The sequence below is a fragment of the Bradyrhizobium sp. 44 genome, from assembly GCF_023073095.1.
Lineage (GTDB): Bacteria > Pseudomonadota > Alphaproteobacteria > Rhizobiales > Xanthobacteraceae > Bradyrhizobium.
The window spans coordinates 1-57,671 of record NZ_JADPIY010000011.1; the positions used below are offsets into that span (position 1 = coordinate 1).

Here is a 57,671-nt window from a genome sequence, read left to right on the forward strand (position 1 = left end):
GCATATGGTCAAGCTTAGACAAAAGCCGATCTCCAATCAGAGATCGATCATGCCTCGCTCGACGCCTTCAATGGAAGGTGGGACCGAAACAGCGCTTACCCTCAGGGACCACGCGGAAGCGGATGAGCTTTTGGCACGCGACGCCGGCGTGGGGCCCCGCCCGGCGAGCGAATGATGCGCCCTGCTCTTACAACAACGACGCAGGAATCGAGGCCGCTCTTGGCCTCTAGCGAGCTCACGAAATTTGCCACCATAGAAGTGGCAAAGGCTTCGGCAGCATACGATCGGCCATGGACATTGCACGGAGCCGAAGCAACTCTTCGAGGATGCAGGAGGCCGATCCCTCCCAAGCGGGCCTGTGCCGCCGCTCCAGCCAATTAAGGCAGTTGGCCTTGCACATTCTGCTCGGCCATGACGACCAGCATTTCCCACACAGCGGCCTGCAGGCAAGGCCACTTACTGACTGCGGATGAGCACGGCATGACCTCCGCCAGGATCGCGAATACCTCCTCGCCTATATCGGCTGCGAGAGCGATTCAGGCCGAGATCTTCTAATTCAGCCGACCATCCGCGACCTAGCCGACAGCTAGTAGGCTTCTACGTGACGCTGCCGGCGGGCAGACAGATTGAGCGCCAGCCACAGTCCCCCACCCCGCGAAAAGTCCGAGAAGTACAGAGCAGCATAGATCCCCGCCGTCCCATAGGCCGTGCCCAGCAAGACGACCATCATTGCGCCAACAGCATTTGCCGCCCCGCTTACGACCGTCGAGATCTTGTGCTGCTCGGCTGCGTTAAGAGCGTCGAATGCCAGAAACTGCACAGCTGTCGGAATTACGGTCCACGCAAGAGCCCTGACGACATCCGAGGCCGCGCCGAAGGCTGGGCCAAACACCAAGGACATGTAGGGCGCGATCAAGAAGAGGCCGACGCTGGTCGTCGCGCTAATGCCTAACGAATAGGGAAGATATTTTGTCGCAAGCCTCAAACTCGAGAGCGGCCCGTCTCTACCGGCAATCGCAAGCTTTCCATAAATGACCCGGTCAAACGCTCCCGGAACGACGAGTGCGGCTCCAATGAGCCTCCGGCCGGCGCCATAAATTCCAACAAAGTCGGGCGATGCGACCGCGCTCAGCACAAGAACGTCAACACTATGCCGGAGCATGATCAGGAAGCTGGAAAAGGCAAGACTTCCACCCAACCATACTTCCCGGCGAATAACGCACCAGTGCGGGCGGCCGAAACCCCACACCATGGCCAGGCAGACCAGTCCAATAACCACATGGGTCGCCGCCCACCACATGGCCCAGCTTTGCAATGAGTTGACGCCGAATAGACCGCACGCAGCGACGGCAGCGCATGCTCGCGCAACACCTGTACCGCCATTGATTAAGTTAGCTCTCTTGAAATCACCGCGAGCTAGAAAGATGTTCTCGGTAAGATTGAAGATGGAAGGAAAAGCCACGTTAACTGGTACCAGCAGTAACAGAATCTGTAGCCAGCTCGATGGATCTCCCCGGTCGATCGTTGAAGCAAAAAGCATTCCCCCGACAACCAAGACCGTCAGCACGGTCCCGGTCGCCAGAATCATCGTCAGGGTGTGACCCAGGGCCTCGGCATATCGGCCGGTGTCGCGGCTTACGATCCGGCGCAAGGCTTCTCCTGGGCCAAATCCACACCACGAGTTCGCCAACGCCGTCACTGCACTGATTGCCGTCAGTTCGCCAAACTGACCCGCGCCAAGGGAACGGGCAAGAAGGACAAAAGCGACAGTCTGCGCGACGATACCGACTGCTAGGCTACCGATCGAGCCAGCGAAGAGGCGAAACATCGGTAACTTGGGACCCAGAAAACCAACAATTCGGAACATGCTCAATATTTTTCAAAAGTCAGTATGGCCAGTATCAACCAGCGAATGGCGGACCATCAGCGACAAAAATGACGCCCGCGGCCGACAAGATTGGATAACGCCGGGGCTCTTCCATTTCCGCCGCATCTGCGACGGTGCAGCCACGATGGCAACGATAATACGTCATAATTCATTGGACAATACTCGCTCCGCCAATCCTGCTCCAAGCAACAATCCGAAACAATTCGTTCCAAGTCCCAGTTTATTTGCCGCCAGACTCAGCCACCGCGCAACCTCGCATAGTAGCCGCGGCTCGTTGACCGCCCCAACTTCGGGTGTGTCTGAATTGTTCGGGACAGCGCCGGAATCGACCACTCATCGATAACATCGTAGCCTAACTGGTCCAGCAACTTAAGGAACTCCGCCTTGTTGCGAATCTGGTACGGAATCTCCGCGCATCCGAAATTCTCAAGTGTAAAGACCGTCGCTCCTTCTCGCGTCTGGACCTTGTTCAGAAGCAAGTGGCGCGGCAATGCACGTAAACTTCCGAGAAAGACGTCGAACGGAACGTCCAGGTATTGCAGCAAGCCGGAAGCGAGCAGAACATCCGCCGCGGGCGCTTGGGATAGCTTGTCGATAAAGATGGGCCCGCACAGTTCGCCTTGTTCGACGAGCCGGCGTCCTGCGCGGACGATTGCGGGCAGATCGTAGATAATCCAATCGACCTTGTTTCCCATCCGCAGGTGGCTGCCAAACGCTCGGTATTTGGTTCCCAGATGGCCTCCGGCGTCGAGAATAACGCTGGTCTCAGGAGCCAAGCGATCCAGCCAGAACAAAATTGGATAATCTTCGAGCTTGAGCTCCGACATGTAATCAAGGGAATGCATGACTACTTCGTCGTTATCGTAGCCAACGAGCGCATCGGATCGCACGGCTGCGACAGCTTCTTGAAATGAGGAATAAGCTCCCCGATGCCGAAGATAAGGCGACCGAACTAGGGCAAGCAGGTGACCCAAGGCCCCTCTAAAAAGCAAAACCGGGGGCGTTGAGAGGAGATGCTGCAGCGCTGAAGGCAATTTAGACATGCTTCAAAGAATTTCTCGATCTGGTCGCCTGATTTGAGCGCTGGCACAAGTCTGCATCCTCTCTTGAGCCGCGCAGCGTTTAAGATTGCGCTCCGCAACACCAACAGAACTATGGAGACATCGATGACGTTTTACCAATCTGGGAGCCAAACCTTCGAAGAATCTGCGCCCGGGCGGCCTGTCGCGACGCAGAATACAGAAAGTCGTGCGTCGGCAGGAAATTTCGGTCGATTCTAGTTAATTCCCCCCGCCATTAAAACGGCGGCCCAGGCCCGAGCGCCGAGGGCACTTCAGGAGGGTGCGCTTGAGGCGGCGATGAGTTCCCGGTTTCGGTTCCCCAGATCAGGACAGTACCTTCGACCGGCCTTCCAAAATAGGAACCCTGCCGAGGTTAATGCTTGCTGGCCGAAGCTGCGGTCGATTTCTCAAAACGGGCATCAGCCAGATCATAGGGAGCTAGCTTGAGCAACGGCCCGCCATTGCCTCTAAGGTAGAGTTCGAAGAACGCGAACGCGCTCTCGCCGATGGCTCTGGCTGCTCGCTTAGGATCGATCGTTCCCGAACGACCCACAAAGCGCACAGGAGACGAGAACGCGTAGTCTGAAAAATTGAAGTGCTTAGCCCGCTTGAGCGTGAGCCAATAGCCTCCAAAGGTTGCGTATAGCCTTCTCATTTGAACGAACTGCTCCCAGTCCATCGCCATCTCTCGGCGCTTCGATTGACCGACATCGCCGACACTGTCCGGCGGAAGCGGGTCGTTCTGACTCATAATGAACAAAGGAGCGATTGCACCCTGGTCGAGGGATTCATCTGCCATAACGCCGTCCATGTTGAGGCAGGCCTTGAATCGTCGATCGAGCCAGCACGCCTGTGCGGCCACACCCCCGCCGAGCGAAAAGCCAAAAATACCGATACTGTGCATATCAAGACGGTTCTCGAACAGTCCGAGCGGGTCCGCCGTGTTAAGATCCTCCAGGAAGTTCAACACAGATCGCACATCGTCTGCCCTGGTTCGGATCTCCGTCTCGATAGTCTTCAGAAAGCCACTGAATGCGGCTTCCGTTGAATAGACCCCTTCCTCAACCAGCCTGGATTTGATGATGCGCCCATCTGGAAAGGTGGTCACCGATGAACTGTATGGATGATCAATCCCGACAACGATGTAGCCGTGACTGGCGAGTTGTTCCGCTAGATGCGTATTCTCGGTTCTCATACCGTCCCACGACGGTGCATAGAGCAGAACAGGGTAGTGGCCTACTGAATCAGCCAGCGGAGCGTCTACGGTGGAATGCGTGTTTACCAAGCTAAATCGCGCGTTCCAGGCCGTCGTCGTCGTCTTCTCCTGGTAAGCGGCAACCTTGCCCGCGAACGTGCCAGCCGCTGGATACCAGACCTGGATCATGAGCTCTCTTGCCCCATTTGGCGTCAGCGGATCAGATCGGCCCTTGTCAACAACATATCGAATATTGGTACCAACGGAATTAGGTCCTGTCGGCGGCGGCAACTGGAATACCGGGAAAACTGTACACAGGACAACTCCACCACCGACGCAGCAGAGACCTATCAATTCGGTGACATACTGCGCCTGGACATTCTCCATCCATTGCGGAATGACCGACTGGAGGACGCCTGCAAAGGCCACAAGATAGATCGGGAGCATCTGCCACCGATATCCCTCAAACAGCAGATGGAATGCGATGATCGCCATGCACAAATACGGAAGATACGCCAACCAAAGATAATCTTCGCGACCCGGCGACAGCAGAAAGACGAGATGAGCAACCAGTACGGCGACTATTGAAATCTCAAGAATGCGCACCCGCAGCCCCTTCCCCGGCCATCCACGCAGCCGCCCCCGAATTCCCAGCCCAGATGCAATTCGCGCCGCGGCGGCGGAAGGCTACCTGAGGTACTTATCCAGCTGAAGTGCGACCTTCGCAACGTGCGGGTCGCGCATGAACGACAGATGGTCACCCGGAACATCGTGAACATCGACCCCCTCGGAAGCGACCAGCTCCCACCCCAAAGAACGATTCAGGTTGTACTCGGGATCACGTTCTTCCGACCTGAATAGAATGATGCGCACCGGGAGAGGTTTTGCCTCGTACAATTGTGCAATAGCCTTGAACATCGTCATGTTGTCCCGGAGTTGCGCCGGCATCGGACGATTGGCGAGACGAGAGAGCCGCTGAACAAGCGTCCATAGTCGCAAACGCATCTTCTTTCTGAGAAAGAAGAATGCACTTGAGAGCGCAACATCCAGCCTGTGTTCTGCTATGCGGCGATAGTATCGCCGCACCCGATCGATGATCCGAACGCTCCAGAAGCGGCGACGTTCATCGAACGAAAGATGCCTGTAGTATCCCCAATTGCTTGTATCCAGGATGACAAGGACGGGAACCTCTTCTCCTTCTGCGATCAGTTGCCTTGCCATTTCAAGCGCAATGACACCGCCGAACGAGTATCCGCAGATGCGATACGGGCCATGGGCCTGCACTCGACGTATTTCACTATTGTAGAGGCGAGCGAGTTCGTCGACGGTCATTGCCCGCTGCGCACCATCAAGTTCCGGCGACGCCAACCCGTATACCGGCTGATCGTTAGACAACGCTTTCGCCAGTTCACTATAGGCTAGGACATGTCCGCCCCCACCATGTACGCAGAAGAGTGGCACTCTTGCCCCGGTTGCGCGCAAGGGAACCAGGCATGATTGCTGACAATGGTCCCGTCTTTCGACGAGAGCTGCAAGTTGCTCGATCGTGCGATCCACCAGAAGCTTCGATAGGTCGATCTTGACGTCGAATTCCTTTTTGATCTCCGCGATCAACGTTGCCGCCAGCAGGGAATGCCCTCCCAAATCGAAGAAATCATCGCGAATACCGATCGTCGGCAGATCGAAAAGTCTCTCCCATATCGCCAACAACTTTGCTTCAGTTGGATTGCGAGGCTGATGAAACTCCTGCCCGCCGCCGCGGTTTTCCACAACCACACGCTGCCCCCACTCAACTAGGGGCGCTTTCAAACCGGAGACCAGCTTGTCCGGGTCGGTCGCGATTTCCGTCAGGACAAGCTGATAGTACGACATGATACTTTCGATCGATGTCGACTGAAACAAACCCTGATCGTACTCGAGGTTCAACCAGACTTCGTGGTCCCGCTCAATGACAGCGAGCTGCAGCTCAAAAGGATTTCCTACGCTGGCCGACGAAATCGGCCTAATCGCAAGCTCTCCCGCCTCCCGGCGCTGCAGGAAGGCCGTTTGATACAGAAAGTAGAATTGAAAGAGTGGATTCCTACCCTTGATCGACCTCATCTTGAGTCGCGCCATGATATTCTCGAACGGGAACACCGCATGATCGAGCGCATTCATTGCGACCTGACTGGTGTACCTAAGAACATCATCCAGCGTCGACCATTTTGCCAGATCGAACCGAAGGGCAATTGGTCCGGAGAATGGCCCAATCATGGGCTCCGTCTGCGAGCTTCGATTCGCGCTTGGTGATCCGATCGTAAGATCATGCTGGCCCGTGTAACGCTCCAACAGGATGGCGAACGCCGCCAATAATTGCATGTACATCGTAACGTTGGCCGAACGGCTGCGTGCCTTGAGCCGCTCGACCAGATGTCCCGGCAAGCGCACTCTTTCGACCGCGCCCCGAACCGCGTGGCGCTGACCGGGCGCGTAATCAGTCGGGAAATCCAACACCGGCAGCGGCCCCGCAAGCGTCTTCATCCAATAGGCGAGATGCTCGTTAGCTTCCTCAGATTCCAACCATTCTCGCTGCCACACTGCGAAATCCGCATACTGAATGGATAGTGGGGGCAATCCAGGCGTCCGATCCGCCGCAAGCGCTTCGTAGATCGCCCATAATTCCCGCTGCAGGATGCTCTGAGACCAGCCGTCCGAGATAATATGATGCACGGTGACGACGAGAACATGATCGTTAGGATCTAGATGAAGCAGCCGCACCCGCATGAGGGGACCGCGTTCTAGATTGAATGGCCCGAGCGCTTCGTCCCGCAGCAGCTCACCCAGGTCAAATCCGGCTTGCCTGGATTCCGTCTGCAGATCTGAGATGTGGACCTCGCATTCCGCTCGGCTCAAGACGACCTGATTGAGCTCGCCATCGAATTCCTTGAAGACTGTTCGAAGGATCTCGTGCCTATCCACGAGTACCCTAAGACTCTCCTGTAGACGCTCGGCCGAGAGTGGCCCCGCGATACGAACCGATGCCGGCATGTTGAAAGCAGCACTATCTGGTCGAAGGCGCGATAGCTGCCAGAACCGTAGCTGAGTGACGCTGGCCGGAAACTCGCAACTGCTGTGCAGAGCCGTTTCGTTGGTGGCCGGCACTTCGAGTACGCTTTTCTCCTCCCCTTCATCGGATGGAACGAGGTCATCGGAGACCGGACCGATCCACGGCAGCCCCGATAGCCTCACATCGGGATCCTTGGCGATGGCTTGAAGAATGCCGTCGAAAACTTCAATCAGCATATTGCCGGTTTCAGCGGTGTAACAATCCGCGTTGTACTCGAGCGACAACCTCCACCCCTCTGCTCGTTCGACCAGAAAGAAATTGAGGTCGAAGAGCGCACCCGGCGATTTCGACGGTATCGGCGAGACCTGGACGCCTGGAAAATCGAACTCAGAGTCCACAGCCCCGCCGAAGGCCCGCTGACAGACGAAATTGACGGAACAGAATTGCCCGTTTCGCGTGTCCTGATCGTCGGTCAGCGCCTCGACTATATTCTCGAAGGGGATCGCCTGGTGGGCAAGGGCGTCCCATACATCGTCGCGAACGCGAGCAGCCAACTGCCTTAAGCTCGGATCACCCGAAAGGTCCCCCCGGACTGCAACCTGATTGACGAACAACCCGACCAGGTTCTCGAGTTCGGGCTGGCTGCGGCTCGCCAACGGAGTCCACATAGCGATGTCAGTCGCCCCGGTGCACCGATGCAACGTCGCGAAACAAGCCGCCAACGTCGTGCTGTACATTGTGCCGCCATACTGTTCGCTGAACGACTTCAGCGAATTCGAAATACTTCTTGGCACCAGACGTGAGAGTATGGCTCCCTTCGCAAACTCACTGTGCTCCGCCAGATCCGGCTTCAATCTGAACGGTTGGTAGTCCCGCAGTTTGTCTGCCCAGTAGCTCAGGTCTTCTTCGCCCGCTTTCTCGGCCTGTTCGGCGCTCCAGACGACATAGTCCGGAAATTGAATCGAAAGTGGGCAGAGATCGGGCGTCCTCCCCTCCGAAATGGCCGCGTAGAGCCGCTGCAGCTCGCGCATGACAACCCCAATCGACCACCCGTCAAAGATGATATGATGGAGAGTCAACATTAGGAGGTATTGAGACTCATCGATGCGGAGCAGGCCAACGCGAATTAGCGGGCCCTTTTCAAGATTGAAAAGCCTCGTAGCCTCGGCCGCGCAGATTCGCTCGATTTCGGCTTCACGATGCGCTTCCGGCGAATTGCGAAGGTCGGTCACCGGGATCAACAAGCTCAGCGATGGAGCAATCTGCTGATGGACCTCGCCATCGATAGAGACGAAGGTGGCTCGAAGCACTTCGTGTCGTGCAACAATCTCATTGAAGCTCCGCTGCAAAGCGGAGAGATCCAATGGTCCCTTCAGGCTCCAGCGAAACGATGCGTTGTACGCCGAATTCCCCGGACGCCCCTCGCTATCAAGCCAGATGCGCCTTTGCGCCGGAGAAAGCGGAAACGCAAGTATATCGTCATCCGGCTTGCCAGGCGCTCCTGGGGCACCGAGACCTCCTTGCATCGCGCTTAATACAGACATCTTCGTTCTCAGTCGTGAGCCTTCCTGCCGCGAGATACCTCGCGCTTAACACGGTACAGATTCCGTTCGACCGGTATGATAGTTTGCGATTGCGCCACGGGCTTACCTTGTGCGAGCTCGGCTAGCACGGCACTGATCGTTCGTTTCTGGAGCACCAACTTTGGGGTAATCTGCAGCCCAGCCTTCGCTGCACGCGACGTAATCTGGAATACGTGCAGTGAATCGGCACCGAGCTCAAACAGATTATCTGTGATGCCGATTCTTTCCAGCTTCAGTATCTCGCAAACAATTCCGGCCAAGCTCTGCTCTTGTGCCGTTTTTGGCGCGACGTATTCGCTGGATTTGATCGCGCCGCCGAGGTCCGGTATGGGCAACCGCTTCTGATCGACCTTGCCATTTATCGTGAGCGGCACCGCATCGATCAAGACACAGGCGTGCGGAATCATGTGAGCCGGCAACTTATCCTGGAGGTATTGTCGCAGGTCAGCGGGAGCGACGGAATTGCCTTGCTTTGCGACGTAATAGGCAATGAGCTTGGCGCTCCCATCGTCCTTGCGAACAACGACCGTGGCCTGCTGCACCGCAGGATGTTCGACCAGGGCAACCTCAATCTCGCCCGGCTCGATGCGGAAGCCACGAATCTTGAGTTGCGCATCGGCCCTACCGAGATACTCGATATCACCCGTCGAAAGTATCCTGGCGAGATCTCCCGATTTGTACATCGTTGCGTCGGCAGCCGCCGCGAAAGGATCCACGACGAAGCGCTCGGCGCTCAATTCAGGACGACCCAAATAGCCACCGGCGACGCCGGCCCCACCGACATAGATCTCTCCGGTCACGCCGGCCGGTACCGGCCGCTGCCTTGCATCCAGCAAGTAGAGGCGCAGGTCCGGGATCGGCGTGCCAACCAAACTACGCGCCTCCAACGCAATATCCTCCGCACTCAAGGGGCGATAGGTGACGTGGACGGTTGTTTCGGTGATGCCGTACATGTTGACGAGCCGCGGAGTGCGATCTCCGTGGCGCGCGACCCAGGGTCTCAAGCTCGCAAAATTGAGCGCCTCACCACCGAAGATCACGTGCTTGAGAGACAGCGGCTTGATATGTCCGGCCTCTTCGACCTGGATGAGTTGATAAAATGCCGCCGGCGTCTGATTGAGAACCGTCACTCGCTCGTCAGCCAGGAGATTGTAGAAGTCCTGCGGTGAGCGCGTAACGAGATACGGCACGACGACCAGGCGCCCGCCGGTCAGCAGACATCCCCAAATCTCCCAGACCGAAAAATCAAACGACGACGAATGGAACAACGTCCACACATCGCTCTCATCGAAGTTAAACCAAGGCCTCGTCGATTCGATCAGCCTCGCCACGTTGTGATGGCTGACCACAACCCCTTTTGGCTTTCCGGTGGACCCGGAAGTGAAGATCACATAGGCAGGAGCATCGGGTGTAGAGTGAGGCGGCAGGTTTTCAGTGCTTTCCCCACGAATGCCCGGCGCATCCCTGTCAACGCAAATGACCCTTGCCGGGCTGTCCGGCATTCGGCTTGCAAGCGTCTCTTGGGTGAGCAAGACAGCAGGCTTGGCATCTTCGACCAGCATCGTCAGCCGCTCGAGTGGATAAGACGAATCCAGCGGTACGTAGGCCGCCCCCGCCTTCAAGATAGCCAACATCGCAACGATCATATCGAGCGAGCGCTCGAAGCTCGTCGCCACCATTGCTGACGGCCGCAGCCCGGATCGTTGCAGATACCGCGCCAGCTGATTTGCGCGTGCATTGAGCTCGCTATACGTGAGCCGGCTCTGGCCAATCTGAAGCGCGATCCGATCCGGCGACCGAGCCGCGCGCTCCTCGAACATGTCCACGATCGATCGAGTGGACGGCGCTTCTATCGAATTCGGATTCAGTCTCTGTATGACCAACGCGGCCTGTTCCTTGGTCATCAGCGAGAGGTCATCGACCGTCGTCTGCGGGTCTTGAACTGCGCCCAGCAAGAGCGTTTCGAAGTACCGCATCCACAGCGACATCGTGTCTTTGTCGAAGAGATCTGCGTTATAATCGCAATCGATGACCAAGCCGCGCTCGGACTCAATCACGTTGAAGAAGAGATCAAGGATGACCGACGCCTTGGGATTCGGCTCGACCGCCGTCTCGAGTTCTGCGAAACGGGCACCTGCTCCAAGGCGCTCAAGATTGAATTGAACCTCCATGAGCGGCATCCGCGCGGGATCGCGAGGTACCCCGAGCTTTCGCACGAGTGTTCCATATGTATAACCTTGATGGTCATACGCATCGAGCAGTACCCGCTTGGTACTTCCAAGAGTTGTCGCGAACGAGGCGTTCGGATCAATTTGAGTTCGGAGAGGGAGAAAATTGACACAGTGCCCGACAAGGCTGCTGTCGTCGTCGACAAGGCTCTGCCCGGCTGCCGGAACGCCGACTACGATATCGGTTTGGTTGCTGAGCCGGTGAAGAAGCACATAGAAACCAGATAATAGCGTCGCAAAAAGCGTGCAGCCGTTCTTCGCACCCAGTTGCTTTATCTTCTGATGCGCTTCAGCACCGATAAAGGACCGCACGGTTGCACCTGCATGCGTCTTCGTCCCCCCGCGCGGGCGATCGGTCGGCAACGCCAGTGGTTCGGGCAAATAGCTGAACTGATCTAGCCAATAGGCCTCAACATCGGCGTTCTTACCAGTCCGCTGTAGTTCGTGTTGCGCGTGCGCGTAGCGACTGAAGCTGGCCGGCGCTGGCAGATCCGGCACCCTTGCTTCGACTTTGGCGGAATAAATCGTTGCCAATTCATCGACGAGTATATTCGTCGACCACCCATCGCAAACGAGATGATGCGATGAGACCATCAATTGAGAGTCTTCGGGCTCGAAACGCACGACCTGCGCACGAATGAGCGGTCCGTTGACGAGATCGAACGGAATTCGAGCATCCGCAGCCAGAATTCGCTCATACTCGGCCTTGCGCGCAGACGTCTCGAGAGACGACAGATCAAGAACCGGGATGTCCAACCGAAGCGCCGGCCGAACAAGCATGCATTGCCCCTCGGCATCGATAGTGGAACGAAGAGCTTCATGTCGTTGGATGAGTTCGTTCAGCGCTTCGCGCAGCAGATCGATCCTCAGCTTGCCCCTCAGGCCAACACTGAATGACTCATTGAACGCGCAGGACGCCTCGCTACCCAATGTTGTAGCCAGGAATATCTCACGTTGCGCCTCGGTCAGTTGAATCGGATCTTTTGGATCCGGACTGGCAGCCTTTACGTGAGGAGGGTCGGATAGAGCGGCACTTGCGGGCGCGGAGAGGAAGCCGGCCTGCTGCATCGCGATGGCACTATCCCTAAACGCGCGAACGATCGTTTCGAGATCCGCATCACTGTGCGATGTCGTGAGGAAGCAAGGGAAACCCTCGCGGATATGAATCCCCTTATCACGCAGATAGAAATAGTAGAGGCTCGCAAGGCGTTCCGACGCGGGGAAGCTGAAATAGAAGAAGCTACCGAACGTCTCGATTTTGGTCGGCACATTCTCAGACTGCAGCACCGAGTTAATTCGTTGCACCAGGTCCGCAGTTCGCCTGTTCAGCCGTTCCTGCAGTGCAGGCCCCTGCTCTCTGAGATGTACCAGCACTGCGTGCATTGCCGCGACAACAAGCGGGTGACGCACAAAGGTACCGGCAAAGAACGTAACGCCGACTTCAGGATAGGAATCATCTCCGAACTGCCATGCACCTCCATCAAGAGCATCCATGAAGCGACTCGTCCCGGCGAGGATACCGACCGGCATACCGCCGGCCAAGACCTTCCCGTAAGTCGCGAGATCCGCTCGAATTCCAAACAGGGCCTGGCAGCCGCCGGGATGGACTCTGAAACCCGTGACGACCTCATCGAAGATCAGCGCTGTGGCAGACGCCGCCGTAATCTTACGAACTTCCTTGAGGAAGCTTACCGGTTGCAGCGCAGGGTGGCGGCTTTGAACGGGCTCGACAAGAACCGCAGCAAGATCGTCCGCATTCTTGCGGATCCACTCGAGCGACTCAGCCGTTCCATAATCCAGCACCACCATGTTCGATACACTCTCCCGCGGAATGCCGGGTGCAATCGGAGCGACGGACGGTTCGCCAGTCCTGCTCTTGACGCCCTTCACAAGGACCTCATCGAACAGACCGTGATAGTCGCCGCCGAACATGACAACCTTGCTCCGGCCGGTGACAGTCCGCGCAACGCGAAGCGCCGCAAGGACCGCCTCGGAACCGGTATTGCAGAACGCCATGCGTTCGTTACCTGTCATGTCGCAGAACATCTTCGCGACTTCGCCCGCAAGCGCGCTTTGGGGACCTGTTTCGAACCCGGCATGGAGCTGCGTTTCAATCGCGCTTTCCACAAAATCCGGGCGGTGGCCCAGCATGATTGGCCCGAAGCCATTCACAAGGTCGATGTACTCGTTACCGTCGATATCCCAGATGCGCGATCCCTTCGAGCGGTCGGTGACGATCGGATAGACCATCTCTTTCCACCGGTCGCGAAACCCCGAAACGACGCGGGGGTCGGCGAGAACATTACGGTATTGCTGGGTGAGGTTCTTGGATTTCGATGTGCGTTGATTCACACGCTCAATCAGCCGCTTGAGGTGCGTCTCCTGCTGCTCGGTCAACTCTTGCGACGTGCCGACTTGCGGCGGCTTGTACGGACCGTGCGGCTTTATGGTAGCCGCCGGGACGGCTTGAGGAGACGCGACTGAAGCCTGAACGGGCTGGCGGATCGGCAGAGGAATGACTGCAGGATTCGCGGCCACGGGTGCTGGAGCTTTAGCTTGCATTGTCTCGAGCTGTTTAGCGAACAGCAAGTTCATCGCCTGCAACTGATCCCGCATGAGATTCGCGAGCGCGTCTCCGTCAGCGGAAGCTGGTCCGACCTGTACGCCCGGCGATAGTTGGACGGTTCGAGCTACCGTTGCAGAACTCTCATCAGGGATAGCGACGCGCGACCGGTCAGTCTGCGCTGTTCCGTTGATAGGTTCTGCGAACATATTGGGCGGAAGTTTCTCGCCCAGATATTCCGTTAGTCTCGCCAGGCTGGAAACTTCATTGAGCAATTGCCGGAAAGTGATCTTGATCCCGAACTTCTCCTGAAGGACCTGCGCGAACTGCGTCAGAAACAGCGAGTCGAACCCCATTTCGAGGAACGTCGCGGTCTCCGTCGCCGCAACTTCCACACCGGACAAGTCATGCAGTAGTTCGGCCAGCGCGTCGTGGATCCTGTCGATCCGAGTTACTGACGAGATCAAAGCCGGCTGGGAATTGATAATCGGCGCCATGTTTGCCGCTTCCATCTGTTGATCAGTCGTTGAGTTCGATGTGAGTGAATGGGGCATGTTGCCAAGCGGGGGCGTCGTGACCGCACCCGTCTCCGCCGGCGTTTCCAGCCAGTATCGCTTGCGTTCAAAAGGGTAGGTCGGCAACGGCACGCGTAGACGGTGCTCGCCATTGTGCATGCTCTGCCAATTCGGACGGACGCCACCAAGCCACACGGCCCCCAGAGCGGCCATGAGCGCATCCATATCACCCTGGCCGGAGAAGCCGTCCGAGAGCGAAGGGACAATGATCTGGTCACTGGGAAAGCCGTGCTGCCGCGCTAGCGTGGTCGTCACATTGCCAGGCCCTACCTCCACCAGAATCGCGCGGCTGCTTCGTATGGTCTGGACGGCTGATGAAAAACGAACAGGTTCGCGAGCATGACGGGCCCAATAATGTGGATCCATTGCTTGATCGTCAGTGATCCAATCGCCAGAGACCCCCGAGACGTACGGTATCTTCGGTGCGCAAAGCTTGGTACATGCGAACGCCTCAGCCAACGGTGCGATGAGGGGATCCATCATGGCCGAGTGGAATGCGTGCGACGTTACCAATCGTCGGCAGAGGACCTTCCGATCTGCCAACTCGCGCTCAAATTCGGCGAGAGCATCAAGCGGTCCCGCCACCACACAAAGAGAGGGAGAATTAACCGCCGCTAGTGACAACGGCTCTCGCAAGACTTCGCGGAGATCGCTTTGCGGAAGCCGAACCGAGAGCATGCCGCCAGCGGGCAACTGCTGCATCAACCGCCCCCGCAAAGCAACGAGTCTCAACGCGTCTTCGAGCGACAGAACGCCTGCGAGGCAGGCCGCAGTAAATTCTCCGATACTGTGGCCGACCATCGCCTTTGGTCGGACGCCCCAACTGATCCAGAGCTGAGCCAGAGCGTACTCAATTGTAAATATGGCCGGCTGGGCAACGACCGTCTCGGTTACTATTCGCCGTGTGCTCTCGCTTGCTCCTGCCGGGGGATACAGCAACGTTCGAAGATCGTCTCCAAGATACGGACGCAAGACTTCCGCGCACCGATCTACCGCGTCACGAAATATTGGCTCGTCAGCATAAACGCCGGCCGCCATCCCGACATGCTGCGAGCCCTGCCCCGGAAACATAAAGCAGACCTCGGGAGCATCTATCGTCTTTGAGCGCGTCTGCAATTTATCGCGCGTGGACAGGCATCGAACAGCCTCGGCGAGATCGCCGGCGACCACCGTCCGGCGGAACTCGAACTCGCGCCGGCCCTCCTGCAGAGTCCAGGCCACATCCGACGGGTTCAGTTCGGGATGTGAACGTAGATGCTCCGCCAGATTATCAGTGGCCCGTTCGAGAGCCGCCGGCGAACGTGCGGACAACACGAGCAAATGCTTGGATCTGGAAGACGAAGCTTCAGGACGCTTCGGCGCTTCCTCAAGCACGACGTGGGCGTTAGTTCCTCCGACGCCAAATGCACTTACACCAGCACGACGAAGCCCTTGGTCGTTCTTCCATTCCGAGCGCACGGTCGCGACCCGAAAGGGGCTATTCTGCAGGTCAAACTTGGAATTCGGGTTCTTGAAGTGCAGCGTCGGAGGAAATACGCCGTGTTTCACGATATGCGATGCGTTGATCAATCCGGTAACACCGGCAGCGATATCCAGATGCCCCACGTTGGTCTTGGCAGTTCCTATCGTGCAGAATTGTTTACGGTCGGTGGCCGCACGAAATGCCTTGGTCAATCCGGCGAGCTCGATCGGATCGCCTAGAGGCGTCCCTGTTCCATGGGCCTCGATGTAGCCAATTGTATCCGGATTGATCCCGGCAACCTCTTGCGCCATCGCGACGACACTTGCCTGTCCCTCCACGCCGGGGGCCGTGTAACCAACTTTAGCCGATCCGTCATTGTTGACCGCAAAGCCGCGAATGACGGAATGAATTTGGTCGCCATCTCGAATTGCATCGTCGAGCCTCTTCAGCAGTACAACGCCGACGCCGCTGCCAAACACCGTACCCTGCGCATCAGCATCGAACGCCCGGCAGTGTCCATCCGGCGAGACCATGCCTCCTTCCTGGTATGGGTACCCTCGCTGCTGGGGGAGCGTAATCGATACCCCGCCGGCCAAGACCATATCGCTCTGGTAAGTCAATAGCGATTGGCACGCCTGAGTGACCGCCAGCAATGACGTCGAACAGGCCGACAGCATCGTGAAACTCGGCCCCCGCAAGTTCAGCTTGTACGAAACCCGTGTGGCCAGGAAGTCCAAGCTGTTCCCCATCATCTCGACATAGTTCGAGACCTGGTAACCGGACGTGAATTTTTCGATGAACCCCGGTGTCGCGCAGAGGCGCGAGAGAAAATACGACGAGAGGGAGGATCCTCCATAAACACCGATCAGGCCGGGATACGTATCCGGCACATAACCTGCACTCTCGATCGCCTCCCAGCAGCATTCGAGAAACAGTCGCTGCTGCGGATCCATCAGTTCCGCCTCGCGCGGATAGATACCGAAGAAGTCCGCATCAAAGAGTTCGATATCGTCGATGATCGACCGCGCGTTTACATGGCGAGCATCGCTCGCGTGACCGCGCACCGATTCAATATCGTCCGTGCGAAACTGAGAGATCGACTCGATTCCCTCGAGCTGATTGCGCCAGAACTCCGCAACGCTGCGCGCGCCTGGGAATCGTCCCGCCATGCCGATGATGGCTACACCTTCTCCAACCGTGTTCTCCGCGTCCAGATTGCTCACGAAGCGTCACTCCTGCGAAATTCACGTTTCCGGCCAAGCGCGGCGCGCTGCTTCTGCGCTCTCTGTTGTGCCTCTACGAGCAGGTTTTCCGGCGATGAACTCTCTTTCAGGCGGCGCGCGAGCGTTCGTATCGTCGTGAACTCGAACAAATCTGTAACAGGGATTTCAAGGCACAACGCTCGTTGCATACGACCGTGAACATTGGCGAGCAAGAGAGAGTCTCCCCCAACATCAAAGAAGTTGTCGTCTGCACCAACGGACCGTGTACCGAGAACTTCGCACCAGATTTCCTTGATCTGCTTCTCCATCGGCATCAATGTCGAATCGATCTCGACATTGTCGTTCGTCCGGGGAGCAGGCAGTGCGGCGCGGTCGACCTTGCCGTTGATTGTCAGAGGAAGCGCTTCGAGTTGCTCATAGGCATATGGCACCATATGCGCGGGAAGCCGGGTCTTAAGAAACTCGCGCAAGTCCTCTGCCGTCGTGGATGCGGATGGCTTCTTCCGGACGAAATAGGCAACCAGCTTTGGCTCTCCGGGACCATCTCTGCGCGCCATGACGACAGCCTGCGCGACAGAGCGGTGATCTGCGAGAATTGCTTCGATCTCTCCCAATTCGATGCGGTAGCCGCGGATCTTCACCTGCGAGTCACCGCGACCAAGATATTCGAGATCGCCGGTCTCAGTAGCACGCGCCAGGTCACCCGACTTGTACATTAAGGCTGGCGAATCCAGGACGAAGGGATCCCGAACAAAACGTTCCGCGGTAAGTTCAGGCCGGTTCAAATAACCGCGCGCAACTCCAGCTCCGCCGACATAAATTTCGCCCACATCGCCGACGGCGACGGCGCACAATTCGGAGTCGAGCAAATAAATACGCAAATCGGGGATAGGAACGCCGATCAGGCTTCTCGTCTCGTTGAGAGCATCATTCAACGTAACCGGGCGATATGTCACATGGACAGTCGTTTCCGTGATCCCGTACATATTGATCAACTGTGGCGTCCGGTCGCCATGCCGTTCGAACCACGGGCGGAGATTCGCAAAATTGAGTGCTTCCCCACCGAAAACGACGTAGCGCAATTTCAGCGCTTCGGCGGTACTGGCCTCCTCAACTTGAAGCAGCTGATAGAATGCTGCCGGCGTCTGGCTCAGCACTGTAACCTGTTCGTCGACGAGCAGCTTGTGGAAATCGATCGGCGAACGAACGACCAAGTGCGGTACGCACACAAGTCGGCCGCCAGTCAAGAGGCATCCCCAGATCTCCCAGACGGAAAAATCAAACGCCGAGGAGTGAAATAGCGTCCAAACATCGCTCGGACCGAAATCAAACCAGTGCGCTGTCGACGCAAAGAGGCGCAGCGCGTTTCGATGGGTCACCATTACGCCCTTCGGCCTGCCCGTCGATCCGGATGTATAGATCACATAGGCAAGGTTATCGGCCGAAGCGTCGTCATCCAGACGACCGGCGTCCTCTTCGGCAATGATCCGATGGTCCCTGTCGACGCATACGACGGATCCACTGTCCTGCCGCGCCACTTTCTGGGCAAGCGCATCCTGCGTGAGGAACACACTTGGTTCTGCATCCTCGAGGATCATCGAAATCCGTTCAACCGGGTAGGACGGATCGATAGGGAGATATGCAACCCCCGCTTTGAGAACAGCGAGTATGGATACGATGAGATCCAGTGACCTCTCAAAGCAGACTGCGACCAGCCCGTCAGACGGCAGGTCGTGCTTGCGTAGCGTCCTGGCCAGTTGGTTGGAACGCTGGTCGAGCTGGCGGTAGGTCAAGCAGTCGTCGCCGAGCTGGACTGCGACGCCACCGGGCGTGCGGGCAGCCTGCTGCTCGAAAGCTCGGCTCAACGTTTCACAGGAGGATGGCAGCGAAAGCTGGGGATCCATTCCTCTGGCCAGCGAATTAGCCTCTGCCCACGCCATTTTACTATCGCCTCCGCCGACTGCCCCTGCAATTAGAAATCGGGCACGTTGGCGCGCTAAAATCTCAATTTAAACTAAGTACAGCATAGCCGCTTTGTTCTTCGGTCGCAGCCTATTTGCTGATAACGTTAATCCCTGCGGCTTCATTGGTTAATCAAATAAACCGGCGTCTCCTTGATTTCCGAACGGCGCCTGGTCGTGATGAGGGGCACTTCAGCCCAACTTCATTTGATTATCTCGGATTGGTTCAAGACAAGACCATCCGAAGCTACGTCGCCATTCATATCTCGCCCGATCACCCCCTCCGAGTTCTGAGCGCTTGTCGGAGCCCTGTTCATGACGTCGGGAAGTACATCGGACTTCAGAATCTTGGCTGGGTTACCGGCGACCACACTGCGCGCAGGGACGTCCTTGGTGACCACACTGCCGGCACCGACGATCGCGCCATTCCCAATTTTGACGCCGCCAACAATGATGGCGTGCGGCCCGATCCACACGTCGTCTCCAATAATTGGATACTCGGTGTGACGACCGGTCGGTGTAATCCTGTCTTTGCGACCGATAACGACGCCATTGAACAGAGTTACGTTCGAGCCGATGATCGTCTCCCGGTTCACCACCGTTCCCCAACCGTGCACAATCACCAAACCGGGCCCGGCGCGAACGACCGATGGCATATCGATCCCCGCCTTGGCCGTAGCGTAACGATGCAGCGCCCGCGCCAGGAGCCTCAACGATGAGGAATGCTCTGCACCCCATTGGCAAAGCCTTAGCGTCAAGACGGGTCGGAAAGTGCGGCTGAACAACCCAAGCACCAACACCGAACGGAGCGAGGGCGTCTTCCCCTTCACGCGAAAAGCATCAGCCTTGATGTTGGTCCAGAGCGAGGACATTGCTGGCTCACTTCCTCGAAGCGAGCGGACTCAAGAGCCGCCTCATCAAGCTTCCCGGCAGGATATCCCCACGATCGGTTCTCGTAACCTGCCCTCTCGATTGCCCATGAACGGCTACCTTGCCCTCGAACAGGGCTCTGTACGCGCCAAGGAGCTTCGGTGCCTCGTGCGGCCAGGCGAGTTGATCGATCACGCGCCTCCTGCCGAACTCTCCGAGTTGCTTCCGACGGGACTCATCGCCAAGCAAATCGAGGACCTTGGCAGCAAAATCGACCGAGTCGTTTGGCTTCGCATACAGCGAAGCATCGAGCGCCGTAAACCGCCCTTCAGTCAGGTCGAACTGAACGATCGGTTTGGCAAGGGCCATATATTCCATGATCTTGTTCATGGTCGACTTGTCGTTCATCGGATTCCACTCATCCGAATTCACGCATACGTCCGCCGTATTGAGTATCCTAAGCAATTCGTCGTCCGAGACCCTCCCGGCAAACGTGACGTAATCGGCGACGCCAAGCTCGACCGCGAGCGCCCTAAGCCGTTCGAGTTCGGGCCCACCGCCCGCAATACAGAATTGAATGTCGTGACGACCAGCATCGTAAACGATGTGCCGGGCGGCCTCCAAAAGGTAATTGATCCCCTCCTGTGCCCCAAGGACTCCAACGTAGCCGACGCAATAGGCCCGCCCCTTCCTGACGGAGGGATCCGGAGGAACAATCTTCAGCCGTTCCAAATTGGGGCCGGAACGCACGACGAAGACGTTATTGGGATCCATCTTGCCGCGCTCGACGGCGATAGAGCGGTAAGAGTGATTGGTTGCTATCGAAATGTCAGCGACCGCGAACGTGCAGCGCTCGAGCGCGACCACAACCCGGTAAAGAAAATTGCGCTTGCCGAATTTCGCCTCGAACAACTCCGGATTGATGTCGTGGTGGTCGAAGACGAATTTCTTTCCGAGAAACAGTTTGAAAAACCCACCGATCAGAAAGATCAGGTCTGGCGGGTTGCAGGCGTGAATGGTGTCAAAACCCCGCTCAAAGAGCACACGCCACGCGAGAAAGAATTCCCAAAACACTGCAACAGCATATTCCACAAAGTAGAAGGCAACGCTTCGCGCCTCAACGATGGGATGCCGGTAGATATGAACGCCATCGATGACTTCGCGACGAGCGGAAGCACCGTGCCCCACGGGGCAGATCACACTGACTTCGTAACCCGCCTTGACCAGGGTCGTAGCTTCGTTCCAAACGCGCCGGTCAAACGGCACTGGAAGATTCTCGACGATGATCAGGATACGTTTCGGCCTAAATGGATCACCAGCTAATACCATGGTAATTCCCTTTCAATTGAGAGTGATCCTTGATGCGGACCAGATCGACCAAAAACTGATCGGGTCGCACGCGATCACCTATTGTCCGAAATTCCGGATCTGCGTTACCGACGACGATGATTTCGCCGTGTGAAAGCGCATCGTCCAGGGATTCGACGAGTAACGACGATACGTGCGGTATCATGCGGAGCAGATAATCCTTGTTCGCGCCCACAAGCTTCGAAAGGCTGATATTGCGATCGAAAATGCGTACGTCGTACCCCTTTCCGATCAGGCGCTCGACGACTTCAAGTATGGGGCTCTCACGAAGGTCATCCGTGCCGGCCTTAAAGCTCATACCGAGAATAGTTACGGGCCGTTTCCCCAACTGCGCGATCAACTCAAAGCCGCGCGTCGTCTGTTTTTCATTGGAAGGAAGCACGGACCCCAGCAGCGGCAGATCCAGGTCCAGCGATCGGGCCTTGTGAACCAGCGCTCGAACGTCCTTCGGCAGGCACGAGCCTCCAAACGAAAAGCCCGGCTTCAGGTAATAGCTGGACAAGTTCAGCTTGGTGTCCTTGCAGAACACGTCCATGACTTCGTGACTATCGATGGAAAGGCTCTTGCAGAAGACGCCGATCTCGTTCGCGAACGCGACTTTCAGCGCGTGCCAAACGTTGTCGGAGTACTTGATCATCTCCGCAACTTCGATCGATGTTCGGATCAGAGGCGCGTTGATCGCAGCATACAATGCCTCAAGCTCGCTCGCAGTTCGATCATCCTCGACGCCGATGACGGTTTTGGGCGGAGCAAAGAAATCTTCAAGCGCAGTTCCTTCCCGAAGAAACTCGGGGTTCGACCCAACGCCGAAATCGACGCCCGCCTTTTTCCCGCTGGCTTTCTCGAGCTCCGGAATCACGACACTTCGTATCGTACCCGGCAGCACCGTAGAGCGGATGATCACCGAGTGATGGGATTGCTTCTCGGCAAGGGCGGCACCGATCTCGGCGCAAACCAACTTCAGTGACGAAGTGTCGAGATCACCGTTTCGCTTGCTCGGAGTTCCGACACAGATCAACGATAAATCGGTCGCCAGAACAGCATCCCGCGCGTCCCGTGTCGCTCGGAGCTGACCGTTGGCAACTGCCTTGGAAATCGCATCGCCAAGGCCCTTCTCGATGACGGGCGACTTGCCCTCATTGATCAAGGCAATTTTCGCCTCTGCGGGATCTACCCCGACGACGATATTGCCGAATGACGTAAGACAGCCGGACGTGACAGCTCCGACATACCCTAAACCGAAAACGCTGACTCGCATGTTTTTTTCAAATCACTCGAAAATAATGACGCTGACCAAGCAATTATCTCATCCAAAGTACGACAGACCAGCAAATTAATGCAACATGTTTAATTCATGAACCTTTTTAAATGATGCAGTGACATAATCGCCGACTGGCGCAATGTTTTTTTGGCCCGGCGGGGCTTCAAAAGGCGAAGTGAAGGGAACCTGGCCTATCCGGATCGATTCGATGCGCTCTGCCAAATATCGGACAATCTGGAGACATACGCTCCGATTTCATATTTTGAAGCGTGGTCGATTTTCGCCGCAGCTCCCAGTGAATTGCGAAACTGTCTGTCGACGATCAGCCTGCGAAGCGCAGACGTCAGAGCATCTACGTTTCCTACCGGAACAAGCAGTCCGTTCGAGCCATCGCGGATGACATCGGCGACCGCCCCGACTGGCGTGGCGACGACAGCGAGACCGTAGGCGAAGGCCTCGAGAATCGACATCGGCAGATTCTCTGCAAACGACGGCAGGACGAAAATGTCGGAACCTCGCAACACGTCGCAGGTCTCCTCGGCATCCAACCAGCCAGGGACCTTCACGCGGCCTGTTATGCCAAGCTGTTCCGCGCGCAACTTGGTCTCCTCGACATCGCCGTTCCCGGCGATCGTGGCTGTCCAATCCAGCCCCTCATCCAGACGCCCCAGCGCCTCGATAAGTTGAGGAGTGCCCTTGCGCTTACCGAGCTCGCCAAGGAACGAGATCCTAACGTCGCCTTGGTGAGGGGTCGGCTCGTTCATGAACGCAGCTGGCGCTGTCGCATTTGGAAGAATGACGATCCGGTCCGCGACTTGCGGCACATGCGCGCGAACCAGCTCCGACCAGACCGTCCCGAGAACGATCACAGCCGAGCTCTCCAGGAAAAGACGGTCAACCAATTTCCGAACGCGAGGTCCAGCCGCCGGCCAAAATTCCTGAAACCGGGATCCGTGGAGGTGGACAACGTATGGAACGCCAAGGCTCCGCGCAAACCGCGCCAAAATCGCCTTTCGTATGGCGCTCTTGTCCGCGGCGACGTTGATATGCAGGAGGTCGACCTCACCTCGCCGTCTCGCGATCCAGAGCTGAGCCAAGGCCCGGGCAAAAACGAACGGCGCGGCAACCGGGCGACCTGGGCCCCGTGTAACCAACCTGGATATCTGAACGCGCCCGGAATACCCGTCGTCGACCTTCGCGACAATCAAGTCGGTCAGTCGATCCATGCCTCCTCTTTGACGCTCCCCGAAAGGAGTTGCCATCAGCACCTTGAGTGGCCGAGCCGACGCCATTTAAAATACCTCGTTATGCCGAATAAACTTGGGACCATTAGCCCTGAAATGACACCGAATAAATCCGGCAATGGAGAAAACAAATGACTTTGGGGCGGGACGGTTAACTGGGCCTGCCGCCCGCAAACTGGCTATATATTTTACCCAAGGCCTTAAATAGGAACCCTTAAATAATGACGTTAAGCTCAATAGGAAAATGCTTCAATCCCTGATATCCTGGGGATATTATTTGACGTATTTAGACTGCCATATGTTTTCAATGCGCAAAAGACGCGGAGTGGTGCTCATGGTATTAGATCCCCCGCCCCTTATCGATGTTGACTGGACCAAGTTTGACCCATGGACGGTGACGCCGGTCAAGCATCGCCTATCGGACGATCATCGGTTCCGTATCGAAGAGTTGGTCGAACTCGCAAAGCGTCTGGAAAGCAAGGGCGGAATTCGAGCCCACACCAATGCAGCCGAGGCTGGAACCTCATTCTCGAGTGCTCCCGATTTGCATCCGGTGAAGGATAGTTTAGTCGCCACGATGGAGCATATTGCTGCTGCAAAGGCCTGGATGTCCTTGCTCAACGTTCAAACAGACCCCGTCTATCGGGAACTCGTTGACGAGGTGCTGGATAGCGTCCGCCCTAATGTCGAACTCAAGGACCCCGGCATGGGGTATCGTGGCGGCTGGATCTTTGTGAGCTCGCCAAAAACGGTCACGCCGTTTCATATCGACAAGGAGCACAATTTTATCTTGCAGATCCAGGGACAGAAGACAGTTTATGTCTGGGATCCCGACGAGCTAAGAGTGGTCAGCGATAAAGCCCGCGACCGCTTTCATTCCCGACACGATCGCGGATTGATTACCTGGCGGGAAGAGTTTCGCGAGTTAGCTCATTGCTTCAAGTTGAACCCTGGAGAGGGAGCTTACATGCCCTCCACCAGTCCCCACCTGGTCGAGGTCGGTGAGGAGCCCTCCGTTACGGTCAGCTTCACGTACTACACTGACAGCACCCGGCGCGACAGCCTGATCCATAAAATTCGAGGCCGCTTGGCGGAGTTCGGCGTCAGCGTGCCATCTTCACGAAACTCTGGCGTCTTCGATGAGGCCATATATCTGGGGGCGCGCGCCGCCCGCGCGGCGACGCGCGCGGTCTACCGCGCCAGGGGACAAAGAGTCGGCGAGGAGCAAGCGACGTATGCTCGCGCCGGGAGCACGTAGGTTGCCGAGATTGTCCCAATTTCTGGTTTGAGATCTTGTTGTTTGAAGCGTCCGAGGACATGCATTACGTGCGAAGTAGAATTTCGTTTCCCAACCGATCCTTGACGAGGTTGTTGTTGACAGTTCGAGACTGCCAGAGATGAATTTGTTTGACGATGCACGTCGCGAACTCGATATCTGGGCGGACTCCAACCTGAAAGCAAAATTCTGGGTTCGCGATGATGACGCCTTCGAGCCATCACTCGACCTGGAGCGCCTGCGCGATGTTGCCGCCCGGTTTGATACCAGGATAGGGCTGGCAGTCATCCCGGGAATGGTGACACCGGGGCTACGGGAATTTCTCGTCGAGAACGATCGTCACTTCTATCCGATGCCCCATGGCTGGAAGCACATCAACTACAACCGGGGAAAGAAACCTGCAGAGTTTGGACCCGATCGGCCGATCTCAAGCATGATTGCCGATGCAGAGTTCGCACTACAGCTGTTCAAGGAGTGTTTCAGCTCCTCGCAGCCGATTTTCGTCCCCCCCTTCAATCGCATCACACCAGCGCTCGTCAGAGCCCTACCGGGGGTGGGGTACGCCGGGGTGTCGCTCATGCCGAATCAACTCGAGTGGAAGCTTCTGCGACTAGGCTCTCGCGTGCTGTGGCGTGGAGTCGTCAGAATGACTGAGTTCAAGTCTGGTCCCAGGATCGATGTTCATCTAGACGTCATCGATTGGAAGGCAAGAACGGCTCAAAAGCGGAAATTCATCTCCGACCTTCTCGTTCAGCAATTGCGAGGCAGGAGGCTCGGCCTTCTGCCTCCTGACGCCCCCATTGGCCTGCTGACGCATCATTTGGCGCACAACGAGGACATCTGGCAGGCCATTGACGAGATATTGGGTTTTCTTAGATCCCATAAAGCGGTGGAGTTCATCGACGTCGGCAGGTGGATCGACGACCATGTCACAAATCAACTTCGCATCGCCCATAACTAGGGTTGGTGCCCGGGGACCCCGTACCTTGTTGCAAGCTGCACTTGGCGAAATTCACGTGTGGCGCCTGGAGTTCTCGTCCCTCGGATCGGCGCAAGCCGGCTGGCAAATCATGAGCGACCAGGAGCGCGCGCGCGCCGAACGATTTCGCTTTTTGCCGGACCGCGAGCGATTTTGTCAGAGCAGGTTTTTGCTTCGACTGGTACTGGGCCAATGCCTTGGACTGGATCCGAGCAAAGTGCCTATCGTTGTGGACGAACACGGCAAGCCGTCAGTGGACGAAATAGCCTCGCCACGCGGCCTGCAGTTCAACCTAACCCATAGCCGCTCCATGGCTTTGCTTGCGCTCACAATCGGTCAAAGCGTCGGAATCGATGTCGAAGACATCGGCGCCGTCGAAAACACCGACGTAACCACATTGGCTGAAGGTATCTGCACCAAACACGAAATGGAGGCTCTCGCGAAGCTCGAACAGGACGGACGGAGACGGGCCTTCCTGCGATGCTGGACGCGGAAGGAGGCTCTCCTGAAAGCGGTTGGAGTGGGGCTGCTTGGGCGGCTGGATGGGTTCGAAGTGCCACTGGATTGCTCCAAGAGATGGGACATTCAATGGCGACCCGATAGCCAGTCAAAAGAGTCGACCTATCAAATGGCTGATCTGTCTTCCGGTGATCATCTCGCAGCGGTAGCTGCTCCGGTTATCTCGAATTCTATTCAGATATTCGATCTTCACGGACAAGAAACTGACCCAGGCTCGATCGCCGAACGACCGATGACGATCTTGCGTCAGCGTGACGACGAACCGAACTCCGGAGAAGCTCCCTCGCCTTGATCCACCGTCAAGAAATCAGCTTGGGAAGGTCTATTTCCGAAACCAATATTCACATTTTGAAAGAGAGCCGTGAGTGAGCATGCCAACCCCATTTAACGCCGTCCTGGCGACGACATCATTTCTCGCGATACTATTCACCGCGAGCTATCCGTCCCGGGCAGAAGACGCTCTGGGTTCGAACTGGGCAGCCATTGCGAACGCAAAGACGCCGGTCACAATCAGGGGCATCCCTTACGTCGTGGAGTCCGCCGGCAATGACTGGAGCATCCGGAAGGCTCAGGCCGGCGCGATCGACATTACGCGCTTCGAAGTACGCGCGGGAGATTCATGGGACGAAGACCGCGCCTCCGGCGAAAACAAGGAGCGTTCCGAGCTCGACGGTTACAAGCGTCGCTACAACCAGGGATCTGACGTTTGGGGATCTTATTCTTTTCTCATCGAGCCCGGCGCCGAATATCAATCCGACTGGACGGCTATCAGCCAAATGCACGGCTCAAAGATCAGGCCGTTCCACATACATTTCAAAGCGGGCCGATTGATCGTCTATAGCGAGTATTCGGGGTCCCCCGCAGGTGCGCAAACAAGCGTCCGCTACAACGGGACGCTCAGCCGCAATAAATGGCACCACCTCGTATTCCATCTGCGCGAAGGTGACACCAATGGTCAGCTTGATATCTGGCTGGATGGAGCAAAGATCGTCGATTTCGCGGGGACGATAGGCGCCATCGGTAATCAAGCTTATTGGAAGTTTGGCATTTATCGCGGCTACGGCCCCATTGCGGCACCACTCGCTATTCAATTTGCCAACATGGAAGTGGGCACATCGGACCTTACGGCACGAGTTACAGCCCCTCTGCCCACCAAATGAACCTGGTGAACGATCTGGACCGTTCCGCGCCAAAGGAGGCTTCGCCGGCGGTCAGCCCGAGCCTGGCAGGCTCAACTCATGGGTCCGCTGGAGCGGCCCCAAAGCCGCCCTCCCCCGATGTCACGCGCCCCAAAAATGCGTCGGTAGATCGTGTACCGACGGCAGAGCGACGCTTAGTTTCCGACACTGATCGGTTGCGTCACGATCGTGGCGCCCGAACCAGTGCTCAAGGCCTTTGCCGAGTTCGCAAGCGTGACCGGATCTTGAATCGTTGCCACGATCGTTCGGACGAAGTTCAAGAACTTCGTCGATTCGACCGCCGCAGCGTTGGAAACATAAATCACGTCCTTGTTGCGCATTTCGAATCTCGACGTGAGGAAGTAACCGCCGGGATCACGTAGATCTGCCTGATAGATGATCGGGATAACAGGTCCCTCGAACCGGGAAATATCGACCCCAAGCTGCGTAGCGACCTCTCGGCTTTCGCCGCGATAGAGGAAAACGGAAGCGGGGTCGGCCGTCAGATCACTCAGGCCGGTCGCCTTCGCAATTGCCTCAGACAGGGAAACTCGCCAAGCATCGAAGGGGAACTGCCCTTGGCGGCCAGACGCACCAAAAGCGAGGAATGTTTGCGGTTCGCGGAAAACATAGACCATGTCTCGCGGTCGAACGAAGACGTTATTTGCAGGCTCATCGATGAGGGCTCCGAATGGAGCCGCGGCCTTTTTACCATTTCGCTCAAGAACGACCCAAGACTCGTTGCCCGGGCCCGAAAGACCTCCCGAGCGTCCGATTGCCTCCAAAAGACGTTCCCCGCCCGGATTTGCCGCAAAGCGGCCAGCGGTGCGGACATCTCCAAGCACAGTAAATGCTGATGAGCGCTGCTCAAGCAGGGTCACGACCGCATTCGGTTCCAGCGAACGCTTCTTCAGAGCGGCTGCAATCTCCTGTTCGATCTCCGAAGTCGTTTTCCCCCGGGCGGGGATCTGGCCCGCCGACGGGACCGAAATGTTACCACCAGGACCCACCGCTTGCGGGGGAACGGTGAAGAAGTTTCCCGGACGGACCCCCAAATCGTTCTGCACGAAGAGGCCGGCGCCCGTTTCGTACACGGTTACGCCAACGATATCCCCGATCTCGACGACGACCCTCTGTGGCCCGCGTCCGTCAGCAATCCGACCAGCGATCCGTGGAGCGTGCGCTGCGAGAACGTTGAGCGTCTGCGGTCCAAGCCGGACGAGCGCGTAAGGAAATTCACTTTGGCCAGACGTTACGTCCCAGCTCTGGGGACCTGCAACTGGCATGATCGCGCACCCACTCAGTGCCGCGGAAATCAGTACCGTTAGAAATGCCAATCGCAATTGCATGCGCCCCCCCGTCTCAACTCCCCTCTAACACGTTAGAGCTTCAGGGTAGGGTGACCTGAGGCGTCCAATTTAATATTCTCAATTAAGTGTTCCCCAAAAAGCACAGAAAATAACCGGCTTCGGCACACGCGATTGCATCCAAGGCCGCTCGATCTGTCGATTGGAGCTCCTACCCCGAACTTTCTAGCTGATTCGAGTAAACGGACCGCTATTTTTGATGGTCGCGGGGCGCTAGAGGCGGCATCCGAATCGACACGCCCCAACCAGCCAGGGAAAAGCTCAGCTTGAACGCCGGCAGAATCGCTGCATTGCAGCATTTCGCTCTCACTTAGGCCGCCGACTGGACCACCTTACTTCTTATTGGCGTCGCCGGCGGACAGCGCTTCTTGAGAATACCAGCAGCAAAGCCGGCGGCAGAAAGATGCCATGTCAGTACGCTGAAGAGTCCCAGATTCGGCGATCTCGTTCGAACAGTCATCACGGCTATCGGCATCGCAAGCGCGGTCAACAGCACCGGGGCTGGCTGGGTCAGCAGTCCCACCAGGACCGCGCATGCCCAATAGGCCCACACGCCGATTGAGATTGGGACAATTCGCACCTCGCGGAACACCCGTCCGACGTATTGGCTGGCCAGTGCTGCCCGAAAGAGTTCACCGGAGCTCAAAAAGCGGCCACTGAAAATGCGATGCCAAAGTAGCTGCCAGGTACCCATCGCATAACTAAAATGATCCACAGCCTTGTCTTCCAACAGCACAAGCCGTCCCCCCTCCGACCGAAGGCGAACTCCGAGATCGTACTCTTCGAACGCATGAAGATTGCGGTCAGAGAAGTATCCCACCCGCAAAATCGCCGCACGCCGATAGAGACCGCCTCCATTCAGACAATCAACATCGAGCCGGCCTTTCCGGCGCGCGCGCTGGAACCGCTTGATCCGCCCCTGGAGTTCAAGGTTATCCGTACGCATCTCATGAATGTATCCGCCCACTCCCGCAACCTCTTTCTGCTCGTCGAGGATGGCAATGGCTCTTTTGATGAAGCCCGCATCAAGCTCCATGTCGCCATCGAGGATGTAAACGTATTCGCCCTTGCTATGTTGAAAGCCCAATTGGGGACCGACGCCGCATCGCCTTTCCGAGGCATCCTCCAATACGACGACTGACGTAGGGAACCGCGTTGCTATTGCTACGGTGCGATCGGTCGACGCACTGTCGGACACAATGACTTCACCCTCGTAACCGGCAATTGCTGCGAGCGCGCTCTCGATCGCCTTTTCGACATTGGCCTCTTCGTTGAGCGTCTTGATAATAATGCTGATCTTAATCATTTTCGACCTGTAATGCCCCGATAAATCAGGGCCAGAATGACACTCTAGCGGGACCCCGGTGCCGAATCCATCGAGGTGTGCCGGCACCTCGAGACATGCTGAACGCTCTGACTTTCGCCGGCACACGTTCGCCGAGCACACCTAGTCGCGGCCATCTGTTTGCCCGTCATTGCTATCAAATGCTTGACGCTCGACTGCAGAAAAGGTCGCGCCCCGAACCGTCGGACCAATCCAAAGAACATCGGTCCGCCCTTCGACCTTCCCACCGCGGTAAAGTCCCTGCTTCACATATATTGGCCGCCCGGGCGGAACCCTGGACATGCCCTCCAGTACCAGCCTGAACGGCTTCTCACCTTCGTTACGCCGCCAAATCGCGTACGTGCCCGTGCGCCAGTCGATCCTGAATATGAAATCCGTCCATCGACCAATCGCTAAGCGGCCGCTATCGGAAAACTCGGCTTGATTAAACAGATATCGCTGAGGTCCCCCCACCTCTCGTTGAGCTGCAACGAGCCCACCCCACCCGTAAAATTGCAGAACAAAGGACCAGCTGTTGCACGCATTCTTGTCAGCCGAGCAACGGGCCGGAGCAAATGCCGACCAAGGGAGTTGCTGCCCCCGCCAGTTGCTCGGAAAATAGTAGCTGGTGGCGTAATACTGAACTGCGCTCCAGATGCCTTCTGTGATCTCTCTCCCGCCGATGTCTTGCATCGAGAACATTTCGGCCCGTTCGCTGTTGGCGTTCAGGGCAAGCGGGTCGTCGTTCGCCTGCACCTCAACCCGAACTGCAGCCTTGCCGTGCCAGGTCCGAAACCCGTCGACCCGAATTCGGCAATCGTCCACCGCCTGCCGACCGAACCAGCCCCCCGTCGGGATATCTTCCCAGCTCGTGGCAAAAGTGACGCCTTCTACCACCTGCCTGTGTGGCGGAAGCCGATAGCTCACCCGCCGCTGACCAGCAGATACGGCGGGGCACTCTCTCGATGAATCCGGGGTTGGCGAGGATGCCTCATCTCCTGCTTTCACCGGTCGGTCAGGGAATTGCTGCGCCAAGCCAGCAGGCGAGGCAGCAACAAAAAACACGAATAGAGCCCTCTTCAACACAATCGGTCACCTTGCAGGACAATTCTGAAACTCGATCCCAGGCTGATCGAAGTTTGCGGGACGTGTCCGAGACTGCGTGATCCCGCCGCCCCTCGTTGAATTCGGTTAGTCGCCAACTTCGGGCTAGCCGCCGGGAGGGATTTTATCTCCGCCTCCAGCACCAAAATATGAATTTAATATTTGCGCGGCTGGCAATATCAAGATACAAGCCTGATAATTCATTTTTTATTTAATGAGATTTTAAATCAATTGTCATGAGTTAATTTAATCTCGGGTGTTACTTTGTCAGATAGCACGGAATTTCGTAACGAAGTCAATGCGATCGGGCCGGCACGCGCAGCAACTCCCTTTCGCATTTCCGAGAGCGTCGTCCCCTATCTGCTGTCGACGATAGACCTCTCGATTATTTTCCTGTCGAGCATTGTAGCCGGGGGATCTTACGACTGGCTACTTAGCCACGAGCTCCCCAATTTGCTTCCCTACTGCGCGATCGGGATCCTCTCAGGCCTTCTTTACATTCTTCGAATGGGCGGAAAGGGCCATTACAATTTCACGGAGGCGATAAGACCGCGGCTCGAAATCAGCCGGATCGCATCCTGTTGGTCTATCACGGCGTTGTTGTTGGCCCTTCTCGCATTCCTGCTCAAGATAGGCCCCAGCTATTCTCGCGGCGCATTGGTTGCCTTTTCGATGCTCGCGCCGCTCCTTTTGTTCGCCGGGCGGAGCCTCGCGAAAACATTTCTCGCCGCAGCCGTATCGCACAAGGTCATCGGATGGCGTCCTATCGTAGTGATAGGCGCGCCGCGCGAGTTCGCCGCATTGAGAGAACAGAGCTTGCTAACGGAGTTTAGCACAGGAGACGTGAAGACCTTCATGCTTCGCGATGCGGATGCGACCAACGCTTCCTCGGTAGACGCGACAATCCTGAATTCGGCAGCCGCCTTTGCAAGACGACACGATTGTCGGGAAATTCTACTCGCGTTGCCGTGGGCCGACACGAAACGCCTCGATTTCGTATGCAATCATATAAGCGCCACTCCAACAGCCGCCTGGCTCCTGCCTGACGCCAACGTTCGCGCGCTCACGCGCGGTGCTGCGCCGGAATGCCTCCGTGCCTTGGCAATTAACGTTCAGAGTGCCCCGCTAAGCGAAGCTCAATGTTTGATGAAGCGCTCGGTCGATATCGCTCTGGCGGTCTTGGCCCTGCTGTTCTTTTCACCAATCATCGCGATTACAGCAATCGCAATCAAACTCGACACTCCCGGGCCCATCATTTTCCGGCAGGATCGGAAAGGGTTCAACGGCAGGCGCTTCAAGATATTCAAGTTCCGATCGATGACGAGCCAGGACAACGGCCCGACCGTATCGCAAGCGACGCGGGACGATCCACGGGTGACAGAGATTGGACGAATATTGCGAGCGACAAGCGTCGATGAGCTGCCGCAACTATTCAATGTCTTAAGAGGTGAGATGTCGCTGGTAGGGCCTCGCCCGCATGCCCTGGCTCACGACGATCAATTCGAACAGATGCTGAGCAACTATGCCGTTCGTCAGCACGTCAAGCCGGGCATCACCGGCTGGGCTCAATGTAACGGCGCAAGGGGCGCCACACCGTCACTTGACCATATTGCCGAAAGGGTTCGCCTGGATCTCTGGTACATCAACAACTGGAGCATGAAGCTCGATGTCAAGATTCTGGTCCGAACGCTTTTCGAGGTGATGAAGCAGCGCAACGCGTATTAGCGCTAAGCAGCGTAGCTGAAGACTCTCCTCACGTCCGCGTCACCACGGAATTCGTACTCCGATCGAGTGAGCTTCTGCGGGAAGAGCCCTTCCGGACAATCGGACCCGTGTGACAGCAGTTCTCGCCCTTTACTGCAGCATTGAACGATCGGTCAGCCTGCAACCACTCTCAGCGAAGCTCTGCGCTTCCGCAATGACTCGGGAGGAGCAGCACAAAATTCTATTCCAGCGCTTCGGTCGTCGCGCCAAATGACCTTGCAGGCATGGCTTGTCCGAAACCTGTCAAAGCTCAGTTCGAATGCATCGGGCAGGCAGTCAGCACCGAACGCCAGTTCAATACAAAGGCCACGGTCGGTGCGATCGTGGACGACGCAAAGATCGAAACCGCCGCGATCAACCGACATCTTTGGCAAGCTTATAGGTCTTCGCACGCTTTGCTCGGCGCCTGTTCATTGCGGAACTCCATTTGATGAGTGCCTAACGCGGATTCAAATGATGGCCTGTTCCCGTTAACAGCGATCGAGTTGGCAAATGCCTAACTGGCTCCCTTTGGCCGATCTTCTTGGTTTAGAAATGACAAACCAAAGCGCGAGTCCCTTGATCAGACAAGGCTCACTGACCTCACAAGGCGATAGCAGGGAAGCGAGTTTCGGCTTGCGTTGAGTGTCAAATGACCGCGTGCGGCGACGAGGCGACACAAGCCCGCGCAGCTGGTCGTCGAGCTGCAACCTTGACATGCCGGCTAACGCGAAACGATCGATCCAGTTGGGTCATCTATTTCGGGAGACAGACAACCGCGGCAAATGACAAGCTTCTTATTCAGCCTTTCATCTGCGGCTCGATTCGAAGCGTCAAAAGCGGCGACCCACTCCTTGGAATATCGCTTAAGCTTGGAAAGGTCTTCATCAAAAGGATCAGCTTCCGCAGCTATCTGCTGCACGTCTATGGCCCGGGCTCTTGCGCCGCCGATATCACCGTGTCGGCGAGGAATGCGTCCCTGGTCGGGCGCTGGCGCCAAGCCATCCCAGTTCGAGACGGCACGTGCAGAATGAGGACTGAAGCTTCCTGGCTCCCTACAACATCCGCAGAGGGACAAGGCTGCGGCTAGCACGAAGACGAAACGCCTAGCCATCGTGGACCCCGGCAACGGTCATTGGTGGAACGAATTAATTCATCCCAAAGTATAGTTAATATTTGATTAGCTGCGATTTGATGCTCGGCACGGTTAAATTGAGCGAAAGCAGACGCCTTCGCTTGAGATGCCTAATCGAAGCATCGCTCGCGGCACCCGGCCCAAGCCTGTGCGAACCAGTCTGAGACAACGCAGGTAGCGGCTTTTCGCAGGGACTAGCCGGCCAAGTCACGGCCGAACCTACAGTCCATTGATCCCGTCAGCCGTGAGATTACCCTGGTGAAAAAGCATTGTGGTCGCGGTCTTGCTTGGCGTCATTGGAGAAGGAATCTCTGCTTCCTTCAATGCATTGACCGTACTCACCATCTTAAAACCATCCGGAAACTCAACTAGGCAGGCGTACAGTGTTCCGACCACCAGTACGCGGCAACGCTGCCCTTGCCGGCCCTTATTGGCCCAGCGGTAGACATAAGGAAAATCGAAGAAGCGATCGCTAGCTGTCATAAACTCCCCATCCTCGGGGCGAGCTTTATGCCTGCCCCATACATGGGCGCCCTCAAACTACCCAACCCACCAATTAACTCAGTTACAGAACAGATTATTTCCAAAGCGTTGGCAGGAGCGACCATTGCTGAAAACGGTCGTATTCCCATACGACTGCGCCGTCGCGCCATTGTCAAAGTACGTGTTGTTGCCATAGGTCTGGAAGGTCGTCCCATTGCTGCTGTAGGACGTACTTCCAAAGCGCCGGGAGACGTCTCCATCGCTCCAATTCGTGGTGCCCCCGTTGCGTCCGCTCGAGAGCTCGCTCTGCCCGCACGGATAATAACCTTGTTGGCAGTTCTGCGCGTACGCTGCCGATGTAGTCATGAAGAGCAGAGCAAGAGCCAGTCGCATAATTACCTCCTCGCAGTACGCTAATCCTACACTTTTTTGGAGAACTTGCCAGTCGGGACCGGCTTGTCACCTCTGTGCAATTTCTTGCCTCAGGGAGGCGGACGAGGGTCTCCTGGCCCCTGGAATTAACTTCATCGTCTAATTGTCGTGGCCAAGCCCGCGAGCAAGGTGCAAGACCGATGACATCCTAGCCGACGCAGGTCGAGAGGCCGGCGAGCACGGGACCGGAATCTGCAAGCTTCGGAGAGATCCGGTCTGTCTCAACCGGGTCCAAGCCCTCGCTCGGCAAATGGTCGACCATGCTTTGCACAATTCAACTTCGCGCGATTCTTGGGTCCGGTTGCCTTGCACCTCCTTGAGGATCGAGCATTAACTCATGAAGGCAAATTTTGAGCCTATAAAGCAGCTCTCGATCATGATACTAATCCATATTTCAATGTGTGCTTTTTCATATTTCTCAAATTCTGGTGATGAATGGTGAGATCCGTCGATTTCACGGTCGTCATTCCGACCTTCCGACGCCCGACGGAGCTCCGCGAGGCCATCTCCAGCGTGCTCGCGCAGGTCGAAGTCGAGATCGAAATTGTTGTCGTTGATGATAGCCCCGAGCAGTCTGCGGCGTCGGTCGTCTCAAGCCTTTCCGATCCGCGAGTATCTTACTTGGCGAACCCCAAGCCCACTGGCGGCTTTCCCAGTGCGGTGAGAAACCTCGGCTGGCCCCGCGGCCGCGGAGAGTTCGTGCACTTCCTCGATGATGACGACATCATTCCGGCCGGGCACTATGCCGCTGTCAAGGCAACCTTTGAGAAGCATCCGAACGTAGGTGTCGTTTTTTGTCGAATTGATCCATTCGGCAGTTGTTCAGCGACCCAGCTGCAACGCGAAAAGGAGTACTTTGAGAAAGCGGCCGCGCTCGCCAACTTCTGTCAACGTCTTCACTCGCGACGGGCTTTTGCGGCTTGTCTGATGTTTCATTGGGCATTGATGGTATGCAGCGCGGGCATCATGCGTCGCCAATGCGTTGAACAACTCGAGGGGTTTGATCCTCACCTCCGCCTTCGCGAGGACGTCGATCTGTATTCGAGAGCGATGCGGCAATTTGACGTGTACTTTCTCGATAGAATTGGACTTAAATATCGCATCGGAAGCCCCTCGCTCATGCATGCCCCCGAACTCACCCAATCGGATCTCGACGATCTTCGCGCGGCTCAATCCCGGACCAACGCGAGGTATAAGTCGACGTGGGGCAGCCTTGAATTTTACGTAATGAAGCTATTTGCTCGTTCGGTATTAAAGTTTGTGTGAGCTAACAATTTCATGACGAAAAAACCGCTAATTGTCGGCAGAGTATCGCTTTCGGAGGCGTTCGGCCCAATGCGGCAAGAGTGGGAGCGCCTTGACTGCAGTTTGGAACCTCGAACACCGTTTACTTCGCCAATATGGAACGAACTGTGGTGGAAGCACTTCGCGCGTTCCGGACTGCTGAGGCGCGACCAGTTCTTCTTGCACCAGGTCCGGCAGGAGGACGGCGAACTCGTTGCGATCGCTCCGTTGATGCGGACGTTCGAGCCAGGCTTTGGCCCGATCCGCATGTGCAAGGTTCAGTTCTTTGGCACCGATCCAAGTCTCACCGAAGTCCGTGGCATAGTATGTAAGGCTGAACGACAAAAAGACGCGTTACATGCACTTGCAAAGCACTTCAGTGAACGGGAACAGGATTGGGACTTGTTGAAGTGGAGTGGCATCCATTCGGGTTCAATTGACCAACTTCCCAGCCATCAGCTAAGGACCGAACGTCTACTTCCTGACTACATCGTCGATTTGCCCGATCGCTGGGAAGCCCTTCACGCAACACTTTCCAACAACACCCGCAAGAGCATCCGGAAGGGATACGAGTTCCTTGACCGCGATGGACACAAGCCATCGCTTCGCTTGGCGGAAGACTCGAACGTCGATGAAAATCTGAGCCGGTTTTTCCGTCTTCATCAAGCTCGGTCGTCCGCAGCCGACATGAGGCAACATCGCGACAACTTTCAGACGAGCCAGAGCCGCAAGTTTTTGAATGAAGTCATCAACGCGCTGGGATCACGCGGTCTCGTTCGCTTCTTCGAACTTGAAGTCAACGGAGCTGTTGTTGCATCGCGGATCGCCTTCGTCCTCGATAGAGACTTATATCTCTACTTCTCTGGTTTCGACCCTGCCTGGAAGAAATACGGAGTAATGACGACTCTCGTCGTTGAGATCATGAAATGGTCGATCGAGCACGGTTTCCGGCGTCTCAATCTCTCGACGGGCAAAGATCAATCGAAGTTGCGCTGGCTTCCTACTGAAATCGTCCTTCATGACATCGTGCAATCAACAACATCGGTGCGCAGCCAGCTCGCCGCAAAATCTGAAATTTGGCGACGGGGTGCCCTCAAGGTGCTGCCATAAGGGTCGACGTAAACGCGCGTCACATCGACAATGCCTTCGCCGCCGGCGAGCACTCGCCGCGTTTGACGCCCGGGGCCTATCGTCCCTTTTTCGAATTCCCGCCGCGACATCGGTGCTTGACCGGCTGCAACATCACCGGCTGCTCAGTTCGGGCGGAGCACCAAAGGTATCCACGACCTTTTCGTCAACGAGCAGTTTGTCGAACAATTTCCTGAGACTGTCTTCGTCATCAAGGTCGGGCGTTTCAGGATCAGATGCATCGACGGCAATATCTGCAGGCAGCGGTTCATCGCGCTCGCGATGCAATACGCGCGGTTGGACTGACATCTCGTCTTCGTCTGTCCTGGCCGACCAAACCTGCGATCTTTCCTCAATCGCAACCTCCCGAATGGGGTCATGATAGTGGGTCCCAAAGTCGGATTGCCCTGCCAGCGCCTCGCTCAACGACTTGTCGGCGCTGATAATCATCTCAAGTATGATGGGCAGAAAGTCCTTCCTGTCGAATACGGCGTACACGGTGGCCAATTGGTCGACGTATCGCGGTCCAAACCGCGCAAGGATTGTGGCGATCCTTGCAAGATCAGGGTCTGCGTCCATCAGCAGCTGCCAACTCTGTTCTTGCTGTAGCACCTCGCCCCTTTGTGTCGGAGTGGGTGAGCCACAAATAAAGGGGGCCGTCTGAGCCGACGTTGCTGCCAGTTGAATTTCCCGTGCTCTTTTTCGTCTATCTGCGATCAGGAAGCCGATAAGTCCGCAGCTCATTAGGACGAAGCCCAACGCAGCCCAAGCGACTGAAATGCAAAGTAAAAATCCAACGACCAGGAGAGCCCCGCCGGCGATATACATTTTCACATCATCTCATTTAAATAATTAAATATATTATTGGGCATGCGAAGCAACGCAACCTCGCACGAAACAAACCGGGAACGACCTGAGCGACGGAATTGCAGTTTTCAGCTGAGCTTCGGAGGGGCGATTCCTCAACCCGGATTGGCCAAGACACCAAGGGCCGAGGCAGGCACGCCTCGATCAGCCAAGAAAACAGGAAGACAAGTCGCGGAGTCTGCTAAACTGGGGTGATATGCCAAATCGGGCCACAGTTGCCGCGCTTCGCCTACTCATCACGAAAGGGAATTTTATGAACAATTCAGCGGCCCGTTTGGCCGGAACTGTAGCCATTATCGTGCTCGCTCTAACGGCCTCCGCAGACGCGAAGGGACGGCGAGTGAGCGATTACGGGGGCACGTTTGCTTATTCTTGGGGCCCTAACTACGCCAACTTCAATCATCCGGTCTATGCCGGCTGCCCGATCGTCGGTGAACGCCTCAGCTATCCGACAGTCATGACTGCCACGTTCTTCAACGAGACGGCCGTAAGTCCTTTCGGCTCTTGGAGCTACCGTGCAGTTGCGCGCGATGTTCCCAACCGCTGGTGCCTTGGGAAGTAGGCAAACACGTCGCGGCGTGTACTTTGCGGGGCATGTGAACTCAGGATTGCCCCACTCAACGTAGGTTGACCAACGAAATTCTCCCGATGCACCACGCCTTCAAGACGGGACGCGTCCTCTGCGTTAGAATAAGAGCCGGGGACACGACTACAACCAGTCATTGAAGAATCCAATCTTTCAATTGGGCCAACCCGACTCCCGCTCCGGTTCGCAGTTTCCTGCCCCGTAGTTCCCGCAATTTCGCGACGCTGGCGGAACTCAACGTTAATTAGTTTTGAACTAATTTTGCATCCGACCGTTAGTCGACTGTTTAGCGTTCATCGCGCCCAGAAGTCGCCAGATTTGGGTTCCACGATTCGCGGTGGGTGGTGGATGAGTCTTGCTGGCGTTCGTTACCGAATGCTGGCGAGCCGTTCGTGCGCCACGGCGAGCGCGTTTCGAGGGGAACCGAATGTCAGTCATATGGCTTCTGCTTTTGTTCGTGGGTGCGCTACTGACCGCTGCGCTCGCGTTGGCGATTTATGCCAGTGCGATGATTGCTCGCCCCGTGTCGGGCCGAAAACAGCAAGTGACCATCTTGTCTGGCGACGAACCCAGCGTTTCGAAGCCGGACCCTTGGCCTACTCAGTTGCTACATCGTGCTATTCACCGCGCCTAAATCGACCCAGCTGGCGCGAGTTGTGCATCTCCGATGCGGCGCGCATCTGGATGAGTCGTAACGGCACATTCCATCTAGCTTATTCGACTTAGCCGTCCTTCAAGGCTCCGTTTCAACATCATGACTGCACGGACCAGTTCGTGACGAATTGGATGTCGCGTGAGGGCCAAGCCGACGTTCCATCCCGCGGCGGCCAGCAATACACTGAGCCCCCCCGCTTCCATCGATAAGCCTTCCGACCCGCCATGCGTCATGAGCAAGTAGATCGGGCCCAGCGCGCTGAAGATTGCAAGAGCAGCACTCTTTCGGAGCGCCACGAACAGTTCAGCCCAGCTGAAGGGCAAATACTGGCGAACCACAGCAATGGCGATCAAAGCCCTCAGGGGCACTAAGCCGACCAGGCACCACGCGATCGCCAAGAGGCCATGACCTGCGCCAAGGGCAACCGCTGCGATATTAAGCATGGCCTGCCCAGCTACCAGAAGCGGTAAAGATCTGACTGCTCCCAGCGCGACAAGCACTGGGTACTGGAGAGTCCAGGTGAACGAGAAAGCCGCGCCAACGCACAGGACTGAAACAAGTGGCGCCACCTCGAGCCATTGAGGCCCAAGCAGCAACCTGACCAACGGCGCCGCAAGGACGCCCAGCAGGATCAAACACGGCCAATGTGCCGCAGTGATCAATTCAAGCGCATTGAGATAGATTTTCTTTGTATCAGACTTTTCACGCGCGCTTCTCGAAAAGACCGGAAGCGCAACTGCGCCGACGCCGGCAAGTATCACGCGCTCTGGAAACGCGGATAGCAGGACAGCCCGCTGCGCGATACCCACGCTCGCGGAGTCCAGCGCCCTTCCGATGACGAGATAGGCAGCATACTCGCCAACCGCTGCCATGAGGGCTGCCGCGCTATCAAAGGTTCCAAATCCCAGCACGCCACGCCAATCGCCCAACGACGGAAGATATATCGAGCGATCGGGCAGAAGACAAAAGCAAAGGATACTTCCCACAGCCGCGGACGCAACAGTCGCCCAAGCCAGCGAAATGTAACCGAAACCAAGTTTCGCCAAGCATATGCCTGTGAGTCCACCGACGACGGACATCGATGTGTTCACCAAGGCAAAGGACCCAAAAGCCATCTCGCGGCTCATGAGCGCAAAAGCGGGAAAAATTAAGGGACCGAGAAGATAGCCGATAGCGGCCACCTCAATGTAGGGACCGACCTCCGGCAGCCCGTAAAGATGAGCTATCGGCGTGGCTGCAAAGTACAGGCAGAACGATGTCGCGATCGACACAAGAGCACTCGTCGTGATGCTCGTACGGATCTTCTTGAGGGTTAACTCCTTCTGCTGAACCAGATAGGCGCCTCCGCCCAGTTCACGCAGCGCCTCCGCGATGACAAAAGCTGAGCTGCCGAGAACTGAAACGCCAAAGGCGGCAGGTCCGATCAGTCTTGCGACGACAATTGCGACCGCGAGATTGATTAACATGACGAGGTATCGTCCGAACGTAGCCCACAGGAAGGCCCGCCTCACGTGCATCTAGAGCTCTCCATGGAACTTGTGGGCTTCGTCCCCCTTTCAGGGCGCCCCGTTCAAGCTGTTCGGGGGCAGTGCACCACGTCGCGCTGTTAAGTATCCGGCGGCAAATCGACACACCCGAAATCACACTTCCGCGCCTTGGACAAATCGCGCTGCGGTTCCCCGTTGGGCGCTTCGTTAATCCTATGCTCGCGAATATTGGTGTCGCGGTAGATTATTCCAGTATTATGAAATCTGTGGTATCGCAACAGCATAGCTGCGAAGTGATTGAGGACGGTAAATTTCGGACCGGCCGGGAGCAGATTTCCCCTTGGACTTTGATAATTCAAATTTAGAGAATTCAGAACTTCTGCCTCTAACGCAAGGTCAGCTAGGCATTTGGCTGGCTCAGGCGCTCGACCGGAGCGACCCCGCATTCAACATCGGCGAATGCATCGAACTTTGCCATGCCGTTGACGAGAACGCCTTCGAACGAGCGGTGCGGTCGACCGTACAAGAAGCCGATGCGTTAAGTGTGCGCGTGATCGAGACTGATGCTGGTCCAAGACAGTACACAGGAAGCGACGATGATTGGGTCATGCACCATCTCGACTTTCGCGAAGAGCCCGATGCGCACGCTGCCGCCGAGGCATGGATGCGGGCCGACATGGCGCGGCCCTTTGAATTGTCCAAAGGCCCGTTGTTTCGTTTTGCACTACTTCGAATCGAAGCCGAACACTACTTTTGGTATGCAGTAAATCATCACATCGCGAACGATGGAGCTGGTTGGGCGCTCGTCGTTCGCAGAATCTTCGAACTGTACAATGGGTTCGTGAGTGGCCGGGAGCTTCTCTCCAACAAGGTCGGGCCATTCAACGACCTTTTGGAAGCCGAACTGATCTACCAGGGATCGGCCCAGCGCGCGCGGGATCATGGCTATTGGCTCGGCGTCCTCAAGGATCCGCCAGCTCCCGTAACCTTGTCCACGCGACGTTTACCCCCCGGCCCGGACGTCAATCAAATCACGGGCCGAATCCCGCTGTCCTCCAATCTGGAGGTCTTGGGACGCAGGCATGGGGCAGGCATACCTTGTGTCTTGATGGCAGCGACGGCGCTTTATCTCTGCCGCATGACGGGACAAAGTGATCTTGTCTTGGGAATGCAGGTCGGCGGCCGGCTGGGGCCTCGACCAAGACGCGCCGTTGGCCTGGCTACCAATATCATTCCCGTCCGGCTGTCCATCGACCTGGATGAGAGCTTCGACTCATTACTGGGCCGGACGGCACGCGCCCTGCGCGAGGCTTACCGGCATCAACTCTATCGCGCCGAAGATTTGCGCCGTGACTTGGGCTTATCCCCCAGTCAACCGAATATCTACTCAGCCTTCGTAAACTACACTCCACTGGATCAAAGCGTGGAACTTGCCGGGCGCAGGATTCGACGTCGGCCACTTGGAAATTGGCGGGTAGAAGACATCCAGCTTGTCTACTATGGTGACGATAACGAGACCGGCTATCGTTTCGACATTGTAGCCAATTCCGTCCGGTATTCCTCGCGTGAGCTCGAAGCACACCGTGACCGGTGGGTTATGCTCCTGAACCAATGTGCCGTGACGCCGGAGACGATCTGTGGCCGCGTCGACATTGTGTCAGCCACTGAACGCGATTACGTCGTGCGCCGATTCAACTCGTCCAAGAGATCTTACGACGACCGCTTGATTCACGAGCTTTTCGAGGAGCGGGTCAAGACGGTCCCAACCGCCACAGCGCTGTCTATTGGCGACGCTTCCTTGACTTACGCGCAATTGAATTACCGCGCGAACCAGCTGGCCCATTTTCTCCGCTCACGCGGTGCCGGGCCAGGCACGCTGATCCCCGCTTGCTTCGAACGATCCGCCGAGATGGTGATCGCCTTGTTGGGGATTCTGAAGTGTGGCGCAGCATATGTCCCGATCGACCCCACGCTTCCCAAAGATCGAATTGCAGCGATGCTCGCCGACGTCGCGCCATCCATCGTACTGAGCATGCAGGGCTTGCGCGCGGGTCTTCCTGCGTCAACGGCCGAGATCGTGCTACTTGATGCACATGCCGACGACATCGCCCGGTATTCCGGCGAGAATATCGCCCCCCGGGAAATTGGACTGACCGAACGGTCCCTGGCTTACGTGATCTACACCTCGGGCTCTACGGGCGCTCCGAAGGGCGCCATGAACGAGCATCGGAGCGTCGCAAACCGCCTTCAGTGGATGCAGGACGAGTATCGTCTCACCGGCGATGATGCTGTGTTGCAGAAGACCCCCTTCGGATTCGACGTATCCGTTTGGGAGTTTTTTTGGCCCCTGCTTGCGGGGGCGAGGCTCGTGGTGGCTGAACCATTAGGCCACCTGGATGCAGATTATTTGAAGCGGGTCATTCGAGAGACCGCGGTCACTACGATCTATTTCGTCCCGTCGATGCTGGCGACGTTCCTCGAGGGCCCCGGTCTCGAGGACTGCAAAACGCTGCGCCGCGTGATCTGCAGCGGCGAGGAGCTGTCAGCCAGCCTGGCCCGACGATGTCTCGCTGCGCTGCCATGGGTGAAGCTGTACAATTTATACGGCCCAACGGAAGCCGCCATCGATGTCACCCATTGGGATTGTAGCGAAACCGAGTTGGCAGGGATTGTACCTATTGGGCGCCCAATCGCGAACCTCCAGCTTTACATTCTCGATCGATTTATGCAGCCGGTGCCGCTCGGAGCTACCGGCGAAATCTACATTGGGGGCACCGGCGTCGGTCGTGGCTATTTGAACAATGAGCCACTGACCGTCGAGAGATTTGTACCGGATCCTTTCGATCATTCGGTTCCGAGGGCGCGGCTTTACAAGACCGGTGATCTCGGTCGTTGGCGCGAAGATGGTGCGATCGAATTTCTTGGCCGCAATGACCTCCAGGTCAAAATTCGCGGTGTCCGAATTGAATTGCCTGAGATCGAGCTCACTTTGGCCCGCATCCCGGGGATCGGACAGGTGGCTGTTGTCGTACGTGAGGATCAGGCTGCGCAACCGCAGCTGATTGCCTACTACACCGATGTTCATCCAGAGCAAGGACCGCGCATGCAGACGATCCGGGATGTCCTCTCGCGCACACTACCTCAACCAATGCATCCGGCTGCTTTCGTGCGATTGGCTGGAATGCCGCTCAACGCGAACGGAAAACTGGACCGAAAATCGCTTGCCGCAAGGGAATGGCCCGGAGAATCTCGATCTCCCGAATCAAGTGTTCCGCCGCAGGGCGCGACTGAGCAAGCTCTCTACGACATTTGGCGAGAGGTTCTAAGGACCGACCTGTTTGGCAGACTCGACGACTTTTTTGACCTCGGCGGACATTCGTTGCTGGCGACGCAGGTTGCTTCGCGGATAACTCGCGTTTTCGGCGTCGAATTGCCCCTACAGGCCATTTTTGAGGCGCGGACCCTCGCGGCCTTGAGCCGTCGCATCGACGATGCGCTTCAGGCGGTCGAGAGGTCTGCGATCAGACCTCAGATCGAGCCCTCATCCGAGAAGCTTGATGCCCTCTCGTACTCGCAGCAGCGCATGTGGGTCATCCAGTCGCTCGATCCGACCAACACAGCCTACAATCTAAGTGGCGCGATCCGGCTCATTGGGCAATTGGACGTTCGTGCGTTTTCCGGCGCTCTGGATGAGTTGCGCCAGCGACACGAGAATCTCCGGACGATCTATTTCGAGGAGGATGGCGAAGTCCGACCGAAGATTCAGCCGTGGCACCCTGAAGAGCTTGTGGTTACCGATCTGCGCTCATTCGGAATTGGAGCCCTCACCGAGGCGCTGCAGAGAGCTCAGGCAGAGGCGAGAGTGCCCATTGATCTTGCCCGAGGACCGGTTCTTCGTGCGACGCTCTTTCGCGTTGCGGACAACGAGCACCTCTTGCAATTGACGCTCCACCACATTGCGGGCGATCAATGGTCGGTGGGCATTGTCGGCCGCGAACTTGCGGTCGCATATAACGCTCTTCGCGCAGGCCGGCCCGTCGGCCTCGAACCGATAGCGCTGCATTACAGGGATTATGCCCAGTGGCAGCACCGACACCAACCCGAAGATCAGACACGTGGCCAGCTGGAATACTGGCTGAAAAAGTTGAATGAACTCCCCGCGCTGGAGTTGCCCATTGATTTCGCCCGCCCCAAGGTGCGTGGGCTCAACGGGGCCAGTCACGTCTTGCCGATTGACCCGTCGCTCCTTTCCAAGCTCGATCAATTGAGCAGGAACGAGGGCGGCACGCTGTTCATGACCATGCTTGCAGCATTTGCGGTTCAACTGTTCCGCCTGACGGGGCAGACCGATTTTGCGATCGGTGCACCGATAGCAAACCGCACGCATCGCGACATGGAGAACATGGTCGGTACGTTCGTCAATACGCTGGCGCTGCGCGTCGATCTCGGCGGGACTCCGCGCTTTCTGGACTTTCTAAAGCGAGTACGTGCAACGGCCTTGGATGCCTATGCGCATCAGGACGTCCCTTTCGACAAGCTCGTTCAGGAAGTACATCAGGCACGAGACAACAGCAGAGCGCCGCTGGTGCAGGTGATGTTCAACATGCTGAATGCGCCATTCTACGGCGTCACCTTCGACGAATTGAAATGGGAGCCCGCCATCATAGACAGAGGCGGCGCGCAGTTCGAATTAAGCGTATCGATTGACGCACAGCTGTCGCATACGGTGACCTTTGAGTACAATACTGACTTGTTTGAGCCGAGCACGGTCAAGCGCTTCGCCGCCCAATATCTGCAGATACTGGAAGGCATCGTCGATGATCCGGCCCTGAGCATCGCTTCGATTTCGATGCTGCCGTCGGACGAAAAGCAGCTGCTCCTGCGAGAATGGAACGCCCCCTCGGCATCCGCCAGTCCTTCCCACTTCCTCACCATGTTCCGACGCCAGGTCGACCGGCAACCAGATGCCACGGCGATATCCTTCAAGGACCAAACAATCAGCTACGCCGCTCTCGACGAGCGGGCCAACGCGGTAGCGCGCTCTCTTCAAAACCTGGGCATTCGATCCGGTGCTGGTGTCGCACTTTGTATGACGCGATCGATTGAGCTGATCGTTGTGCTACTTGGAATACAAAAGGCAGGCGCCCATTACGTTCCCCTCGATCCGTCTTTCCCGGCAAAGCGCCTCGCCTACATGCTGGACGACAGCGGCTGCAGTGTAGTTGTGTCTGACGATCGATCGAAGGAGCGGCTGGAGGCGCCGGCCGGTGTTCGCATCGTTGTATACGAGGACCTCGTCTCCGCCGGCGAGACAGCGGATGCTGGGGCAGATCACGAACTCTCTTTGTCGGGCATTGCATACATCATCTACACGTCTGGCTCGACGGGGCAGCCAAAAGGCGTTGCCATTTCGAACCGGTCGCTTTCGAACTTCCTGGTCTCCATGTCACGTACTCCCGGCCTGAATCAGGATGACGTCTTGTTGGCCGTAACGACGATCTCGTTTGATATCGCCGGCCTCGAACTCTACTTGCCGCTAAGCGTCGGCGCCCGAATTGAATTGGCGTCCGCGGAGGCGGCCTCCGACGGGACTGCGCTGTCGCGCCTCATTGCCGAAAGCGAAGCTACGGTGCTACAGGCAACACCTGCGACCTGGCGCATGCTGATTGAGAGCGGCTGGGATGGAAGCAAAGAGCTCAAGGCGCTTTGTGGCGGCGAGGCTCTTTCTCGCGATCTCGCTGATGCGCTGCTCTTGCGAGTCAGCGAACTCTGGAATCTATATGGCCCGACCGAGACGACTATCTGGTCGACAGTGATGAGGATCCAGCCCGATAAAGCGGCTATTTCAATCGGGCGCCCGATAGACAATACACGCATTTACGTCGTTGATCGCGAAGGTGCGTTGGCACCGATCGGCATTCCAGGCGAAATCCTTATAGCAGGGGAAGGCGTAGCCGTTGGATACCACCGTCGTCCGGAATTGACGGCCGACCGCTTCGTCCACGATCGCTTCGCCAATGATCGCAACGAGAGGGCTTACAGGACGGGCGATCTTGGTAAATGGGGCTGCTCTGGCGAACTGTTCCATCTCGGCCGGATTGACAGCCAAATCAAGGTTCGTGGCTTTCGGATCGAAACCGGCGAGATTGAACTCACGTTGCGGCAGCATCCTGCCGTGACGGAAGCGGTCGTTGTGGCGCGCGAACTAACGGCGGATGACAACCGTCTGGTCGCCTATGTTGTCTGTCGGGACGAGGAGCCAACTGCCAGCGAGTTGCGAAGCCATTTACGGACGTATCTCCCGGACTACATGATCCCCGCTCTCATTGTGAACGTTGATAGCGTGCCCATGACACCGAACGGAAAGATCGATCGTAAAGCTTTGCCGGATCCGTTCGCTGTTGGCGCACACGCGACCGAGGAGCGCGCGGCGCCGGCTTCAGAAGCAGAGAAGCTGATAGCCGACATCTGGCATGATTTACTCAAGGCAAGGAGCATCCATGCAGATGATAATTTTTTTGAACTGGGCGGTCACTCGCTCCTGGCAGTGAGAATGGTGGGCATCATCAGGCAGCGCACTGGACTGGCGCTAGATCCGCGAACGCTGTACTTCAAAACTCTGCGACAGATCGCCGAAGTTGTCGCTCGTAAGACTGCTTAGCCAGTTCAGTCGATGTTACCGTTCTTCTTCGGATCAAAACAGCGGCGGCTCTTCGGGGCATATGAGCCGGCAGTGCGCAGCGCTGGCGCTGGGGCGGTGTTGCTCTGCGGCTCCTGGGGAATGGAGTATACGAACGCGCACCGAGCGATGCGAATTCTCGCCAGACGCCTGTGCGCGGCTGGTTTTGACACGCTGAGGTTCGACTATTTTGGCGCTGGAGATTCCGGCGGGGAGACAGTCGACGCTGAACTTGGTGGCTGGAAAAACGACATATTGACAGCGCTGGGAGAATTGAAGGAGCTAAGCGGCAGGGCGCGTATCGTCATCGTCGGCATGCGGCTTGGCGCCACTCTTGCCGTCGAACTGGCGCCTCGCCTCCCTGCCGACGTCGAAAGCATCGTACTGTGGGAGCCAATCATATCCGGCTCCCAATACGTAAAAGAATTGCGGGATTGGCGGAGCGGCCATCATATGAGGGCTTTTGATTTGACGATGAGTGGCGCATCAGACGCCGCGGCGTCTGAATTGGGTGGCCTCCTGGTGTCATCGTCCTTTGTTCATGGGCTCAACTCCATTGATCTGCTTTCGCAGGAGATACCCCCCGCCCCAAGGGTTTTGACGATCTTCAGCGAGACCCACAACCCTGGCTTCAATATCCGAAGCACATCGAACAACAGCGAGACTGTAACCTTGAAGGCGTCCTCCCCCTGGAAAGATTCCGCCGAGCAGGAAGAGGGCTTGCCAGTCGAGATATTTGAACGGATCACCGAGTGGCTGCGATAGAGCACGAAATCGTCGAACGCGTTGCGCAATTCGGTCCGGAGAAGAGTCTCGTCGGAATCGTCGTAGACCCTGTCGGGCCGGGTGGCGAAAGCGACTTGGCGGTCGTCATCCTCAACACCGGAACGATTCATCGCGTCGGCCATCATCGAATGTACGTATCGATGTCACGGAAGCTTGCGCGGGCCGGTGTTACAGTTCTGCGGTTCGACTTCTCCGGCCTTGGGGACAGCTCGCCGCACTCATCCGAACAACCTCTGCTCCAATCCAACTTCGGAGACATTGGAGCGGCCCTGGACTGGCTGCAGACGACGCGTCGAGTTCAGCGGGTCGTTCTGGTCGGCCTGTGTTCCGGGGCCGATCACGCGATCCTGTATGGTTTTTCAGATCAGCGGGTCGTCGGACTGGTCTTGATCGATCCTTACATCCCTCCGACCACTCGTTATTTCATCGACTACTTCTATCGCCGTCTGCGCGATGTCCGGAGCTGGAAAGATTTCCGTCTGCACAAGAGCAAGCTCATTCGGCGCATCGTCGAACGAGTACTTCGTAGAGAGGGGGGCCCCCAGCATCTTGTGTATCAGGGATTGGACGCGCAGGCCTCGCTTGAGAAGGTCTATGGAGTTACCACCCGGGCAGGGATAAAGCTCTTGGTTGTTTGTACCGGTCGTCACCATGCGCCTCGTCAAACCTACCGCGAACAATTCATCAACGCCTTTCCCAGGGTCTCTTTCGGTGCATCACTGCAGTTGGAATTCTTTCAGGAGGCTGATCACACCTTCAGCTCCATGAAGCCGAGAGACGAACTCGACGAACTGCTCGCACGATGGTGCGAAACCACGACGTTTCAACGCTCGCAATGTCAGCCGACGTCAAAGATCGATGTCGCAGACCTCTGGTTCGCTTAAAACAAAGCCGGGTTGGCGTCTCTGGCGCGCGGAGACCATCGCTTCTTCAACGCTTCGCAATGGTTCACTCGACTAATCAAATAAGCACGTCGCCCGCGGGCCAGCGACCACAGCGCGTCAGAATGAGGACCAATCCACTCTTCGGAGAGATTGTGGCTGCCGTAGTCGCTTAGGAGAGCCAGAACGCCATCCGGCGCGTCTATTGAGCGAGTGGCTTATGGGGCGATTTGAGGTCGTTGACGTGCTCGAGCACGAATTCGGAAATGGTGATGTCGGGAAGCTAATCGAGAGCGACGCGCCGGACACAAGCCGACGACCCGGGGCCAGTATGGCGGCCACTCATCTGGTCTGCACGAAACTGGTGCCGGTTGAAGAGACTTGAACTCCCGACCTCCGTCATACGATGACGGCGCTCTACCCTGAGCTAAACCGGCTAGAGAAAAAACATTAAAGCAATAACGCGCATTCAAACAGAGCTAAGACAGAAGAGAGTTAATCGGCTTCCCGATCATCGTAAGAACTCGTCTAAGGCAACTTTGCTTGCCTTGGCACGGGATTCCGGGATCCCGATCTAGCTGCTGCGCTGCCCCGGGTTGCGAGCTTGACGCCGACTGGCCGATCGCAAGTCAGGGCCTGAGCGCTTGGTGTCGGCCGCGCGAACCCCTGGAGCTCCAGCAATTCATCGATTTGCTGTGTCATCCATTGCATCCTTTGGCGCAAAGCCTGGACGGAAATGCCGTCGGAGCAATTCATGATCACTCCACTTTACTTGATGGAATAAAGTAATAAAGAGTAAACTAGTCGACCAACGACAGGGGTTCAAATTACAATTTGATCATTCATAAGCCCCGCAAATATGAACGGGGACCCTTGAAACGAAATCACATTGACAATCAGTAGATGGACAATCAGGCTGCTATTTAATTTAAATAAACCATGAAATTTCGAGGAGCGTCGCATGAAAAAGGTTCCATTGGCAAGGGGAAACCTGCGCGGCCATCAAGACGGAACTGACGACGATTATATCGGTGACGATAATTCTTATAATGTTTTCGTGGGCGACGCCGAAAAGGCAATACTAAATCACGCGGTCGGTGGAGACGATGCTTTCACCGGTGGGGCCAGATCCACGAACATCTTTTTTGGCGACGGGGTTACAGCGATCAGAGACTTCGGAGTCGGCGGGGCAGACACCTTTACTGCCGACAGAAGCTCCGAAAACACTTTCTTTGGTGACGTAGGCGGCAACGCCTCGGGGCATGCCAAGGGCGGAAACGACTCGTTCTCGGTGGCCGCCGGCAGCGACACGGGTATCCACTCGAGCAACTACTTTTATGGTGACGCCGGTGGAAACATGTCCGGCTTTTCGGCCGGTGGCGACGATACGTTTTATGGAAAGACAATTGCTCGCACCGTGTTCGTCGGCGACGCGGGCGGCGACTTGCTCGGGCATGCGTCCGGAGGCACCGACACATTCACCACGGTGATTGGCTTCAACAGCAAGTACACGGTCTATGGTGACGCAGCGGGTTCCGTTTTAGGTTACGCGTCTGGCGGAAATGACAAGATCAACTCGTCGGGCGGCGACGGCGCGCTAACGATCTACGGGGATGCAGGCCAAAATCTGGCAGGACATGCCCACGGCGGCGATGACCTCTTAACCGGCGTCGGAGCGACGTTCTATGGTGACGCCGGCGGAAACATTTCCGGCCATGCCAACGGCGGGAACGACGTAGCCATCATAAGTTCGACCCTGACTCCCCCAGGACGCGTCTTCTACGGCGACGCGGGCGCCGATATTACGGATCACGGGCAGGGGGGAGACGATTCCTTCACGGTCACCGTTGGAGGATTTGGCGGAGCGGCCACATTCTACGGGGATGCTGGCGGCAATTTGCTCCTTAATGCGACCGGTGGCGCCGACTCGTTTACGGGAAGCGGCACTGGGATAAGATCCACGTCATTCCTCTTCTATGGAGACGCCGCAGGAGATGCATCCGGAAACGCTCATGGTGGCAACGACGTCATGTTCGTATCCAAGGCATCATCGACGTTCTACGGTGACGTAGGCGCCAGCATGGGTGGCCACTCGGTTGGGGGCGACGACTCCTTTTCAGGAATCGGTTCGACCAGCCTGACAACAACGCATCTGTTCTATGGCGATGCTGGCGGTCAGATGTTCGGTAGCGCACGGGGTGGCAACGATTCGTTCGTAGGCGTCTTGAACTCGACAACCACGTTCGTTGGCGACGCCGCGGAAATGATTGGCAACTCTCGCGGAGGCAACGATCATTTCACCGGCGGAGAGGCTTCCTTCAATTTCGCCTACGGCGACGCCGAGAAAATATATGGTCATGCTGTTGGTGGGAACGACGTATTGAGCGGCGGGAACGATGCCAATGGTTTAGCGATCGGCAGTTACAACGACGTGTTGGTTGGCGACGCACAGTTGATGGCCGACCACACCCGGGGTGGAGCTGACACCATCATCTCCGGGACCGGAAATGATGACATGTGGGGCGATGCCCAATTGATGCTGGGCAATGCTCGGGGCGGAAATGATGCGTTCGTCTTCGCTGCCTGGAACGGCCACGACAAGATCGAGGATTTCGGACAAGGCGGCGGATCCGCCCTGGGAAGAGATCATATCGACGTTGCCGGCTTGGGTATAACCAATATGAGCCAGCTGAACATTGCAGCGTTCGATATGACCACGAACGAAAGCACGATAACGTTCAGCGCTGGGAACGAAGTGGTCGTGCATAGCGCGCATGTGCTAACGGCCCACGATTTCATCTTCGCCGTCTAAGCGACGCTACTGGAATCAGTCCTGACTTGGAGCCCTAATCTCGCCGGGCAACGCGGAGCAATTCTCCTGTGACCAGCAAGAGAATGCTCAGCCTGCTCCAGCCATTTGCTCGGACGGCTTGCGGCCAACTTCGGACTGAAGCTCGCAAAGCGGCAGCGCAATTCAAGGTGAGGTGCTGCTGACGCGGTCGTAGGCGCTCGGTTCGCGCGGGAGTAGCATCTAACGACACTCCTCCCGCACTGGCGCGATATCAGATTGTTGCCCCCGCTTGAGCATGCTGCTGGGCCACCACTGGCTTCGCCAGGTTCGATGGCTCCGTGCCTCTCCACGCGGACTGACCGAACGACGACTCGTCGACCCCGCTTATTGGCGAGGATGGGAAAGCCGAAGCGATATGTTGCGTGAATAGCGCAAGGCGATGATCCAACGTAAGCGCCGAATTGTCCCAGGAGCTGCTCGTGGATGCGTCCACCTTTTGGCTTGGTTGGACCGACGCTGTTGGATCACCGACCGGGACGGCGAACTTCATGGCTGCAACGGTGTCAGACCCGTCCGTAGACGCGGCGCTGCTATCGGTGACGGTGGAGCTTGCACTGGCCTTCGAGACATTGCTCGCGTTTGATGCCGCAATGACACCATCGCCATTCATAACCAGGCGGAAAACGCTCTCGAACGGCTTGAGCACCGGATCTGTTCCCGGCACGATAGGCGAGAGGTTTTTGGTCCAGTTGCCCCCCTTGTCGACGCTGACGATCATATATTGGCTCTTGCTGTTGTCTTTGAGCTCGACGTCATAGCCCGTTTCAGTCTGCACGGCGGCTATTGGTCGATACCACGTGAAGTCACGGCTCGATGTGAGCGTGGTCCCCTCATATTTGAGCGACGGCCCTGTACCATTGGCATTCAGCAGGTAGAAGGAATCCCCAGCCTTCGTGAGATGGATCGCCGTATCGACCTGCAACGCTCCTGAGGGATTGATGATCGCGTTAGCCAAGCTGGCGGCGTTGCCAGCGGCGTCCTTGACGGTCGCGGAATTCAGGTTGACCGCTGTTACCGCGAGGTCGGAGGTGTTCTCACCAAGTCCCACCGAGTAGCTGAACTTCAAGGCATTGGTACCCGAACCACCAGCATAGGTTGCTGTACCACCATCGTTTAGTTTTAGGGTGGGTGTGCCCCCGACGACGGTCACGGGCTCGCTGAAACTCATTGTCAGCGAGGCGGTTTGACCAAACACGAGCTTGCCGCTTCCACCAGTGAGGCCGTTTCCGGAGAATATCATCGACGACACGGCTGGCGCCGCAGTATCGATCTGCAACGTGCCCGACGGATTCGTGACCGCGCCGGCCAGATTGGCGCTGCTACCATTGCTGTTCTTGACCGTCGCCGCGTTCAGGTTGACCGCTGTCACCGCAAGGTCGGAGGTGTTCTGGCCGGCTCCCACGGTATAGCTGAAGGTCAACGTATTGGTGCCCGAACCGGAGGTGTAAGTCGCCTTGCCGCCGTCGTTCAGCGTTAGCGTGGGCGTGCCGCCAGCCACTGTCACCGCCTCGCTCAGCTTCACCGCCAGCGTGACCACATCGCCGGTATTCAGCTTGCCGTTGCCCGACGTGATGCCAGTGCCCGAGGCGGCAACCGACGCCACCGTCGGTGTCGTCGTCGGTGCGGATGGCGTCGTGGCGTTTACTTGAAGCGTCCCGGACGGATTGACGACCGCACCAACCAGGTTAGCCGCGTTACCCGCGCCATCCTTTACCGTCGCCGCGTTGAGGTTGACCGCCGTAACCGCGAGGTCAGAGGCCTTCTGGCCAGCGACTACGGTGTGGCTGAAGGTCAGCGTATTGGTGCCCGAGCCTCCGGTATAGGTCGCCGTACCGCCATCGCTCAGCGTCAGCGTGGGCGTGCCGCCGGCGACCGTCACGGCCTCACTCAGTTTCACCGCAAGCGTGACCACATTGCCCGTGCTCAGCTTGCCGCTGCCCGCCGTGATGCCACTGCCCGAGGCGGCAACCGATGCCACCGTCGGTGCCGTGGTGTCGATCTGAAGTGTCCCGGACGGATTTGTCACCGCCCCCGTCAAGTTGGCCGCGACACCTGTCCCGCCCTTCATTGTCGCCGCGTTCAGGTTGACCGCCGTCACTGTAAGATCGGAGGTGTTCTGGCCGGCTCCCACGGTATAGCTGAAGGTCAGCGTATTGGTGCCCGAACCGGAGGTGTAAGTCGCCTTGCCGCCGTCGTTCAGCGTCAGCGTCGGCGTGCCGCCAGCCACTGTCACCGCCTCACTCAGCTTCACCGCCAGCGTGACCACACTTCCGGCCGCGAGATTGCCATTTCCAGAAACGATCTTGGAACTGGACGCCGACACGGAAGATACCGTTGGCGTGCTAGCCGGCGCCTGGAGCGTAACGTCAAAGGCGGACGAAGCGCCGCTGCTATTGCCCGCCGCGTCCCTGGCTGTCGCGGTGAAGTGATGGGCCCCCGTCGACAGCGCGGCAGTCGTGAAATTCCAGGCCCCGCTTCCGTTTGCCGTCGCTGAACCGAGGAGAGTTGCTCCATCGAATACCTTGACGTTGCTGGTCGCTTCGGCAGCACCGCTAAGCGTCAGAACCGTGTTGCGGCTTGCGTTGGGAGAAGACGAACTGATCACCGGCGCTGTGGGGGCAACGGTGTCAACAGTTACAGCAAGGGCCTTGGAAAGCGCGCTGGTACCACCCGCGGAAGTTGCCGAAGCGGAGAAACTATGCTTGCCGTTCGAGAGCGCGGTGGTGGTGAAATTCCACGTGCCATTCGTACCGACCGTAGCGGACCCGAGCAAAGTCGTTCCATCGTAGACTTTGACAGTGTTGCCCGCGGATGCCGTGCCGGTCAGCGTCAGAGTATTGTCGTTTGTAATCCCGTCGCCGACCACGTTGCTGTCGGTTGAGAACGAGCCGATCGTCGGAATGACAGGCGCTTGTCCGGGAGCAGTCGTCCCTCCGAACGGCGGCGTCGGAAATGCCGGATCAGTCGAAGTGATGATATTGCTGTAGTCGGCCGCCATTGTGTAGTTCGCGGCGGATGGCTCCCCACGATAGATGCCAAGCTTTAGATTGTAGTTGGCTCCGGGGTCTCCCAGCACGCCGTGATAGTCGACAATTTGTACACCGTCACGCCACATCTCGAGATAGCCAGACGAATCCGCGGCGAAGCGCGCCTGAATCTGAATGCTGTACGCGTGGCCTCGCTGAATCGCACTGGGATCAATGTAGACCTGCTTTTCTGTGGGCTCGTTGAGATTGACCACAACCGCCATCTGCTCTCCCTTGAGCTGAATGGAAAACGTGGCTCCATTCAGGCCGTACATTTGGGTAAGCGAGAGCCAAGACAGACCGGAATTGACGTTTGACGTGCCGGGCTCGATCGTCATCGAATAGGAAGCGTTGAAAATATCGCCGTTAGCAACCGAATTTGCGGCGAGGATTTCAGAGCGAGAGCTGTCCCCATCTGCCCAGATGTCTCCGGCGCGCAATTCCATCCGGACCGTGTGAGTGTCTGGCGTGGTCACGCTCCACGATTGTCCAGCATTTTCGCTGTACCAACCTTGCGCGTCGATGATGCTTGGGTTGCTCCAATTGTCCGTGCCCGGCACAAATTTAGTTACGCTTGGCACCACTTTAATCGACAAAGCTGACGACGCAGCGCTGGTGCTCGATCCGTCACTTGCCGTAGCGGTCAGGCTGTGGGTGCTGTCAGCGAGCTTCGGGGTCGTGAACGACCATGAGCCGGAACTGTTTGTCGTAGCCGTCCCCAGCCGGGTCGTGCCGTCAAAAACCGATACGGTGGTATTTGCATCGGCCTTGCCCCACACCGTTACGACATTCGCATCCGTAACGCCGTCATCAAGTGTGCCGCTGTCCGCAGAGAAATTCACGATGGTTGGCACTTGAACAGCCATTGACAGCTCTCTTTCTGAGATCAACCCCAAGGAACGCCACGCCAAGCGGCTTGACGTGAGCGAGCGAAGCCCGAATCGTCCAGTTGGTACGTACGCCCCACACGGCCTTTAGGCATCGCAGGCGACGAGGATTTGAACCGATAGCGGTACTCGTGTGATAACTTTGCGACCGAGATGTGCCATGGGAACAATGAACGCCCCACAATCATTCCACCGCTGGGAAAAGCCGTTGCTGCGTTGGCAGATTGCGATTTCGCGCGCATTTAATGGGCAGTCGGTAGCACCGGTCTCAACGGTAGAGGTGCAATTGCGACCTCGGCGCCCTCACCTGCCGACGTCACGGCGGCAGCACGCTCGTTAATCAGTCAATCGACGGAAGCGCCCCAACCAGTTTGACGACGTCACGTATTATGTGCGCTTGACACTTAATGAGACGAGCCCGGCCTTATTTCGAGAATCGATCAAGCGCGGCGTCAAATAGATCTGGGTCCCTTACAGCGGAGCAGTCTTAGTCGCTACGATCCGCAATCGGCAGGTTGACTTCCGTTGGCTCTTGTGCATCACGAACGGCGTCTTGAGAAGAACGGGCACGGTGCAAAGCGAGTCGCCGTTCGAGCTCGGCGACCAATTTTCGCAAGCGCCTTAATTCCTGAAATCGACGGTGTAGATCCCCAGACATGAATTCTCATCAACTCGAAACGTTTTCCGCATCCCGAAATCAGACAGATCGACTTTGAAAATTGAATCAATCAGATTAAATGCAACCTAAGCTGCGGGAGCCCTCACGCAAGCAAGATTTAGCGATTGATCTTCGGGATTGGCTAAAGACCGGGTGAAATTGGCATGTGGTTGAGATGGAAACTATCCAGCGCCGGGAGGCGATGATTTTGCGGCCGAGGCAGGGGGCATGACCTCACGATAACAGCGCTCCGTCGTCGCCCCATCGTTTCCTTGATGCGCTAGGCTCGACAGGTGGACCAGACGCACTGCCCCCCAAAAGAGGGCGGACGTCCAGCCAGCCGTTGCGATCAGGCACAGAATTACCGTGCGAACTTTATAGCGACCGCATATTTTCGAGCGCCTTTCGCCCTGTCCGACTTGAGACATGCTACTGACATCGTTCCTCCCGGTCATCCATTCCGTCGTTTTCGCAGACGGCACCCGCCTGACGACATCACAACTTAGATTAGCCGATAATCTATTTGGTCACTCAATTAATACAATTAACTCCCCAGTAAATCCAATTGATCTGCGTATTAAAATGCCCGACAATCAACCAGTCAAGGTAAAAACCGAGCCGAATAACGCTCGGTCGACCGAGCGCCGGCGGTGTGCGGGGCAGACGCGGGCGCGGTAACCAGCACGATCATCGCAGCTGGTAAACCCAGTCGGCGTGATTTAATAAAAGTCCAGCCCGCTCGCCGCGCGATGTATTAAAATTCGTTATTTCATCGATTGAACCTGTATGCCTTTAGATCGCACTGACAAGCCGCACGGATTGACTGCC

Annotated in this window: 28 protein-coding genes, 1 tRNA gene and 1 pseudogene (1 of these 30 running past the window's edge); 12 read left to right on the forward strand and 18 right to left on the reverse strand. The window is 56.9% G+C overall.

Annotation, left to right across the window (positions count from 1 at the left end):
• Window positions 1–586: 586 nt before the first annotated feature.
• From IVB41_RS10375 to IVB41_RS10420, 10 genes and pseudogenes are all read right to left on the reverse strand, one after another.
• Window positions 587–1,867: a lipopolysaccharide biosynthesis protein gene (locus IVB41_RS10375; RefSeq protein WP_081747897.1), complete on the reverse strand. Its 1,281-nt coding sequence runs from the start codon at window positions 1,865–1,867 to the stop codon at window positions 587–589.
• A gap of 257 nt (window positions 1,868–2,124) precedes the next feature.
• Window positions 2,125–2,922 (reverse strand): TIGR04325 family methyltransferase, encoded by a 798-nt coding sequence (locus tag IVB41_RS10380; RefSeq protein ID WP_346770820.1) that lies wholly within the window; start codon window positions 2,920–2,922, stop codon window positions 2,125–2,127.
• Between the two features lie 400 nt (window positions 2,923–3,322).
• On the reverse strand, window positions 3,323–4,750 hold the full coding sequence (locus IVB41_RS10385) for a hypothetical protein (protein ID WP_155809806.1): 1,428 nt from the start codon (window positions 4,748–4,750) through the stop codon (window positions 3,323–3,325).
• Between the two features lie 81 nt (window positions 4,751–4,831).
• Window positions 4,832–8,734 (reverse strand): alpha/beta fold hydrolase, encoded by a 3,903-nt coding sequence (locus IVB41_RS10390; RefSeq protein ID WP_081747896.1) that lies wholly within the window; start codon window positions 8,732–8,734, stop codon window positions 4,832–4,834.
• Between the two features lie 8 nt (window positions 8,735–8,742).
• Window positions 8,743–16,770: a non-ribosomal peptide synthetase/type I polyketide synthase gene (locus IVB41_RS10395; RefSeq protein ID WP_249802588.1), complete on the reverse strand. Its 8,028-nt coding sequence runs from the start codon at window positions 16,768–16,770 to the stop codon at window positions 8,743–8,745.
• A 50-nt stretch (window positions 16,771–16,820) separates the two neighbouring features.
• Window positions 16,821–18,764, reverse strand: coding sequence for an amino acid adenylation domain-containing protein (locus IVB41_RS10400; RefSeq protein ID WP_247430687.1), 1,944 nt, complete (start codon window positions 18,762–18,764; stop codon window positions 16,821–16,823).
• Window positions 18,765–19,123: 359 nt separating this feature from the next.
• Window positions 19,124–19,273, reverse strand: a pseudogene (locus tag IVB41_RS35890) (DapH/DapD/GlmU-related protein); the annotation flags it as partial.
• A 391-nt stretch (window positions 19,274–19,664) separates the two neighbouring features.
• Window positions 19,665–20,984: a glycosyltransferase family 4 protein gene (locus IVB41_RS10410; RefSeq protein WP_247430690.1), complete on the reverse strand. Its 1,320-nt coding sequence runs from the start codon at window positions 20,982–20,984 to the stop codon at window positions 19,665–19,667.
• A complete protein-coding gene (locus IVB41_RS10415; protein WP_027568237.1) occupies window positions 20,968–22,281 on the reverse strand; it encodes a nucleotide sugar dehydrogenase in 1,314 nt (437 codons plus the stop codon). Before IVB41_RS10415 ends, IVB41_RS10410 begins: the two co-directional genes overlap by 17 nt.
• Before the next feature lie 194 nt (window positions 22,282–22,475).
• Window positions 22,476–23,510 (reverse strand): glycosyltransferase family 4 protein, encoded by a 1,035-nt coding sequence (locus IVB41_RS10420; RefSeq protein WP_247430693.1) that lies wholly within the window; start codon window positions 23,508–23,510, stop codon window positions 22,476–22,478.
• A gap of 352 nt (window positions 23,511–23,862) precedes the next feature.
• Between IVB41_RS10420 and IVB41_RS10425 the strand changes: the two genes are divergently transcribed.
• From IVB41_RS10425 to IVB41_RS10440, 4 genes are all read left to right on the forward strand, one after another.
• Window positions 23,863–24,786: a cupin-like domain-containing protein gene (locus tag IVB41_RS10425; RefSeq protein ID WP_197031167.1), complete on the forward strand. Its 924-nt coding sequence runs from the start codon at window positions 23,863–23,865 to the stop codon at window positions 24,784–24,786.
• Between the two features lie 139 nt (window positions 24,787–24,925).
• Window positions 24,926–25,765 (forward strand): hypothetical protein, encoded by an 840-nt coding sequence (locus IVB41_RS10430; RefSeq protein WP_247430696.1) that lies wholly within the window; start codon window positions 24,926–24,928, stop codon window positions 25,763–25,765.
• Window positions 25,766–25,790: 25 nt separating this feature from the next.
• Window positions 25,791–26,594, forward strand: coding sequence for a 4'-phosphopantetheinyl transferase superfamily protein (locus tag IVB41_RS10435; protein WP_197031166.1), 804 nt, complete (start codon window positions 25,791–25,793; stop codon window positions 26,592–26,594).
• A gap of 79 nt (window positions 26,595–26,673) precedes the next feature.
• Complete coding sequence (locus tag IVB41_RS10440; protein WP_027568232.1) at window positions 26,674–27,462, forward strand: heparin lyase I family protein; 789 nt, start codon at window positions 26,674–26,676, stop codon at window positions 27,460–27,462.
• A gap of 173 nt (window positions 27,463–27,635) precedes the next feature.
• On the opposite strand, the gene IVB41_RS10445 is transcribed toward IVB41_RS10440, so the two are convergent.
• The 3 genes from IVB41_RS10445 to IVB41_RS10455 form a co-directional block, all read right to left on the reverse strand.
• Window positions 27,636–28,829: a polysaccharide biosynthesis/export family protein gene (locus IVB41_RS10445; RefSeq protein ID WP_027568231.1), complete on the reverse strand. Its 1,194-nt coding sequence runs from the start codon at window positions 28,827–28,829 to the stop codon at window positions 27,636–27,638.
• A 328-nt stretch (window positions 28,830–29,157) separates the two neighbouring features.
• On the reverse strand, window positions 29,158–30,153 hold the full coding sequence (locus IVB41_RS10450) for a glycosyltransferase (protein ID WP_247430699.1): 996 nt from the start codon (window positions 30,151–30,153) through the stop codon (window positions 29,158–29,160).
• A 141-nt stretch (window positions 30,154–30,294) separates the two neighbouring features.
• A complete protein-coding gene (locus IVB41_RS10455; RefSeq protein ID WP_197031165.1) occupies window positions 30,295–31,236 on the reverse strand; it encodes a heparin lyase I family protein in 942 nt (313 codons plus the stop codon).
• Between the two features lie 303 nt (window positions 31,237–31,539).
• Between IVB41_RS10455 and IVB41_RS10460 the strand changes: the two genes are divergently transcribed.
• Window positions 31,540–33,000 (forward strand): undecaprenyl-phosphate glucose phosphotransferase, encoded by a 1,461-nt coding sequence (locus IVB41_RS10460; RefSeq protein WP_247430703.1) that lies wholly within the window; start codon window positions 31,540–31,542, stop codon window positions 32,998–33,000.
• Window positions 33,001–34,372: 1,372 nt separating this feature from the next.
• On the opposite strand, the gene IVB41_RS10465 is transcribed toward IVB41_RS10460, so the two are convergent.
• On the reverse strand, window positions 34,373–34,636 hold the full coding sequence (locus tag IVB41_RS10465; RefSeq protein ID WP_155809803.1) for a hypothetical protein: 264 nt from the start codon (window positions 34,634–34,636) through the stop codon (window positions 34,373–34,375).
• An 867-nt stretch (window positions 34,637–35,503) separates the two neighbouring features.
• On the opposite strand from IVB41_RS10465, the gene IVB41_RS10470 reads away from it, so the two are divergent.
• Together IVB41_RS10470 and IVB41_RS10475 are read left to right on the forward strand one after the other, a co-directional pair.
• Entirely contained in the window at window positions 35,504–36,334 is an 831-nt protein-coding gene (locus tag IVB41_RS10470) for a glycosyltransferase family 2 protein (protein ID WP_027568227.1), read from the forward strand.
• A 12-nt stretch (window positions 36,335–36,346) separates the two neighbouring features.
• Window positions 36,347–37,462: a GNAT family N-acetyltransferase gene (locus tag IVB41_RS10475; protein ID WP_027568226.1), complete on the forward strand. Its 1,116-nt coding sequence runs from the start codon at window positions 36,347–36,349 to the stop codon at window positions 37,460–37,462.
• A gap of 132 nt (window positions 37,463–37,594) precedes the next feature.
• On the opposite strand, the gene IVB41_RS10480 is transcribed toward IVB41_RS10475, so the two are convergent.
• Window positions 37,595–38,308 (reverse strand): hypothetical protein, encoded by a 714-nt coding sequence (locus IVB41_RS10480; protein WP_247430706.1) that lies wholly within the window; start codon window positions 38,306–38,308, stop codon window positions 37,595–37,597.
• Window positions 38,309–39,641: 1,333 nt separating this feature from the next.
• Window positions 39,642–41,105, reverse strand: coding sequence for an oligosaccharide flippase family protein (locus IVB41_RS10485; protein WP_027568224.1), 1,464 nt, complete (start codon window positions 41,103–41,105; stop codon window positions 39,642–39,644).
• A 310-nt stretch (window positions 41,106–41,415) separates the two neighbouring features.
• Between IVB41_RS10485 and IVB41_RS10490 the strand changes: the two genes are divergently transcribed.
• Genes IVB41_RS10490 through IVB41_RS10500 form a run of 3 tightly spaced genes read left to right on the forward strand, consistent with a single transcriptional unit; the run spans window position 41,416 to window position 49,424 of the window.
• Complete coding sequence (locus IVB41_RS10490) at window positions 41,416–47,736, forward strand: non-ribosomal peptide synthetase (RefSeq protein ID WP_247430709.1); 6,321 nt, start codon at window positions 41,416–41,418, stop codon at window positions 47,734–47,736.
• A 12-nt stretch (window positions 47,737–47,748) separates the two neighbouring features.
• Complete coding sequence (locus IVB41_RS10495; RefSeq protein ID WP_051462835.1) at window positions 47,749–48,519, forward strand: serine aminopeptidase domain-containing protein; 771 nt, start codon at window positions 47,749–47,751, stop codon at window positions 48,517–48,519.
• Window positions 48,507–49,424 carry an alpha/beta fold hydrolase gene (locus IVB41_RS10500; RefSeq protein WP_027568223.1) on the forward strand — a complete coding sequence of 306 codons (918 nt, stop codon included), beginning with the start codon at window positions 48,507–48,509 and terminating at the stop codon, window positions 49,422–49,424. Before IVB41_RS10495 ends, IVB41_RS10500 begins: the two co-directional genes overlap by 13 nt.
• A gap of 359 nt (window positions 49,425–49,783) precedes the next feature.
• On the opposite strand, the gene IVB41_RS10505 is transcribed toward IVB41_RS10500, so the two are convergent.
• Window positions 49,784–49,858 (reverse strand) — tRNA-Thr (locus IVB41_RS10505).
• Between the two features lie 524 nt (window positions 49,859–50,382).
• Here IVB41_RS10505 and IVB41_RS10510 point away from each other — a divergent pair.
• Window positions 50,383–52,233: a calcium-binding protein gene (locus tag IVB41_RS10510; protein WP_247430712.1), complete on the forward strand. Its 1,851-nt coding sequence runs from the start codon at window positions 50,383–50,385 to the stop codon at window positions 52,231–52,233.
• A gap of 250 nt (window positions 52,234–52,483) precedes the next feature.
• On the opposite strand, the gene IVB41_RS10515 is transcribed toward IVB41_RS10510, so the two are convergent.
• Window positions 52,484–56,164 carry an Ig-like domain-containing protein gene (locus tag IVB41_RS10515; protein WP_247430715.1) on the reverse strand — a complete coding sequence of 1,227 codons (3,681 nt, stop codon included), beginning with the start codon at window positions 56,162–56,164 and terminating at the stop codon, window positions 52,484–52,486.
• 1,465 nt (window positions 56,165–57,629) lie between these two features.
• Between IVB41_RS10515 and IVB41_RS10520 the strand changes: the two genes are divergently transcribed.
• Window positions 57,630–57,671, forward strand: the 5' portion of a protein-coding gene (locus tag IVB41_RS10520) for an acyltransferase (RefSeq protein WP_051462831.1). 1,089 nt of this gene lie beyond the right edge of the window; the window shows 42 of its 1,131 coding nt (coding positions 1–42); its start codon is at window positions 57,630–57,632; the stop codon falls past the right edge of the window.

What these genes read in the sequence shown, in the direction of transcription:
- IVB41_RS10440 (WP_027568232.1), top strand. Translation starts at nt 26,674, where the DNA reads ATGCCAACCCCATTTAACGCCGTCCTGGCGACGACATCATTTCTCGCG.
- IVB41_RS10445 (WP_027568231.1), bottom strand. Translation starts at nt 28,829, where the DNA reads ATGCAATTGCGATTGGCATTTCTAACGGTACTGATTTCCGCGGCACTG.
- IVB41_RS10415 (WP_027568237.1), bottom strand. Translation starts at nt 22,281, where the DNA reads ATGCGAGTCAGCGTTTTCGGTTTAGGGTATGTCGGAGCTGTCACGTCC.
- IVB41_RS10450 (WP_247430699.1), bottom strand. Translation starts at nt 30,153, where the DNA reads ATGATTAAGATCAGCATTATTATCAAGACGCTCAACGAAGAGGCCAAT.
- IVB41_RS10485 (WP_027568224.1), bottom strand. Translation starts at nt 41,105, where the DNA reads ATGCACGTGAGGCGGGCCTTCCTGTGGGCTACGTTCGGACGATACCTC.
- IVB41_RS10465 (WP_155809803.1), bottom strand. Translation starts at nt 34,636, where the DNA reads ATGACAGCTAGCGATCGCTTCTTCGATTTTCCTTATGTCTACCGCTGG.
- IVB41_RS10425 (WP_197031167.1), top strand. Translation starts at nt 23,863, where the DNA reads ATGGTATTAGATCCCCCGCCCCTTATCGATGTTGACTGGACCAAGTTT.
- IVB41_RS10430 (WP_247430696.1), top strand. Translation starts at nt 24,926, where the DNA reads ATGAATTTGTTTGACGATGCACGTCGCGAACTCGATATCTGGGCGGAC.
- IVB41_RS10510 (WP_247430712.1), top strand. Translation starts at nt 50,383, where the DNA reads ATGAAAAAGGTTCCATTGGCAAGGGGAAACCTGCGCGGCCATCAAGAC.
- IVB41_RS10475 (WP_027568226.1), top strand. Translation starts at nt 36,347, where the DNA reads ATGACGAAAAAACCGCTAATTGTCGGCAGAGTATCGCTTTCGGAGGCG.
- IVB41_RS10495 (WP_051462835.1), top strand. Translation starts at nt 47,749, where the DNA reads ATGTTACCGTTCTTCTTCGGATCAAAACAGCGGCGGCTCTTCGGGGCA.
- IVB41_RS10420 (WP_247430693.1), bottom strand. Translation starts at nt 23,510, where the DNA reads ATGGATCGACTGACCGACTTGATTGTCGCGAAGGTCGACGACGGGTAT.
- IVB41_RS10395 (WP_249802588.1), bottom strand. Translation starts at nt 16,770, where the DNA reads ATGGCGGGACGATTCCCAGGCGCGCGCAGCGTTGCGGAGTTCTGGCGC.
- IVB41_RS10480 (WP_247430706.1), bottom strand. Translation starts at nt 38,308, where the DNA reads ATGTATATCGCCGGCGGGGCTCTCCTGGTCGTTGGATTTTTACTTTGC.
- IVB41_RS10515 (WP_247430715.1), bottom strand. Translation starts at nt 56,164, where the DNA reads ATGGCTGTTCAAGTGCCAACCATCGTGAATTTCTCTGCGGACAGCGGC.
- IVB41_RS10410 (WP_247430690.1), bottom strand. Translation starts at nt 20,984, where the DNA reads ATGGTATTAGCTGGTGATCCATTTAGGCCGAAACGTATCCTGATCATC.
- IVB41_RS10470 (WP_027568227.1), top strand. Translation starts at nt 35,504, where the DNA reads ATGGTGAGATCCGTCGATTTCACGGTCGTCATTCCGACCTTCCGACGC.
- IVB41_RS10400 (WP_247430687.1), bottom strand. Translation starts at nt 18,764, where the DNA reads ATGGCGTGGGCAGAGGCTAATTCGCTGGCCAGAGGAATGGATCCCCAG.
- IVB41_RS10390 (WP_081747896.1), bottom strand. Translation starts at nt 8,734, where the DNA reads ATGTCTGTATTAAGCGCGATGCAAGGAGGTCTCGGTGCCCCAGGAGCG.
- IVB41_RS10375 (WP_081747897.1), bottom strand. Translation starts at nt 1,867, where the DNA reads ATGTTCCGAATTGTTGGTTTTCTGGGTCCCAAGTTACCGATGTTTCGC.